Origin of the sequence: Pseudomonas citri (assembly GCF_025336485.1) — a bacterium.
GTDB classification, from domain to species: domain Bacteria; phylum Pseudomonadota; class Gammaproteobacteria; order Pseudomonadales; family Pseudomonadaceae; genus Aquipseudomonas; species Aquipseudomonas citri.
This window is the reverse complement of sequence record NZ_JAODAB010000007.1, coordinates 1-56,091: the sequence shown is the minus strand read 5'-3', so window position 1 is coordinate 56,091 and position 56,091 is coordinate 1. Positions and strand designations below refer to the sequence as shown.

53 protein-coding genes and 2 pseudogenes (1 of these 55 only partly in view) are annotated in these 56,091 nt (G+C 61.7%); 27 read left to right on the top strand and 28 right to left on the bottom strand.

Annotated features, from left to right (window positions below; all coding sequences use genetic code 11):
* The 3 genes from N4Q37_RS10790 to N4Q37_RS10780 all read right to left on the bottom strand — a co-directional run.
* On the bottom strand, positions 1–1,033 hold the 5' portion of the coding sequence (locus tag N4Q37_RS10790; protein ID WP_260957776.1) for a dipeptidase. It extends 704 nt beyond the left edge of the window; only the first 1,033 of its 1,737 coding nucleotides appear in the window; the start codon lies at positions 1,031–1,033; its stop codon lies beyond the left edge, outside the window.
* A 144-nt stretch (positions 1,034–1,177) separates the two neighbouring features.
* The gene (locus N4Q37_RS10785; protein ID WP_260957774.1) at positions 1,178–3,178 is read right to left on the bottom strand and encodes a peptidase U32 family protein; all 2,001 of its coding nucleotides are present in this window, start codon (positions 3,176–3,178) and stop codon (positions 1,178–1,180) included.
* A 96-nt stretch (positions 3,179–3,274) separates the two neighbouring features.
* Complete coding sequence (locus tag N4Q37_RS10780; RefSeq protein ID WP_260957772.1) at positions 3,275–4,840, bottom strand: sensor domain-containing diguanylate cyclase; 1,566 nt, start codon at positions 4,838–4,840, stop codon at positions 3,275–3,277.
* Positions 4,841–4,960: 120 nt separating this feature from the next.
* Between N4Q37_RS10780 and N4Q37_RS10775 the strand changes: the two genes are divergently transcribed.
* Complete coding sequence (locus N4Q37_RS10775; protein ID WP_260957770.1) at positions 4,961–5,419, top strand: metallophosphoesterase family protein; 459 nt, start codon at positions 4,961–4,963, stop codon at positions 5,417–5,419.
* Here N4Q37_RS10775 and N4Q37_RS10770 read toward each other — a convergent pair.
* The 4 genes from N4Q37_RS10770 to N4Q37_RS10755 all read right to left on the bottom strand — a co-directional run bounded on the left by N4Q37_RS10770 (position 5,408) and on the right by N4Q37_RS10755 (position 8,191).
* A complete protein-coding gene (locus tag N4Q37_RS10770) occupies positions 5,408–5,728 on the bottom strand; it encodes a hypothetical protein (protein WP_260957766.1) in 321 nt (106 codons plus the stop codon). The two genes, N4Q37_RS10775 and N4Q37_RS10770, sit on opposite strands and share 12 nt — an antisense overlap.
* Before the next feature lie 95 nt (positions 5,729–5,823).
* Complete coding sequence (locus N4Q37_RS10765; RefSeq protein WP_260957764.1) at positions 5,824–6,360, bottom strand: cupin domain-containing protein; 537 nt, start codon at positions 6,358–6,360, stop codon at positions 5,824–5,826.
* Between the two features lie 67 nt (positions 6,361–6,427).
* Positions 6,428–7,543, bottom strand: coding sequence for an alcohol dehydrogenase catalytic domain-containing protein (locus N4Q37_RS10760; protein WP_260957763.1), 1,116 nt, complete (start codon positions 7,541–7,543; stop codon positions 6,428–6,430).
* 66 nt (positions 7,544–7,609) lie between these two features.
* Positions 7,610–8,191 (bottom strand): amino acid synthesis family protein, encoded by a 582-nt coding sequence (locus tag N4Q37_RS10755; RefSeq protein ID WP_260957761.1) that lies wholly within the window; start codon positions 8,189–8,191, stop codon positions 7,610–7,612.
* A gap of 125 nt (positions 8,192–8,316) precedes the next feature.
* Here N4Q37_RS10755 and N4Q37_RS10750 point away from each other — a divergent pair, with 125 nt between their 5' ends.
* From N4Q37_RS10750 to N4Q37_RS10740, 3 genes are all read left to right on the top strand, one after another.
* A complete protein-coding gene (locus N4Q37_RS10750) occupies positions 8,317–9,168 on the top strand; it encodes a fumarylacetoacetate hydrolase family protein (RefSeq protein ID WP_260957760.1) in 852 nt (283 codons plus the stop codon).
* 40 nt (positions 9,169–9,208) lie between these two features.
* On the top strand, positions 9,209–9,769 hold the full coding sequence (locus N4Q37_RS10745; RefSeq protein WP_260957758.1) for a VOC family protein: 561 nt from the start codon (positions 9,209–9,211) through the stop codon (positions 9,767–9,769).
* Positions 9,770–9,882: 113 nt separating this feature from the next.
* The gene (locus N4Q37_RS10740; RefSeq protein WP_260957756.1) at positions 9,883–11,520 is read left to right on the top strand and encodes a bifunctional 3-(3-hydroxy-phenyl)propionate/3-hydroxycinnamic acid hydroxylase; all 1,638 of its coding nucleotides are present in this window, start codon (positions 9,883–9,885) and stop codon (positions 11,518–11,520) included.
* A 241-nt stretch (positions 11,521–11,761) separates the two neighbouring features.
* Here N4Q37_RS10740 and N4Q37_RS10735 read toward each other — a convergent pair whose 3' ends face one another.
* Positions 11,762–12,448 carry a GntR family transcriptional regulator gene (locus tag N4Q37_RS10735; RefSeq protein ID WP_260957754.1) on the bottom strand — a complete coding sequence of 229 codons (687 nt, stop codon included), beginning with the start codon at positions 12,446–12,448 and terminating at the stop codon, positions 11,762–11,764.
* 338 nt (positions 12,449–12,786) lie between these two features.
* Between N4Q37_RS10735 and N4Q37_RS10730 the strand changes: the two genes are divergently transcribed.
* The 5 genes from N4Q37_RS10730 to N4Q37_RS10710 all read left to right on the top strand — a co-directional run bounded on the left by N4Q37_RS10730 (position 12,787) and on the right by N4Q37_RS10710 (position 19,955).
* On the top strand, positions 12,787–14,439 hold the full coding sequence (locus tag N4Q37_RS10730) for a DUF1302 domain-containing protein (protein ID WP_260957752.1): 1,653 nt from the start codon (positions 12,787–12,789) through the stop codon (positions 14,437–14,439).
* Positions 14,440–14,463: 24 nt separating this feature from the next.
* Entirely contained in the window at positions 14,464–15,816 is a 1,353-nt protein-coding gene (locus N4Q37_RS10725; protein ID WP_260957751.1) for a DUF1329 domain-containing protein, read from the top strand.
* An 87-nt stretch (positions 15,817–15,903) separates the two neighbouring features.
* Positions 15,904–16,995 carry a WD40/YVTN/BNR-like repeat-containing protein gene (locus N4Q37_RS10720; RefSeq protein WP_260957749.1) on the top strand — a complete coding sequence of 364 codons (1,092 nt, stop codon included), beginning with the start codon at positions 15,904–15,906 and terminating at the stop codon, positions 16,993–16,995.
* Positions 16,992–19,394: an efflux RND transporter permease subunit gene (locus tag N4Q37_RS10715; protein WP_260957747.1), complete on the top strand. Its 2,403-nt coding sequence runs from the start codon at positions 16,992–16,994 to the stop codon at positions 19,392–19,394. Before N4Q37_RS10720 ends, N4Q37_RS10715 begins: the two co-directional genes overlap by 4 nt.
* On the top strand, positions 19,395–19,955 hold the full coding sequence (locus N4Q37_RS10710) for an NADPH-dependent FMN reductase (RefSeq protein WP_260957745.1): 561 nt from the start codon (positions 19,395–19,397) through the stop codon (positions 19,953–19,955).
* 168 nt (positions 19,956–20,123) lie between these two features.
* Here N4Q37_RS10710 and N4Q37_RS10705 read toward each other — a convergent pair whose 3' ends face one another.
* The 3 genes from N4Q37_RS10705 to N4Q37_RS10695 all read right to left on the bottom strand — a co-directional run bounded on the left by N4Q37_RS10705 (position 20,124) and on the right by N4Q37_RS10695 (position 22,676).
* Positions 20,124–21,326: an NAD(P)/FAD-dependent oxidoreductase gene (locus N4Q37_RS10705; RefSeq protein WP_260957742.1), complete on the bottom strand. Its 1,203-nt coding sequence runs from the start codon at positions 21,324–21,326 to the stop codon at positions 20,124–20,126.
* A 231-nt stretch (positions 21,327–21,557) separates the two neighbouring features.
* Positions 21,558–21,932 carry a response regulator transcription factor gene (locus N4Q37_RS10700; protein WP_260957741.1) on the bottom strand — a complete coding sequence of 125 codons (375 nt, stop codon included), beginning with the start codon at positions 21,930–21,932 and terminating at the stop codon, positions 21,558–21,560.
* A 99-nt stretch (positions 21,933–22,031) separates the two neighbouring features.
* Positions 22,032–22,676, bottom strand: coding sequence for a response regulator transcription factor (locus N4Q37_RS10695; protein ID WP_260957739.1), 645 nt, complete (start codon positions 22,674–22,676; stop codon positions 22,032–22,034).
* 134 nt (positions 22,677–22,810) lie between these two features.
* Here N4Q37_RS10695 and N4Q37_RS10690 point away from each other — a divergent pair, with 134 nt between their 5' ends.
* Both N4Q37_RS10690 and N4Q37_RS10685 read left to right on the top strand, forming a co-directional pair.
* On the top strand, positions 22,811–23,290 hold the full coding sequence (locus N4Q37_RS10690; protein ID WP_260957737.1) for a DUF4952 domain-containing protein: 480 nt from the start codon (positions 22,811–22,813) through the stop codon (positions 23,288–23,290).
* Between the two features lie 155 nt (positions 23,291–23,445).
* Positions 23,446–24,477 carry a LysR family transcriptional regulator gene (locus N4Q37_RS10685; protein ID WP_313958320.1) on the top strand — a complete coding sequence of 344 codons (1,032 nt, stop codon included), beginning with the start codon at positions 23,446–23,448 and terminating at the stop codon, positions 24,475–24,477.
* 5 nt (positions 24,478–24,482) lie between these two features.
* Here N4Q37_RS10685 and N4Q37_RS10680 read toward each other — a convergent pair whose 3' ends face one another.
* A complete protein-coding gene (locus N4Q37_RS10680; protein WP_260957736.1) occupies positions 24,483–26,189 on the bottom strand; it encodes an amidase in 1,707 nt (568 codons plus the stop codon).
* A 240-nt stretch (positions 26,190–26,429) separates the two neighbouring features.
* Between N4Q37_RS10680 and N4Q37_RS10675 the strand changes: the two genes are divergently transcribed.
* The 7 genes from N4Q37_RS10675 to N4Q37_RS10645 are packed head-to-tail and all read left to right on the top strand — an operon-like array spanning position 26,430 to position 32,723.
* Positions 26,430–27,107, top strand: coding sequence for a thermostable hemolysin (locus tag N4Q37_RS10675; RefSeq protein WP_260957735.1), 678 nt, complete (start codon positions 26,430–26,432; stop codon positions 27,105–27,107).
* Positions 27,097–28,578, top strand: coding sequence for an AMP-binding protein (locus N4Q37_RS10670; protein WP_260957733.1), 1,482 nt, complete (start codon positions 27,097–27,099; stop codon positions 28,576–28,578). The genes N4Q37_RS10675 and N4Q37_RS10670 overlap by 11 nt, the downstream gene beginning before the upstream one ends.
* The gene (locus tag N4Q37_RS10665) at positions 28,575–29,249 is read left to right on the top strand and encodes a TenA family transcriptional regulator (RefSeq protein WP_260957731.1); all 675 of its coding nucleotides are present in this window, start codon (positions 28,575–28,577) and stop codon (positions 29,247–29,249) included. Before N4Q37_RS10670 ends, N4Q37_RS10665 begins: the two co-directional genes overlap by 4 nt.
* On the top strand, positions 29,236–30,045 hold the full coding sequence (locus tag N4Q37_RS10660; RefSeq protein WP_260957943.1) for an SDR family oxidoreductase: 810 nt from the start codon (positions 29,236–29,238) through the stop codon (positions 30,043–30,045). The genes N4Q37_RS10665 and N4Q37_RS10660 overlap by 14 nt, the downstream gene beginning before the upstream one ends.
* Complete coding sequence (locus tag N4Q37_RS10655; protein ID WP_260957729.1) at positions 30,042–30,686, top strand: tetratricopeptide repeat protein; 645 nt, start codon at positions 30,042–30,044, stop codon at positions 30,684–30,686. The genes N4Q37_RS10660 and N4Q37_RS10655 overlap by 4 nt, the downstream gene beginning before the upstream one ends.
* Positions 30,687–30,696: 10 nt before the next feature.
* Positions 30,697–31,359 carry a response regulator gene (locus N4Q37_RS10650; RefSeq protein ID WP_260957727.1) on the top strand — a complete coding sequence of 221 codons (663 nt, stop codon included), beginning with the start codon at positions 30,697–30,699 and terminating at the stop codon, positions 31,357–31,359.
* Positions 31,356–32,723 (top strand): ATP-binding protein, encoded by a 1,368-nt coding sequence (locus N4Q37_RS10645; RefSeq protein ID WP_260957726.1) that lies wholly within the window; start codon positions 31,356–31,358, stop codon positions 32,721–32,723. The genes N4Q37_RS10650 and N4Q37_RS10645 overlap by 4 nt, the downstream gene beginning before the upstream one ends.
* A gap of 35 nt (positions 32,724–32,758) precedes the next feature.
* On the opposite strand, the gene N4Q37_RS10640 is transcribed toward N4Q37_RS10645, so the two are convergent.
* The 4 genes and pseudogenes from N4Q37_RS10640 to N4Q37_RS10625 form a co-directional block, all read right to left on the bottom strand.
* Entirely contained in the window at positions 32,759–33,178 is a 420-nt protein-coding gene (locus tag N4Q37_RS10640) for a YeeE/YedE family protein (RefSeq protein WP_260957724.1), read from the bottom strand.
* 1 nt (position 33,179) lies between these two features.
* Positions 33,180–33,614: a YeeE/YedE family protein gene (locus N4Q37_RS10635; RefSeq protein ID WP_260957722.1), complete on the bottom strand. Its 435-nt coding sequence runs from the start codon at positions 33,612–33,614 to the stop codon at positions 33,180–33,182.
* 63 nt (positions 33,615–33,677) lie between these two features.
* On the bottom strand, positions 33,678–34,454 hold the full coding sequence (locus tag N4Q37_RS10630; RefSeq protein ID WP_260957941.1) for a sulfite exporter TauE/SafE family protein: 777 nt from the start codon (positions 34,452–34,454) through the stop codon (positions 33,678–33,680).
* A 55-nt stretch (positions 34,455–34,509) separates the two neighbouring features.
* Positions 34,510–35,184 (bottom strand): annotated as a pseudogene (locus tag N4Q37_RS10625) (NAD(P)/FAD-dependent oxidoreductase); the annotation flags it as partial.
* On the opposite strand from N4Q37_RS10625, the pseudogene N4Q37_RS10620 reads away from it, so the two are divergent.
* A pseudogene (locus N4Q37_RS10620) lies at positions 35,177–36,034 on the top strand (sigma-54 interaction domain-containing protein); the annotation flags it as partial. The pseudogenes N4Q37_RS10625 and N4Q37_RS10620 sit on opposite strands and share 8 nt — an antisense overlap.
* Here N4Q37_RS10620 and N4Q37_RS10615 read toward each other — a convergent pair.
* Positions 36,031–36,954, bottom strand: a complete 924-nt coding sequence (locus N4Q37_RS10615; RefSeq protein WP_260957721.1) for a universal stress protein — start codon at positions 36,952–36,954, stop codon at positions 36,031–36,033. The pseudogene N4Q37_RS10620 and the gene N4Q37_RS10615 sit on opposite strands and share 4 nt — an antisense overlap.
* 239 nt (positions 36,955–37,193) lie before the next feature.
* Here N4Q37_RS10615 and N4Q37_RS10610 point away from each other — a divergent pair, with 239 nt between their 5' ends.
* The 3 genes from N4Q37_RS10610 (at position 37,194) to N4Q37_RS10600 (ending at position 39,679) form a co-directional block, all read left to right on the top strand.
* A complete protein-coding gene (locus tag N4Q37_RS10610) occupies positions 37,194–37,406 on the top strand; it encodes a hypothetical protein (protein WP_260957720.1) in 213 nt (70 codons plus the stop codon).
* Positions 37,403–38,647: an MgtC/SapB family protein gene (locus N4Q37_RS10605; protein WP_260957718.1), complete on the top strand. Its 1,245-nt coding sequence runs from the start codon at positions 37,403–37,405 to the stop codon at positions 38,645–38,647. Before N4Q37_RS10610 ends, N4Q37_RS10605 begins: the two co-directional genes overlap by 4 nt.
* A gap of 120 nt (positions 38,648–38,767) precedes the next feature.
* Positions 38,768–39,679, top strand: a complete 912-nt coding sequence (locus N4Q37_RS10600) for a universal stress protein (protein ID WP_260957716.1) — start codon at positions 38,768–38,770, stop codon at positions 39,677–39,679.
* A gap of 62 nt (positions 39,680–39,741) precedes the next feature.
* On the opposite strand, the gene N4Q37_RS10595 is transcribed toward N4Q37_RS10600, so the two are convergent.
* Both N4Q37_RS10595 and N4Q37_RS10590 read right to left on the bottom strand, forming a co-directional pair.
* Positions 39,742–40,305, bottom strand: a complete 564-nt coding sequence (locus N4Q37_RS10595) for a GNAT family N-acetyltransferase (RefSeq protein WP_260957713.1) — start codon at positions 40,303–40,305, stop codon at positions 39,742–39,744.
* A 206-nt stretch (positions 40,306–40,511) separates the two neighbouring features.
* Positions 40,512–41,495 (bottom strand): zinc-dependent alcohol dehydrogenase family protein, encoded by a 984-nt coding sequence (locus tag N4Q37_RS10590; protein WP_260957712.1) that lies wholly within the window; start codon positions 41,493–41,495, stop codon positions 40,512–40,514.
* 230 nt (positions 41,496–41,725) lie between these two features.
* Between N4Q37_RS10590 and N4Q37_RS10585 the strand changes: the two genes are divergently transcribed.
* Both N4Q37_RS10585 and N4Q37_RS10580 read left to right on the top strand, forming a co-directional pair.
* Entirely contained in the window at positions 41,726–42,616 is an 891-nt protein-coding gene (locus tag N4Q37_RS10585; RefSeq protein ID WP_260957710.1) for a universal stress protein, read from the top strand.
* Between the two features lie 51 nt (positions 42,617–42,667).
* On the top strand, positions 42,668–44,026 hold the full coding sequence (locus tag N4Q37_RS10580; protein WP_260957708.1) for an MBL fold metallo-hydrolase RNA specificity domain-containing protein: 1,359 nt from the start codon (positions 42,668–42,670) through the stop codon (positions 44,024–44,026).
* A gap of 58 nt (positions 44,027–44,084) precedes the next feature.
* Here N4Q37_RS10580 and N4Q37_RS10575 read toward each other — a convergent pair whose 3' ends face one another.
* Positions 44,085–44,621, bottom strand: coding sequence for an Hsp20/alpha crystallin family protein (locus N4Q37_RS10575; RefSeq protein WP_260957706.1), 537 nt, complete (start codon positions 44,619–44,621; stop codon positions 44,085–44,087).
* Between the two features lie 87 nt (positions 44,622–44,708).
* Entirely contained in the window at positions 44,709–46,202 is a 1,494-nt protein-coding gene (gene arcD / locus N4Q37_RS10570) for an arginine-ornithine antiporter (protein WP_260957704.1), read from the bottom strand.
* Between the two features lie 305 nt (positions 46,203–46,507).
* Here arcD and N4Q37_RS10565 point away from each other — a divergent pair, with 305 nt between their 5' ends.
* On the top strand, positions 46,508–47,215 hold the full coding sequence (locus tag N4Q37_RS10565; protein WP_260957703.1) for a phosphoribosyltransferase: 708 nt from the start codon (positions 46,508–46,510) through the stop codon (positions 47,213–47,215).
* Positions 47,208–47,948 (top strand): dienelactone hydrolase family protein, encoded by a 741-nt coding sequence (locus tag N4Q37_RS10560; protein WP_260957701.1) that lies wholly within the window; start codon positions 47,208–47,210, stop codon positions 47,946–47,948. The genes N4Q37_RS10565 and N4Q37_RS10560 overlap by 8 nt, the downstream gene beginning before the upstream one ends.
* On the opposite strand, the gene N4Q37_RS10555 is transcribed toward N4Q37_RS10560, so the two are convergent.
* The 4 genes from N4Q37_RS10555 to N4Q37_RS10540 form a co-directional block, all read right to left on the bottom strand.
* The gene (locus N4Q37_RS10555) at positions 47,881–48,315 is read right to left on the bottom strand and encodes a potassium channel family protein (protein WP_260957700.1); all 435 of its coding nucleotides are present in this window, start codon (positions 48,313–48,315) and stop codon (positions 47,881–47,883) included. The genes N4Q37_RS10560 and N4Q37_RS10555 overlap by 68 nt on opposite strands.
* Positions 48,316–48,364: 49 nt before the next feature.
* Positions 48,365–50,194 carry an ATP-dependent zinc metalloprotease FtsH gene (ftsH, locus tag N4Q37_RS10550; RefSeq protein WP_260957698.1) on the bottom strand — a complete coding sequence of 610 codons (1,830 nt, stop codon included), beginning with the start codon at positions 50,192–50,194 and terminating at the stop codon, positions 48,365–48,367.
* Between the two features lie 152 nt (positions 50,195–50,346).
* Complete coding sequence (gene fnr / locus N4Q37_RS10545; protein WP_260957696.1) at positions 50,347–51,099, bottom strand: fumarate/nitrate reduction transcriptional regulator Fnr; 753 nt, start codon at positions 51,097–51,099, stop codon at positions 50,347–50,349.
* Between the two features lie 199 nt (positions 51,100–51,298).
* Positions 51,299–52,168 (bottom strand): AraC family transcriptional regulator, encoded by an 870-nt coding sequence (locus tag N4Q37_RS10540; RefSeq protein ID WP_260957694.1) that lies wholly within the window; start codon positions 52,166–52,168, stop codon positions 51,299–51,301.
* 233 nt (positions 52,169–52,401) lie between these two features.
* On the opposite strand from N4Q37_RS10540, the gene N4Q37_RS10535 reads away from it, so the two are divergent.
* Positions 52,402–52,920, top strand: a complete 519-nt coding sequence (locus tag N4Q37_RS10535) for a hypothetical protein (protein WP_260957692.1) — start codon at positions 52,402–52,404, stop codon at positions 52,918–52,920.
* 18 nt (positions 52,921–52,938) lie between these two features.
* On the opposite strand, the gene N4Q37_RS10530 is transcribed toward N4Q37_RS10535, so the two are convergent.
* The 3 genes from N4Q37_RS10530 to N4Q37_RS10520 all read right to left on the bottom strand — a co-directional run.
* Positions 52,939–54,798, bottom strand: coding sequence for an ABC transporter ATP-binding protein (locus N4Q37_RS10530; protein WP_260957690.1), 1,860 nt, complete (start codon positions 54,796–54,798; stop codon positions 52,939–52,941).
* Between the two features lie 87 nt (positions 54,799–54,885).
* Positions 54,886–55,044, bottom strand: coding sequence for a DUF2986 domain-containing protein (locus tag N4Q37_RS10525; RefSeq protein ID WP_260957688.1), 159 nt, complete (start codon positions 55,042–55,044; stop codon positions 54,886–54,888).
* A 128-nt stretch (positions 55,045–55,172) separates the two neighbouring features.
* On the bottom strand, positions 55,173–56,091 hold a 919-nt coding region (locus N4Q37_RS10520; protein WP_313958319.1), incomplete at its 5' end, for a hypothetical protein.

The following is a 56,091-nucleotide window of genomic DNA, read 5'->3' as shown; positions in this document are numbered from 1 at the left end:
TGCCGCCGTTGCGCTTGGCATAGTCCTTACCGGCCTTGAGCAGGCTGGCGGCCAGTTCGGCGGGTTTTTCGCCGGAGAAGGTCGCCACGGACGTCGATGGGATCTGGTTGGTCGCCAGGCCACCCGTCAGCGCGGTAATTTCCGCGCCCTTACCCTGTGGGGCGCGTCGGGGGAAGTTCGCCATGACCGTGCCGTAGCCTTTTTCGGCAATCACCACGGGGTAGCCGCCATCCAGCGCCAGGTTGTAGTTGGGCGTCGGGTTGCGTTCGAAATAATAGGGGATGGCGTCGCCGCTGGTTTCCTCTGTGGTGTCGACCAGCAGCTTGAAGTTGCGTGCCAGGGGCAGCTTTTCTTCCTTGATGATCTTCATGGCGTAGAGCGCTACGACGATGCCATTTTTGTCGTCCTCGGTGCCCCGGCCATAGAGGCGGTCGCCGACCTGGGTGACCTTGAAGGGATCCAGGCGCGTGCCGTCCTTGAGCACCCAGTTTTCCGGCGTTACCGGCACGACATCGGCATGGGCATGAATGCCCACGACTTCGTCCCCACTGCCTGGGAGGGTGATCTCATAGACGCGGTTGTCGACGTTGCGGAAGGCCAGGTTGAAGGACTCGGCCAGGCTCTTGATCTTGTCGGCAATCTTGAGGAATTCGGGGTTTTCGTGCTGGGGGACGCCGTCCTTGCGAAAGGTCGGAATGGCCACCAGCTCCTTCAGCGTCTCGGTGGCGGCCTTGCCATATTTCACCCGCGCATAGAGGCCCAGCAGGCGATGGATTTCGTTCTGCTGTTCAGCCGAGAGTGGCTTGTTATCGAGGAACCCACTGATGGCGGGGCCAAGGTTGGCGGTCTTGCCCGGCTCGCTTTTGGCCACGCTTGCCAGGAATTGCCGGAAATCCTTGATGGAGGTGTCGGTGAAGGATTTGACCAGGGTCGCGTTCTGTTGCGCGGTGAGGTTGGCGAATGCGGGGGTGGCCGAGGCGAGGCTGGACAATACCAGCGTGGTCACGGCCAGGTGCTTGAGCGAGAAGTTCATGGTCGGGGGCATTCCTTTGCAGAGCAGTGGAGGAAGGTGTTTCAGTAATGAAACAAACCTTTGCAACCTAGCACATCCTTAGGGTTTGAACGAAAAGCGCAGCATGATCGTCGCGCAGGCACTTTTCGTACAAAGCCGAGTCACTCAGTGCGGTGCGCGGGGAATGGTCTTGAGCAGGTCTTCCGGGCTGATGTAGCCCACCACCGGCTCCGCCGCGCTGCCCGGCAATGGCAGGTCAAGGATGTGCCCCTTGATCTTGCCGATGACGTGCATCTCGCAGGGTTTGCAGTCGAACTTCAGTGTCAGCACCTCATCGCCCTGGATCAGTTGCATCGGCGCGACCTTGGTGCGCACGCCGGTGACGCCCTTGGCCTGCTTGGGGCACAGGTTGAACGAGAAGCGCAGGCAATGCTTGGTGATCATCACCGGCACTTCGCCTGTTTCCTCGTGGGCCTCGAACGCCGCGTCGATCAATTCAACGCCGTGGCGATGGTAGAAATCCCGGGCCTTCTGGTTGTAGACGTTGGCGAGGAACGACAGGTGCGATTCCGGGTACACCGGCGGCGGGTTGGTCTCGGCCTTGCGACCGCCCCGGGGATGGGCCGCGACGCGGGCTGCGGTCAGGGCTTCGATGACTTCGCGGCGCAAGGCCTTGAGCTGGGAGTTGGGAATGAAATACGCCTGGGGGGCGTCCAGCTCGATGGCCGTGGCGTGGTACTCGGTGGTGCCCAGTTGGCCCAGCAGGTCATGCAGTTGTTCCAGCGCTTGCTCAGGCTTGTTCGCCAGGCCGAACGGCCCGTCCAGGGCGACGCTGGCGCGGATGCCTTCCTCGCTGGTAGCGGTCAGTTCCAGGCGTTCTTCGCGCAGGCGGGCGACCCACGACAGGCCGATACGACGCTCCGAAGAAGTCTTGAGCAGCGCTTGTTGCCAGTTGTGGTCAAGGTTGCGACTCAAGGGGTGGTTGGGACGCAGTTTGTACAGGTCCGCCGGCATCTCGTTGGGCTCGACGCGGTAGCGATAACGCTTCTGGCCGTCCTCTTCGAATTCGCCCTTGGGCTCGGCGATGTTGGCCCGGAAGCCGAGTACTTCGCGCTTGACCAGCACATTGAGGCCGTCACCGTTGGACAGCGGATCGAAGGTCACCACTTGCAGGTCGCGCTTGCCGACTTTCTCTACCACGCCCACCGGCACGCCGGTAAAGGTGGGCGAGTCGAAGGCGCCGATGTCGATCTTGCGCTCGCTGACGAAGTAATCGGTGCTGCCACGGTGGAAGGTCTTTTCCGGATCCGGCACGAAGAAGTGCGCGGTACGACCGCTGGAGGCGCGGGCCAGGTCCGGACGATCCTCGAGGACATCGTCCAGGCGCTGGCGATAATAGGCGGTGATGTTCTTCACGTAGCCCACGTCCTTGTAGCGTCCTTCGATCTTGAACGAGCGCACGCCGGCCTCGACCAGGGCGCGGATGTTGGCGCTCTGGTTGTTGTCTTTCATCGACAGCAGGTGCTTCTCATAGGCGACCACGCGTCCCTGGTCGTCCTTGAGGGTGTAGGGCAGGCGACAGGCCTGGGAGCAGTCGCCACGGTTGGCGCTGCGACCGTTCTGGGCGTGGGAAATGTTGCATTGCCCGGAAAACGCTACGCACAGCGCACCGTGGATGAAGAATTCGATGGCCGCGTCGGTCTCGTCGGCGATGGCGCGGATTTCCTGCAGGTTCAGCTCGCGGGCCAGCACCAGTTGCGAAAAACCGGCCTGGTCGAGGAACTTGGCCCGTGCCAGGGTGCGGATGTCGGTCTGGGTGCTCGCATGCAGCTCGATCGGCGGGATGTCCAGCTCCATCACCCCGAGGTCCTGGACGATCAAGGCATCGACGCCGGCGTCGTACAACTGGTGGATCAACTGGCGGGCCGGCTCCAGCTCGTTGTCATGCAGGATCGTGTTGAGGGTGGTGAACACCCGGGCGTGGTAGCGATGGGCGAACTCCACCAGCCGGGCGATATCGCCCACCTCGTTGCAGGCGTTGTGACGCGCGCCGAAACTCGGGCCACCGATGTACACGGCGTCGGCGCCATGCAGGATGGCCTCGCGGGCGATGGTCACGTCGCGGGCGGGGCTGAGCAATTCCAGATGATGTTTGGGCAAGGACATGTATTTTTTATCAGGCAGGTCACGGTCGAAGCGAGCATTGTAGCCGTCGGACGCCCGGCAGGCACCTGTGAACCGACATGGATCGATGCGCGGAGGTCATCCCTGGGACGCGTCGGCGCTGCACCAACGGTTTCGCCCGGTGTTCTTGGCCAGGTACAAGAAGGCGTCGGCGGCCTTGATCAGCATGGCCGGGGTCACGTCTTCGGTGCTTGGCTGGCTGACGGTGACGCCCGCGCTGGCCGTGACGATGCCCAGTGGATGGTCGCCATGTTCGATGCGCAAGGCCCTGATCGCCTCCAGGATATCTTGTGCGACCTTGCTGGCGCCCGCCGCGTCGGTGTTGGGCAGCAACACGGTGAATTCTTCGCCACCGTAGCGGACCGCCAGGTCACCGGGGCGCCTGATGGTTTTCTGAATCGCGCCGGCTATCGCGCGGAGGCAGTCGTCCCCGGCAGCATGGCCGTATTTGTCGTTAAAGCGCTTGAAGTAGTCGACATCGAGCATGATCATCGCGAGGGATGAGCCCTGGCGCTTGGCCAGGCGAATCTCATCGGCCAGGGTGCTGTCCAGCCGTCGGCGGTTGCCCAGCCCGGTCAGGCTGTCGGTCAGCGCCATATCCTTCATGGTCTGGTGGGCGCTGCGAATCTGCTTCTCCATGCTCATCCGGTAGCGCAACTGGCTCAGCACGATAAGCCCGAAACCCACGAGTATCGCGATGAGGAACAGCAGCACCACGCCCGTCTTGAGCAAATCACGACGCCACGGCGCGATGATGGACTCGCGCGACAGGCCGGCCTCCACCACCAGCGGGTAGGTGGTCAGGGCCCGGTAACCGTAGACACGCTCGGTGCCGTCGACGACCGCCTTGGCCTCCACCACACCCTGGTTTGACGTGGGCAGGTACTCCCTGAAGATCACGCTGTCGACCAGGCTCTTGCCGATCACCGATTCAACGAAGGGCCGGCGGACCAGGATCGTTCCCTCGCGGGTGGCCAGGACCAGGGCGCCTTTGTCATCGATCTTGAAATCACCGTAATAGTCGACGAAATAGCTGACCTTGACCGTCCCCAACAGCACACCGGCGAACGAACCGTCGGGATTGTTCAGGCGACGCGAGATCGGGATGATCAGGTCGTTGGTGGAGCGGCTGCGGATCACGGTACCGATCCGCACGTTACGGTCCTCATGGGTGCGGTGGTACTGGAAGTAGTCACGGTCGGCGTTGTTCGCCGGTTCCGGGATGGTTTCCTTGTCCGTGACCAGCCACTGTCCGTTGGCTCCGTAGATAAACAGTCCGTGCAATTGCGGCATGATGGCCGACTGCTGCACCAGCAGTTTGTGAATGCGTGGGATGTCCATGTTCTGCAGCCCATCGCCCTCGACCCGCTCACCCAGGGCGGCGGTCACCACATCCACTTGCCGGATGGTGTCTTCGGCATGCTGGGCCGTTGCCCGTGCCAGGTTGGTCACCGAATCGCGGGCCGACGCAAACGCGGCTCGATAATCGCGCCAGGTCCGCCAGCCTTCGACGGCAAGGAAAGCCATGACCACCACCAACATGAAACTCACGGTGAGGCGCAAGGCTGCGCCAGCGCGCGCAGTCGGTGGTGGGAAGGCTTCAGAGCTGTCAACCATCGGCTCTGGCCGTTTGCGTCCGAGCATCAATATTTCCTTTTACGACAAGTCTGCGCACTATGGATGCGCAGCCTATCCTATTCAATTGCGGCACGTTAGCCCGTTGCGACGAGGCAAACGTCGGCGGAGACACAGCGGGAAACTCTCATGAGAGTCGGCGTCATTTCCGATACCCACGGATTGCTCCGCCCTGAAGCGCTTGCCGCGCTTGTGGGGTGCGAGCGGATCATTCATGGCGGTGATATCGGCAGCCCTGGGATCCTGGAACAACTGGCCTCCATTGCTCCGCTGCACGTGGTGCGCGGCAACAACGATCTCGATGCCGATTGGGCCGGGCAGCTTGCCGATAGCCTGCAATTCGATCTGTGTGGATGGCAGGTTCTATTGGTGCATGACATTGCCGATGTTCCGGCTCCGCTCGACCCGGATGTGAAGATGGTTGTCACGGGGCATTCCCACAAACCCGGCATCGAATGGCGTGGCGAGCGTTTGTACCTGAACCCCGGCAGCGCCGGCCGGCGGCGTTTCAAGTTGCCGGTGACGCTGGCGTTGCTTGAGGTGAGTGAGGGCTTGATCGAGCCGCGGATCATTCGTTTATTGGAATGATGGTGCGTCGGCGCAAAGGAACCTGGATTCGAAGCACTCAATCATCCGCTCTACCACGCTGACCCAGGCATCGTCAGTCAGCGGTTGGTCCTGCGGCCGACCCGTCAGGCCGTTGAGGAACCGGGTAATAGCATGTCCCGCTGCCGCGCAGGACGAGTGGGCAAGCAGGGCATCGCTGAAGACGACACGCAGAAACGCGTTCTCATACCGGGCGTACTGCTGGCTGACCTGCTGCTGTTGGACTGCGTCCAGGTAGGCGAAACCCTGCAAGGCCAGTTGGAAATAACAGGAGGTGGTCGGCAGTCGCACAGACCTGGGTAACGCCGCTGCCCATCGTCTCGGCACCGGTCACTGCGATGTAATGCATGGTCATATTGAACCCCTGAAAATCCGGGAACGAGCCGTTAATCGCGTTTTGCGCCGATCATCACAAACAGCGCACGGGCAATCCGGTCACTTTTGTTACGCCAGGCGTGCCGGGTTCCCTGCTGGATGACCACGTCGCCGGGCAGGATCCGTTTCTGTTCGCCGTTGTCCAGTTCCAGCCAGAGTTCCCCTTCGAGGAGGATGCCGTAGTCGATGGTCGGGGTCGTATGCATGCCCGGCTGGTCGGGCTCGAAGCATTCGAAAAGGCCGGGCAGGGCACCGCCCAGTTCTTCAATCATCTGCCCGATATCGATAGGATTCTGCATGACCGGGTCCGGGGGGAAGTCATAGATCGCCAGACTGGTTTCGCCCGGTCCAGGAACCAGTGGAGGATAGTCAAGCGTAGGATCCAGTTGCGTATTCGACGATCGGGTGACGGTGCCGGTGGACCATAAGTGTGCCATGGCGTGGCCGGGGATCGACTCGAAGGCACGCGCGCGTGGTGCTGTTTCATCGCTGATAAAAACCGATTGGCCCGCGGCGTCCAGACCGGTGACAACTCTTCGAATCTTCATGACATTCCTTTAATTCGATGGGCGGGCATCACGGTGCCCGCCGTTGCGTGGACGGTTCCGATCAGCCTCAAGGGCAGATGACGTAGTTGCTGAAGCCACCGTTGCGATTTTCGATACCGGTAATCGCGTCGTTGACGGCTTCCAGGCTGAACGCCGTGTTCTCGAAGAAGGAAAGATCCAGGACGCCGGATTCCACCATGTCAGTCATGTCCTGCCCTTGTCCGGTGGTGAACCACGCGGAGCCGCTGATCTGGATATCGTTGTCCATGATCCAGTGCAGATCGATGGGTACTTCGCCGGCGATCGCCCCGATATTGATCAGGTGCCCACCGCGATGGATGGACTTGAGCGCTTGGGTCAGCGTCTCATGTGGCGCCCCTGGACCGAGGGCATCGATCACCACATCGACGCCTTCGCCTTGGGTGACCTCATCGACCCATTGCTGGGTTGGTTTCGTGCCCAGGGTATGGATTTCAATCCGGCCCGGTGCCGCGAGATCCTTCACACGCTGGAAAAGCTCCTGGTTCCTGGCGGTGCCGAGGATCTTGCGCACACCCATGGCGAGGGCCAGGGCGACGGCACCCAGGCCGAGGGTGCCGCTGATGCCATTGATCAACAGGGTGGTGCCGGGGCCGACGTTGGCCTTGATCATCGCCTTGTAGGCGGTGCCCAGGTAGCCCAGTCGCGCGGCGGTCTCGAAGCTGAGATTGTCTGGCAGTTTGACCAGGCTGTATTGCGGAGCCGGGATGTATTCGCACAGGCCGCCGTAGGGGTAGTCTTCGAACATCCGTGGGCTTTTCGGGGTGAAACCGAAGTAGCCGTTGAAGGTGTAGGCGGTGCAGGCGATGGTGTTGCCCGAGCGACAGGCCCGGCAGGAGCCACAGTGGCGTCCCGGATTCACATAGACCCGGTCACCGACCTTGAAGTCATACACCTGGGGACCGACCGCCTCGATGATCCCGGTAGGGTCCAGGCCGAACGTGGCCGGCAATTTCGGCAGCGGATTATGGGGAAACCATTTGACCCAGTTGGTCAGGATGTTGTGCAGGTTCGGCACGATCCCGCAGGCCTTGATCCTGACCAGTACCTCGGTCGGACGAATCTGCGGGACGGGCAGGTGTTCGATGACCATGGGTTTGCCGCCTTCATACAGGCGTGCGGCGCGCATTGTTCTTGTCGTCATGATGTTCTCCAGCACTTGTCTTGTTTTTGTAGTGGAACGCGACCTTCGAGCCTTGCTTCAATCGGTCTAGCGCAAACCGTCCTCACCTTTTACGTCCGTCGCCGCCAAGCCACCCAGGCGTGCATGGATCCTGCCACCACTGGCCATGGCCAGGCCAAAGGCAATTTCGCCACGACGAGGGCCGTCCCACACGGTCATCTCGGCCACGCCGAAGTGGCTGCGCACATAAGCTGCCTGGATGTGCCCCAACGGGATCATCACCCGGCAGCCAGGGCCGCCGATGGTTTTACCCGCGGGAACGATGGCCTTCGGGTTGCCCAGCGCTTCGCGCATGGCCCAGCCGCCGGCCTCGTGCCAGACCGCGCCATGCTCCAGCTCGCCGTCGTCGCCGACAATCGCGCCCTTGCCATAGGCCTGCACGTGATCGACGCCCCCCAGGGCATCAATCAGCCGTTCGGCCAACTCGGCCCCCAGGCCTCTCAATTGCTGCATGAACGGCAGCAGGTCCTCTACATATCTGCCCGCATAAGGGTTGGCCACCACTGCGGTAGCGACTGCAATCCTCAAGGGTTGCGGAGAGCGAGGTCCACCCTCGTGGAAGACTTCTTCTATGTCCAGCTTGATCTTGCGAACCATCACCAGCGACATGCCTGACCTCCAGGAACCGTGAGCCTCAGCGGCTCGTTATTTTTTGAAGTGGTGTTTTGCATTATGCATTTAATGATGTATGGTGCAAGAAATTAGTTTTTGTGCATAAAAACAGGAGGGACAACATGAAGCTGATTTCGTACCGTAAAGAAGGAAAGGCTCACTTCGGTGTGCTGGTTGGTGAGGGTGTGGTCGAGCTGACCCGTCGTTTCGAGCAGGTGCCGGACCTCGCGTCTTTTCTCGCCGACCCGTCTTATCTGAGTCAGGCACGGCAATCGCTGGAAACCGTGCAGGCCGATTACCCGCTCTCCAGTGTCCAGTTGGAAGCGGTCATTCCCAACCCCGGCAAGGTCATCTGCGTCGGCATCAACTACGTCGCCCATGCCGAAGAAGCCGGCCGCAAGGTGGGCGAGTTCCCGGTGATTTTCCAGCGTTTCGCCGAGACCCTGCTTCCCCATGGCGAGCCGCTGGTCAGGCCCAAAGTGTCGGAGCAATTCGACTTCGAGGCCGAACTGGCCGTGGTGATCGGCAAAGGAGGGGCGCATATCGATCCGGCCGATGCCATGGATCACGTAGCGGGCTACACCTGCTTCAACGACGCCAGCGTGCGTGACTGGCAGTTTCACACCCATCAGTACGGCATGGGCAAGACCTTCAGGAAAACCGGTGCGCTGGGCCCATGGCTGATTCCAGCGGCGGAGATTTCCGATTACCGTACGCTGGTGGTGCGTGGTGTTCTCAACGGTGAACAATTACAGGAAGGCAGCCTTTCAGAGCTGGCATTCGACATTCCGCATCTGATCGCCTACGTGTCGAAAGCCTTGCCTTGGAACCCGGGGGACATTCTGGCAACGGGTACGCCAAGTGGCATCGGTTTCAAGCGAAAGCCACCGATTTTCCTCAAACCCGGCGACGTATTCGAAGTGGTCATCACTGAGATCGGGACGCTATCGAACGGCGTGATTGACGAAGCCTGAGTGTTGCCCTCTACACAATCATAAAAACCGGAGGTTCCAGATGCCCACATTACCGACTATCAACTTCACCCACACCGGCGTGTTCTGCGAAGACCTCGATCACATGGTCGATTTCTACTGTCGCACCCTGGGCTTCATCGTCAGCGACAAAGGCGTGGCGTCCACCGGGCACCGTCTGTTCTTCATGACGCAAAACCCTGAGGTGCATCATCAGGTGGTGCTGTTCGATGGCAAGCCCGTCGATCTGCCGTTCAACCCGATCAATCAGTTGTCGTTCCTGCTCAATTCACTGGAGGATCTGCAAACCTACTACCGGTTCGCCAGGAACAGCGGCATCCAGGGGATTGGACAGGTCGACCATGGCAATGCCTGGTCCATCTATTTCAAGGACCCTGAAGGCAACCCGATCGAGATGTATGTCGACACGCCCTTCTATACAGCCCAACCCTGCAAGGAGCCGCTCGATCTGGAGCTGCCCACCGAGGTCATCATGGCCCAGACCGAAGCCATGTGCCTTCGCCGCCCGGGCTTCCAGACCCGCGAACAATGGATGGCGTCCATCCGAGCGAAAATCGAAGAGCAGCGGGTTCGCATAGCCTGATCATGGCCGGGAACAGGTCCGGCACCTGTTTCGCTCGCTACAGATGAAGCCCGGTTGATGAATGCCTGCGTTGATCAACCGGCAATCGACAAGAACAAGAAGCGGAGTAGACGATGGACTACGATGTCATCATTGTTGGAATGGGACCGGTGGGCGCCCTGTGCGCCAACCTGGCCGGCATGTGGGGGCTCGACGCCCTGGTGGTGGACAAGTCCGAAACGGTGTACGCCAACCCGCGGGCCATGGGCTTTGATCATGAAGTGATGCGTGTCCTGGGCAACATAGGCCTGGCAGATGACATTGCCGAACACGTCATGCCTTACCGTCCTTCGGAATACCGCACCACCGGTTCGCAGTTGATCAAACGTATCGATGCTGCCCAGCCGCCTTTTCCACTGGGCTGGGCACCCAACTATGTTTTCTCGCAGCCGCCGGTGGAGCGGGCGCTTCGGGCCCGGATAGCCAGTTGCGAATCGGTCACCGTCGAGCTTGGCTCCGAAGTGCTGTCGGTGGACGCCGCCGAAGCCAATGCTGCGGTGCGTATCCGCGGCAAGGATGGCGTCGAGCGAACCGTGACGGCGACCCATGTACTGGCGTGTGACGGCGGCACCAGCCAGATCCGTAGCCGCCTGGGCTTGAAAATGGAAGACCTGGCGTTCGACGAACCGTGGCTGGTGGTCGATGTCATCCTCAATGAAGGGGCGGGCGAACACCTGCCTCAAACCAATGTGCAATTCTGCGAACTGGCCCGGCCGTGCACTTTTGTGGTCGGTCCCGGTCGACATCGCCGCTGGGAGTTCATGATCAACCCGGATGAGCAGCCGTCGGAGATCTCCCAGCCGGAAACGATCAGGAAGCTGATCGCTCGCTGGTTGCCTGAGAGCGATTACCAGCTCTGGCGAGCCTCGGCGTACCGGTTCCATGCCTTGATTCTTGAACAGTGGCGAGCCGACCGGGTGTTCTTTCTCGGCGATGCGGCTCATATGACCCCGCCGTTCCTGGCGCAAGGCATGTGCCAGGGGATTCGCGACGCCTTGAACCTGGTCTGGAAACTGGCGCTGGTCAAAGGCGGGCTGGCCGCCCCGGCGTTTCTGGATACCTACCAGACTGAACGTGTCCCTCATGTCCGCCAGACCACGATGGCGGCCAAGGAGTTTGGTGGGGTGATCTGTGAGCGTGACAAGGACAGGGCGGCACTCCGGGATGCGCGGTTGATCCAGCAGATGCAGGAAAATCCCGGCGGGATCGTCCGCCAGTCGCTGATTCCGGGATTGACCGAAGGTTTTATCGCCCACGTCGCACCGGCCGGCGAGTTGTTTCCGCAACCGATGGTCATCAATCATACGGGCAAGCGAGCCTTGCTCGATGAGTTTACCGGTCAGTCATTTCGCGTGGTTATTGCGCCGGGGTTCGATGCCAGCGCCTTGCTCCGCTGCCTGCGCAGCAGCCAGGCGCTCAAGGGGCTGCCGATTCATGTGGTACGGCTGGTCGATGTGGGGCAGGCCGGGACGCGTACGGCCGATGATTACCAGGAAGTCGATGGACTGTTGGCTCAGTGGTTGGAGCGCAGAGGTTGCAATGTGGTGATCGTGCGACCGGACCACTACGTGTATGGCGGTGCGGTGACCGTGGCCTGGGCCATGGAACTGCTCGAGGGGATGGAGCTTGCGCTTTGGGGCAGGCGGTCGGAACAGACTTCGAAGCAGCAGGGTGGCGATGAGACCATCAGGTTTGCCCAGGCCTTGAGCTAGTGGCCTGTGTGGCTAATTCGTTTACTCAACTTCGGCGCCAGGACTTGCCGGACTGCGTTGCCATTCCTCGCCGTAGCGAGGCTACGACTCGTCATGGCGCCTTGCCTGACAAGTCCTGGCACTCGAATTTGAGTACTCGAATTAACCGTACAGGCCACTAGTAAGAAAAAAGGCCCTGCGCTACGCACTGTCCACGAAAGCAGTGCGCGGCGAAGGGCCTTTCCAGCAGGGGCGGATCGGCTTACTGAAGCGTGGCTTGCCGGCGCTCGATGGCCTCGACGATTCGCCCCAGGGTTTCCTGGATGTGATCGCGCAACAGGGTCACCGCTTTTTCACGATCACGCCCCAAGGCAGCCTCCATCAACACCTGGTGCTCATTGCCCTTGTGTCGCTGGGTGGTGCGTTGCTGGGCGGAAAAGCGCCGGTAGCGCTCGGCACGGTCAAACAGCGAGTCGATCATCTTCAGCAGCAGCGGTGACGGGCAGGCCGCGAACAGCGCGAAGTGGAAAGCCTTGTGGCGGGCCGACCATTCATCATCGAGCACCAGCGCACCGCTGCCGAGTTTTTTTTCGATCAGGTTCAGTCGATGAAAAGCACCCAGGACGTCCGCTTCCCATTCATCGTCACCGTACTGGATGGCATCACTCAGCGCCTCGCATTCCAGCAGGCAGCGCATGCGGGTGATGTCACGAAAGTCAGTGGCTGAAATGGGCGCGACCCTGAAGCCTTTGTTATCGCTGGCTTCCACCACGCCATCCTGGGTCAGCCGATTGAGTGCTTCGCGAATCGGCGAGCTGCTGAGCCCGTAGGTCTTGGAAAGCTCAGCGACCTTGAGCTTCTCGCCTGGGGCCAGCTCACAGCAAACGATCGCTTTCTTCATCTTGGTCAACGCGACATCAATCAGCGGCGTGCCTGGGGGGAGAATCATGGTCGGAGTCATCCTGAATTTGCATTAAACGGATTTTATGCGCAAAAAACAGTTTAGTGCAAAGGTCTCGTGTCGACGGATTTTTTTCCTCAATCATTCAGGCAGCAGAGAACCCTTAGGTCCTTTCTCTCTTGAACCCTCCCGAAGCCGATGCAAATACCTCGGCTGAATCCCCTTGACTTTGAATTTGTGCAGGATTAGTTTTTGTGCACAAAGTGTTTTTAAGTGTAGAAAAATATGTTTTGCGCATAATAATTGGAGGAGCGGTACCTGCAATCTTCACGGTAAGCGCCGTGAATGGATGACCTTCTACAAAAACAAAAAAACAGGAACATCTCATGAAAACAGCCAATCAGCGGTTTTGCCCGTTGCCGGTGTCCGGCCTTGCCTGCGCCGTCAGCGCAACGGTAATGCTGAGCCTCTCGACGCAGGTACATGCCTTTCAGATCGACACAGGCAACCCGGATCTTTCGGCGACCTGGGACAACACGATCAAATACAGCAACGCGTGGCGCGTGAACAAACTAGACCACAAGGTGGCCGCGGGGCCCGGAACCTCCAACAGCAACCCCAACCTGGACGATGGCGACCGCAATTTCGACCGCGGCCTCATTTCCAATCGCCTGGATATCCTGTCCGAGCTCGATATCAAGTACAAAGACGTCGGTGCGCGCCTCAGCGCGGCGTCCTGGTACGACAGCGTCTACAACCAGCACAACGACAACGATTCGCCGGGCACCGCCAACGCCGTGAGCGTCGATCACGACGAGTTCACCAGCGACACTCGCCGGCTCCACGGTCAGAAAACCGAGATCCTCGATGCCTTTGTCTATGGCTCAAGGGACATTGGCACCACCACGTTGTCCGGGCGGCTCGGCCAGTTCACGCAGATCTATGGCGAAAGCCTGTTCTTCGGTGCCAACGGAATTGCCAATGCCCAGTCCACCGTCGACCTGGTCAAGCTGCAATCGGTACCGGGCTCGCAGTTCAAGGAAATCCTGATGCCCACCAAGCAAGTGTCGGGCAACTGGCAGTTGAACGACACGGTGAGCGTGGGTGCCTACTACCAGTTCGAATGGAACAAGACCCGTTTGCCCGCGGCGGGCAGCTACTTCAGTGGTGCGGACTTTGTCGGTGAAGGTGGGGAGCAGGTGTTCTTTCCTACCGGCGTACTGCATCACGGCAAGGACAAGGATGCACGGGATTCCGGGCAATTCGGCGCTCAGTTGAAGTTCGCTCTCGAAGACTGGGAATTCGGTTTCTATGCCGCGAAGTATCACGAGAAGACCCCGGTGTTCTACTTCCGTCCGTCCGCGCTGGTACCGGGTGCCGACGATTCGTTCATTAATGTCTACCCCGAGGACATCAAGGTTTTCGGCGCCAGCTTCAGCACCCAGGTGGGCGAGAGCAACATCGCTGGCGAAACCTCGATCCGGCTCGATACGCCGCTGGCGGGAGTGGGTGGAACGATCATTACCGGAATGGATGCGGACAACGATTCCAACCCGGCATATCCCATTGGCCGGTCCTGGCATGCCCAGGTGTCGATGATCAATGTCTATGGCGGCTCGGCCCTGTGGGACGGTGCGTCGCTGGTGGGTGAGCTGGCGTTCAATCGGCGCCTGAGTGTCACCAAGAACGCCGACCAACTGGATCCGAATACGACGCGCGATGCGTTCGCCCTGCGCTTCACCTTTGAACCGCAGTACTTCCAGGTCTTCCCTGGCGTCGATGTGCAGACGCCGATCACTGTCGGCTACAACCCGTCCGGACGCTCCTCCGTGACACCCCAGGCGTTCGGCCCGGAACATGGCGGTGACCTGACCCTGGGCCTCAAGGCCGATTACAAGAAGCAATGGTATGCGTCGCTGAGCTACACCAATTTCTTCGGTGAGGCCGGACCGGTCATCAACTCCGCCAACTCCTTCACCTATCAGCAAAACATGAAAGACCGGGACTTCGTTGCGTTCTCGATCCAGCGAACCTTTTAAGCAAAAAACAGGCGGGCCCTGATAATGACAAAAATCAAATTGCTGTTGCTGTCCACGCTGTCGATCTCCCTGTCCATCGGTATCGCCTCGGCGGCGGTCAACCCCGACGAGGCGGCGAAACTCAAAACCACCCTGACGCCCATGGGCGCTGAAAAAGCCGGTAATGCCGACGGCTCCATCCCGGCCTGGACCGGTGGGTTGACCAAGGACATCGCTGGTGCCAAGTTCGGTGATGTGCCGGCCGATCCGTTCCCTGGGGAGAAACCGGTGTTGCAGATCACTGCAAAGAACGCAGCCCAATACGCGGACAAGCTGAGTGAGGGCACCAAGGCCCTGCTGGCCAAATACCCCGATACCTTCCATCTCGATGTCTACCCGACCCACCGCAGCGCGGCGGCGCCGGACAGCGTCTATCAAAACACCTTTGCCAATGCCACTCGTTGCAAGACCACCAGCAACGGCCTGTCGGTCGAAGGGTGCTACGGTGGCATCCCGTTCCCGATCCCAAAAACCGGCAATGAGGTCATCTGGAATTTCCTGCTGCGGGTCGAAGCCGAATCCATACAGATGGGCTACGCCAACATCATCGGCAACAGCGACGGAACCCGGACGCTGGCCAGCCGTGGCGTGGAGAACTGGCAGTATCCGTACTACTACAAGGACGGCGCCGTGGATAAATGGTCGGGCGAGTATGCACTGTTGCGTTTCCTGACGAGCGAACCACCGTTCAAGGCCGGTGAGTCGCTGGTAACCCACGATGGCATCAATGCCGAGGAGCCTCGGCAGGCCTGGCAGTACCTGGTGGGACAACGTCGGGTGCGGCGTGCGCCGACCGTCGGCTATGACACGCCGGACTTCGTGGCATCAGGCGCCAACTACTTCGATGAAGTGCACGGTTTCATCGGTCACCCGGATCGCTACGACTGGAAACTGGTCGGCAAGAAGGAGTTGTACATCCCTTACAACGACAACAAGTTCCATGCCGAGAAACGCGACGACGTGTTTGTCGCCAATCACCTCAATCCGGACAAGTTGCGTTGGGAACTGCACCGTGTCTGGGAGCTGGAAGCCACGGTGGCGCCGGGCAAGCGGCATGCGGTGCCCAAGCGCCGATTCTTCATCGATGAAGACAGCTGGACGATTGCCCTGGTGGATGGCTACGACGCCGAAGGCAAGCTGTGGCGCGTCTCCCAGGTGTTGCCGTTCGTAGTGCCGGCGATCCCCGCAGTGGTGGTCAAACCGGTGGTCATCTACAACCTGCAGGCCAAGACCTACAGCGTGGTGCAGGGGCTGAACGGGGAAACCTACAGCGTCATCCCGCGCAAGGCCGAGAACTTCTTCACCGGTACGGCAGTGGCCTCCGGATCGGTTCGCTGAGCCTCGCAGCAGCTTGCCAATACATTTGTTTTCCTGGGGGCGGTGCCTGGTCGCCGCTTTCGTGAATGGCATCAACGAGGTCCTGACATGCGTACTTCCTGTATACGTCCCTTGCGGGCATTGATTGTCAGCCTGGGGATGGCGACGCTCTACGGTCCTCCAGTCGTGGCGCAAACCAGCGAGTTGCCGGATCAACCCGCGATCATCAGCACAATGGCGACGCAATCGGTCATGCTCAGCGTTGCGCGTGCGGGGCAACGTTTGGTGGCCGTTGGCGAAAGAGGCTTCATCATCGTCTCCCAGGACAACGGCGTTACCTGGAAGCAAGTCAGCTCCCCGGTCAGCATGACACTGGTCAAGGTCCGCTTCATCGATGCCAACCTCGGTTGGGCGGTGGGGCATGCCGGGATAGTCCTGCACAGTCGCGATGGCGGCCTGACCTGGGAGAAGCAGCTCGATGGTGTCCAGGCGGCCCGGATAGAGCTGGACCAGGCCAGCGGAGCAACCGGTGAGCAGGCCGCGCAAGGTCTGGAACAGGCGCGGCAGTTGGTGGAAGAAGGGCCGGACAAACCCTTTCTCGACGTGCTTTTCCTCGACGCACGTAATGGTTGGGTGGTGGGTGCCTATGGTCTGGCTTTCGTCACCCATGACGGCGGGGCCAGTTGGCAGTCGATCCGGTCCGCTATCGACAACCCCTCCGGGCTGCACCTCTACAGCATCCAGCGGGTTGGGGCGGATACCTTTATCGCTGGCGAGCAAGGGGTCTTGCTGCGCTCAAGCGATGACGGGCGGACCTTCGAGCCGCTGACCTCGCCCTATGAGGGCACCATTTTCGGGCTGCAGGCCAGCGCGAAACATGCGCTGCTGATGTTCGGGCTGCGGGGCAACGCATTTGAATCGCGAGATCGCGGCGATACCTGGCAGCGTCTCGATACCCTGGAACCAGTGACACTGACCAGCGGTTTGCGCTTGGAGAATGACTCGGTTCTGTTGGCGGACGAATCGGGCAGGGTGCTGCGCTTTGCCGACGGCCATGACAAAGCGGTCACGCTGCCAATACCTCAACCAGGTTACTTCACGGGCATGGCGCAAGCGGCGAATGGTGAGCTCATCATCAGCAGTTCGCGGGGCATGCTGTCGTCACCTATTCAAGTGGAACCGTCGGAGCCGCAACAATGAACAGTTTTACTCGCTCTGCCGAACACCAGCCCGCACTTGCATCGGCACCGTTTGACCCTGCCTCCGGTACCCTGGTCGAACGGTTGTTGTTCAATCATCGCAGTATCGTCCTGGCCGTCTGTGTGCTGCTCAGCCTGGTGCTTGGCTATCAGGCGCTGGGCCTGAAGCTCAATGCCGCATTCGAAAAAATGATCCCCACGGATCATCCCTATGTACAGAACTACCTGAAGAATCGTGGTCAGTTGGGGGAGGGCGGCAATACCTTGCGGATTGCAGTCGAGGCTCGGCAAGGCAGCATTTTCGACGCGGGCTACCTGGAGACGGTCAAGAAGATCAACGACGAAGTGTTCCTGCTGCCGGGGGTCGATCGTTCCTACATGAAATCCCTCTGGACCCCGGCGACGCGTTGGATTGGGGTGACCGAGCAAGGCTTCGACGGCGGCCCGGTGATTCCCGATGATTACGACGGTTCGGTTCGCAGCCTCGAACAGGTGCGACAGAACGTCGAAAGATCGGGTGAAGTCGGTCGACTGGTGGCTGCCAATTTCAAGTCCAGCATTGTGCTGCTACCGCTTCAGGAAAGTACCTCGGAGGACGGCAAACCCCTGGATTACAACGCACTGTCCAACCAGCTTGAACAGATCCGGACCAAATACGAAACCTATAACATTCGGGTCCACATCACCGGTTTCGCCAAGGTTGTGGGCGACCTGATCGATGGCATGCGTCAGATGCAGCTGTTCTTCGCCGCTACCCTGGTGATCTGCGGGCTGGTGCTGTTCTGGTACACCCGCTGCGTGCGCAGCACGGTGCTGGTGCTGTTGTGTTCGATCATTGCCGTGGTCTGGTTGCTGGGCCTGCTGCCTACCCTGGGGTTTGACCTGGATCCCTATTCGATCCTGGTCCCGTTCCTGGTGTTCGCCATCGGTCTGAGCCACGGTGCGCAGAAGATGAACGGCATCATGCAGGACATCGGACGTGGTGCGAACAAGCTGGTTGCGGCACGTTTTACCTTCCGCCGACTGTTTCTGACCGGGTTGATGGCGCTGGTGGCCGACGCGGTGGGATTTGCGGTGCTGATGATCATCAAGATCCCGGTGATCCAGGATCTGGCCATCACTGCCACCCTCGGTGTGCTGGCGCTGATTTTCACCAATCTGATTTTGTTGCCGATCCTGCTGTCCTACACCGGCGTCAGCAAGGTGGCGGCCCAGCGGGAGGCGACCAATGAGCGGTTTTCGAGGCTGGACGCCGGTCACGCCCGGCATCCGTTCTGGGCCTTCCTGGACCGCTTCACCGAGCGCAAATGGGCCAGTGGCGCAATCATCGTCGCGGTGCTGCTGGGGGCGGCGGGGTTTGCAGTCAGCCTTCAGGTCAAGATCGGCGATCTGAACCCCGGCGCGCCGGAGCTACGTCCCGAGTCGCGCTACAACACCGACAACCGCTTCATGGTCAGCAGCTTTTCCGCCAGCAGTGACAAGTATGTGGTGATGGTAAAGACGCCCCAGTACTATTGCGCCAACTACCAGACACTGGTTTCGGTCGATGCACTGGAAGCACAGCTCCAGCAATTGCCGGGAGTGGTGTCCACCACCTCCCTGGCAGCCCTCAGCAAGCAGGCCGCCGCCGGCATGAACGAAGGCAGCATGACCTGGTATGAGATACCGCGTAACCAGGGGCTGTTGAACGCGATCATCACCCGTGCACCACGGGAGCTGTTCAACCAGAACTGTGACCTGCTGACCGTATATGTCTATCTCTCCGATCACAAGGCCGACACCCTGACCCGTGTGGTACAGGCCGTTGAACAGTTCGCGGCGACCCATGACAACGATCAGATCCAGTTCTTGAACGCGGCGGGTAACGCCGGAATCGAGGCAGCCACCAATATCGTCGTGAAGCGCTCGAACGTGCAGATGCTGTTCATGGTGTACGCGGCGGTCATTGCCCTGTGCTTCATCACGTTCAGGTCCTGGCGTGCGGTGGTGTGCACAGTGTTGCCATTGATGCTGACCTCCGTACTGTGTGAGGCCCTGATGGTCGGGCTCAACATTGGCGTCAAGGTCGCGACCCTACCGGTGATCGCCTTGGGCGTGGGTATCGGCGTGGACTATGCGCTGTATATCCTCAGCGTGACACTCGCCCATCTGCGCAGTGGCGCCAGCCTGTCGAATGCCTATTACCTGGCCCTGCTGTCGACCGGAAAGGTCGTGGTGATGACCGGGATCACCCTGGGTGTGGCCGTGACCACCTGGGTGCTGTCGCCGATCAAGTTCCAGGCCGACATGGGCATCCTGCTGGGATTCATGTTCATCTGGAACATGGTAGGGGCGCTGATCCTGGTGCCCGCGCTGGCCCATTTCCTTCTCAAACCCAAACCGCAGACGGTGAGCCTCTAGATGACCTCGACGATCAATCTCCTCGGCCTGTCGGGCAGCCTGCGTCAGCAGTCGGCCCATACGGCGATCCTGAATACGGTGGCTGAACGGCTGGCCGGACCGGTTCGACTGACGCTTCATGGGCTGGAACACATCCCGCCCTACAACGAGGACCACGACGGTGTGCACGCCCCACTGGCGGTGGTCGGCCTGCGCGCGGCCGTAGCGCAGGCCGACGGAATCCTGATCGGTTCACCGGAGTACAACCACGGAATGTCGGGCGTGCTGAAAAATGCCTTGGACTGGTTGTCACGTCCCCACGGGAAGTCGGTCGTGAGTGGGCGACCGGTGCTGTGTTTCACCGCCTCGCCTGCATTTACCGGCGGGGTACGGGCGCATCAGCAGCTCAATGAAACACTCTGGGCGATCCAGGCGACGATGGTGGTCTACCCGCAGATTGTCATTGGCGGGGTGGCCGGAAAGATAGAGCACGGACGTCTGGTAGATACTGCCGCCTGCACGTTCCTGATGGATGGGGTCGGTGCGTTGATTGAGCAGGCGTCGTCGGGTCGGGCTGTTTGACATAAGCTGACCCATTGCTATCGTGAGCAAGCCCGCTTCCACAAGGGGGCCAGGTTGATCGCAGGCTGGGTTGGGCGAGAAGAAAAACACCCGCCTAACCATCAATGGCGGGTGTCTGGGAAAGACCGACTCAGAAAGGAGGGATCTGGCCGGGGTTGGGAAATGAAATCACGCCACCGGAATCGACGGGTCGGCCGCTGCCAGGGCTGCCGCGCGGTCGGCGGCGGGTGGGTAGATCCAGATCGAGTTGATCTGGTTCTTGAGGCTCTTGGCTTCCTGGCCCACCAGTTTGAGCTGGCGATCCCAACCTTCGGTGTACACCGCGCCCCAGGCGCCCAGGTCCAGGCAGGTCACGTATTTGGGCTGGCTGTAGGTCATCGGCGCCACGCCCAGCAGGTCGGCGGCGACGTTGTTGCCGGCGTAGCGTCCCAGGGCAATGGCGTGCTGGCAGGACATCGCCGCATAGTTGCCCAAGGTGTCGGTGGCGGCGTAGGCCACATCGCCGGCAGCGAAGATGTGGTTTTGCCCTTGTACCTTCAGTGTGCCATCGACGTGCAGGCGTCCGAGGCGATCACGGGTACCCGGCACGTGCTGGGTCAATGGACTGGCGGAAAAACCCACGGTCCAGATCACGGTGTTGGATTCGATGCGCTGGCCGTCCGACAGGGTGACGCCGCCGGCGTCCACTGAGTCGACCGAGGCATTGAGGATCCACTCGATACCCAGGTGATCGGAGGCTTCGATAAGGGCCGGACGGATACCGACCCCCAGCGATGCGCCGATCTGCGGTCCGCGATCCACAACGATGACCCGGATTTTCGCATCATTGCCCAGGACGGCGCGCAGGCGGGCGGGCATCTCGGTCGCGGTCTCGATCCCGGTAAAGCCACCGCCGGCCACCACCACGGTGTTGCGAGCCGGGCTGTCCGGCAGGTCCTTGAGGGATTTGAGGTGGGCTTCGAGGCGCGTTGCCTGTTCGATTTCATCGACGTCGAAGGTGTGCTCGCTCAGGCCGACCAGGTCCGGGCGCGTCAGTTTGCTGCCCGCCGCCAGTACCAGCCGGTCGTAGCTCAGTGAGCCTCGGGCCCCTGAGGCGTCGCTGTAGCGCACTTGCTTGAGGTCGGCATCGATGCTCTCGGCAAACCCCTGCACGAAATTCACGCCGACGGCGTTGAACAACTCGTCCAGCGGCGCCTGCATGGTGTGCACGTCCGGCTCGTAGAAGCGTGGGCGGATGCGCAATTGCGCCTGGGGGGCCAGGACGCTGATCTGCACGTCATTGCGATTATGTTGGTCCAGCAGGCGGGCGGCGCTCAGCGCACTCCAGATCCCACCGAACCCAGCGCCGACAATCAGAATATGTTGTTTCATGATGTGCTCCCGAAGACAAAATCGATACGTTGAATGTTCAGCTGTTTCAGCGTGAGCGTGTCGCGAAGTGGCCAAAGTGCGTGACTTCAATGGCGTTAGCTTCGGTTCGCTGTAGGAAATGGTATGCGTGGGGGCTTCATCCAACACTTCTACATAAGGTCAGCGCGGGCATGTCTGGGTATGAAGCTTCTATACCAAGGTATGAAAAGCGGGCCGATGGGGAGGGCGGCGTCAGGCCGGGCGATCGATCACTGATTCGATGCAGGCGATCAGTTGCGCGCAGTCAAACGGTTTGGAAAAAAAAGCCACCGGCTCGGTGGCGGCCGCGTCGACACGGGGTGGTACGCCGGGGTATCCCGTGATGAAAATCACCGGGATATGAACGCCTCGGGCAGCCAGTTCGTTGTACATCTGGATGCCGCTCATGCCGGGCATCGTGATGTCCGAGATCAGGCAGCAGGCCTGTTCGGCGCGAGTGCAAGACAGGAAGTCCAGGGCACTGGCATACGTCCGGACGGTGTAGCCGTTGGCGCGCAGCAGCCCGTCGAGGGCCATTCGAACGAACTCATCGTCATCGACAACGGAAATAATTGCGGTGTGGGACATTTTCATACCTGGGTGATGTCAGGTAGCCATGGCGGGCGTCTGTGCTCCCGCAAGATACGCTGTCCCCTGGTCACGCCTAGTATACGTGGGTATGAACGCTCACTTGGCGAGGCTGATGTCCAACGCCTGCGCCATCCGCACCAGGTCGGCAAACGAACGTGCGCACATCTTGCGCATGGCCTGGCCGCGATGAATCTTGACCGTGATTTCGCTCAGGCCGATTTCCCCGGCGATCTGTTTGTTCATCAAGCCTGATACGGCCAGCGCCATGACCTGTTGTTCGCGGTTGCTCAGGGTCGCGTAGCGGCCATGGAGTTGCTGGCGACTGTGCTCGGATTCGCGGCGCACACGGTCTTGCGCAAGGGCGGCGGACACGGCGTCGATCAGGTCCTGCTCGCGGAACGGCTTGGTCAGGAAGTCCACCGCCCCGGCCTTCATCGCCCGCACCGTCATGGCGATGTCACCGTGACCGGTGATGAACACGATGGGCAACTGGATATTGGCCGTTGCCAGTGTCTGCTGGAGTTCCAGGCCGCTGGCGCCCTGTAGTCGTACATCCAGCACCAGGCAACTGGGCCCGCCTGCGCGTGGGTGTTGCATGAACTGGGCAACCGAGCCGAACAACTCGGCTCGCAGGCCAATGGAGCGCAAGAGGCTGCCGAGGGCTTCGCGCAACGGCGCGTCATCATCCACGACGTAGACGACAGGTTCGTGATTGATGTCCGTAGAGTGATCGGGCGTCATTGGTGGTTCCGGGCAAATAGGCGCAAGCAAAAGGTGGCAACGCGGACTCGAACGAAGTACCAGGGGGCACTTCGCCGGTGAGGCGGATTCTGCCATCATGATAATCATCGGACCTGGATGGATCGAGACAGATTTTGACCCTGGCACAGCTCATTGTCGCAACGTTCATCGCGCTGTCATTCTCAAGCGCCGGCCTCGCTGCGCCGCGCGATAACGCCTCAGCGGCTGTCCATGCAGGGTCCGAGGGTGGCCCCGCGTGCGGCGACCTGCTGCTCGATCTCCAGCACAAACCACCGCATCTGGAGTTCGTCGGTTGCCGGGCGGACGTGCTCTATGGGCTCAAGGCCCTTGTCGCCGACTATCAGGTCGAAGGCCGGTACGCGGCGGCGGTGGAGGGTTATTTCATTAAGGTCGCCCACCTGCCTGCTCTTGGTTTCTATTGCTGCGGTTGGGATTCGATCGGCAAGGTCGGGCGGGACGGAGAGCTGCACGAGGGCGCGCTGTCTTTCGAAGTCTCGATGGGCTCGGGTGAAACCCTGGTCAACCGTCGTGAGGATTGGTCGCGGATTCCGCTGTTCCATGTCGGCGTGACCCGTTATCTGGAAGAGCCGTAGGCGCGGGTGATCTATACCGAAGTATCAATGAACCTGCCTAAAGCGTGAGCTGGGTGTCCCCACGTACGACAGACGTCGGCCAGTGGCGGGAATAATCTTCATTCACCACGTCTATCCCTTCCTGACTCAATGGCCTGGCGCCTGGGGCGGCTATTATGATGAACAGAAATGACCTGCGTCGTGCTGACATCAATCTGCTGGTGGTCTTCGAAACCTTGATGCATGAGCGCAATGTCACGCGCGTCAGCGAGAAGCTCTTTCTCGGCCAGCCGACCATCAGCAGCGCCCTGGCGCGCCTGCGGTTGATGTTCGATGACCCGTTGTTCATTCGCGCGGGTCGGCTGATGGAGCCGACGTCCCGGGCCCAGGAAATTTTCTCCAACCTGTCTCCGGCACTGGATGGCATCGCTGCGGCCTTGAGCCGTTGCCAGGCGTTCGACCCCGGCACCAGCGAGGCGACCTTTCATATCGGGCTTTCCGACGATGTCGAATATGCCTTGTTACCGGACCTGTTGCGACGCCTGCGGGTCGAGGCACCGGGCACGACGCTGGTGGTGCGCCGGGCCGATCAGTGGCAGATGTCGCAGCTCTTGGCCTGCGGTGAAATCTCCCTGGGAATCAGTGACACCCAGGAACTGCCGGCCAACGCCCGGCGCAAGGTCTTGCGCGCCATTCGGCCGATGCTGTTGCGCGCCGACGCGCAACCTGGCGTGTTGAACCTGGACCAATTCTGCGACCGGCCCCACGCAGTGGTGTCGTCCATGGGCAATGTGATGGATGACTCGGACCGCGCGCTAGGGCTGATGGGGCGCCAGCGTCGGGTCGTGTTGACCGTGCCGCAATTCAGCGCCTTGCCGGTGTTGCTGGCCCACAGCGACATGATCGCCATCGTTCCGGACTACGTCGCCCGGGCGATGGCGGTCACCACGGGCTTGCGCGCAGAGCCGGCGCCGATCCGCTTGCCCGAACACGAGCTGTCCATGGTGTGGCGGGGGGCTTCGCACGATGATTCGGGGGAACGCTGGTTACGCTCCCGTTGCAGCGCATTTGTGGCCGAGCAGGCGCAGGCCATCTGTGAGCACCCGCTGTGGGAGCAAAGCTTGCTCGCGATGACGGCGGTACAGTCGATATCATCATCAACTCAGTCACCGCTATCGCGAGCAAGCTTTGCTCCCACAGGGAACTGAGGATGTCAGGCCGACAGGGGCGGCGTCCGTGGCGGAACCCGGCGCTTGGAACCTGTCGATTCGAATGCAGAGGCCAGCCGCAGCAGGTTCGAGTCATCGTAGGCTCGCCCGGCAAACGTCAGCCCGACCGGCATGCCGATGTCCGCCATGACGCCCATCGGGACGGTGACGGTCGGGACGCCGAGGTGGCGGATGGCGAGGTTGCCGTTGGCGACCCAGACGCCATTGCTCCAGGCGATGTCGGCGGACACCGGATTGATATCCGCATCCGCTGGCCCGACGTCGGCCACGGTCGGGAAGATCACCGCATCGAGGTCGAGCCGATCCATCCATTGCTCCAGGTCGATACGCCGGGTTTCTTCGAGGCCGCGCAGTCCGTCCGGCAGGGTGGCGATCTGGTCCCACGGCGTGATGCCACGCTGGGCCATTTTCACGTATTCGTCCATGCCGGCCGCCAGATCGTCCTCGCGGTTGGGCAGGGTGCCGGGGTCGTGGGGGAAGATCAGCGGCCCATCGACATCCGCCAGGCGATTCAACTTCGGATCACCATTGGCCCGCAGGAAATCATCGAACGCCCAGGCCGACAGGTCCCACAGCTCATGGTGCAGGAACTCCTTGGAAACCAGGCCGCGGGTGAACACCGTCGGCGCACCGGGGCGATCGCCCTCGCAGTTGGACACCAGTGGGAAATCCACCTCGACCACTTCGGCGCCACAGGCTTCAAGGGCCTTGCGGGCGTTTTTCCAGAGGTCGATCACCGAGTCGCGGGTGACGATGCGCTGGCCGGTCGGGCCGCCGATGCCCGGTGCTTCGGACGTGCCCGCCTCGGCGTCGGCGTTGATGTACATGCGCGGGACGCCGAACCGCACGCCCGCCAGAGCGCTGGCGTTGGCGGCAAGGCTTGGGTAGGAGGCCGGGCGGACCGAGTCGACGCTCGGGATCGGCACCCAGGGTTGCAGGCGCCAGAGGTCGCCCCGGGTGTCGGGATCCGGCGCGACCACCACATCCAGCACTTCAAGCAAGTCCGCCATGGTCCTGGCGTAGGGCACGACCACGTCCATCGTCGGCGTCAGCGGCCAGTTGCCGCGCACCGAGATCACTCCGCGCGACGGCGTGTAGGCGCACAGGCCATTGTTCGAGGCCGGGCCGCGTCCGCTCGACCAGGTTTCCTCGGCTAGGCCGAAGGCGGCGAAACTGGCGGCGGTGGCGGTTCCGGCACCGTTCGAGGAGCCCGAAGCGAAAGGGGCGGTGAGGTAATCGGCGTTGTACGGGCTCTCGGCCCGGCCATACACCCCGCGCTGCATGCCGCCGTTCGCCATGGGCGGCATGTTGGTCTTGCCCAGGCAGATCGCCCCGGCGCCGCGAAGCCGTTCGATGGTGAACGCATCGCAATAGGCAACCAGGTCCTTGAACGCCGGGCTGCCGGACGCGGCGGTGAGTCCCTTGACCAGGTAACTGTCCTTGGCCGTGTAGGGAATGCCATCGAGTGGTCCCAGGGTCTGGCCGCTGGCCCGACGGGCGTCGGAAGCCTGGGCCTCCTTCAGTGCATCGGGATTGCGCACCACCACCGCATTGAGGGCGGTAGCGGTATCGGGGCCGTCGTAGGCATCGATCCGGGCAAGATAGGCCTGGACCAGCTCGACGGCGGTAGCCTGGCCGGATTCGAGTGCCGCCCGCAGGTGGGCGATGGAAACTTCGGTGATGTCGATCATGCAGTTACCGCCGCGGCAGAAGGGTGATGGGGAGTGCGGGGCCATGTTGGAGCCTGGCACTTGAGGTTATCTCAAAATGGATATTTATCGGGTTTTGCCTACTGTACTACGGAAGAGCGAGCAAGGGCAGCCAGGTTAGATCGGACTATTTGTCGGGCGTGACAAAACTTTCCACCTTCAGGTTTCGTTAAGAAACGCTCCCGATACTTCTCCCAACCGCTTGAGGGAGAAGGTTTATCCATGGCCGATTTTGACTGGAACATCCACCTGCCGCTGGCCTTCGGCGAGGCCGGCCAAGCCGTCCGCCATCTGCACCAGGCCCTGCCGGAACAGGCGCGACGGGCCGAATTCGAAGCCTTTATTCGACAGCGTTTCCGCCATGTCCACGGCGCTGACATCCGGCACTTCATGCCCGAGCTGTTCGGGCTCGACGATGCCCAGGGGCGGCTCTGTGCCGTGGCTGGGGTGCGCCTCGCCACGCAGGGGCCGCTGTTCCTGGAGCGCTATCTGGATGAGCCCATCGAGTCGTTGGTAAACGCCGCCGCCGATCGCCCGGTGGACCGCGAGGGCATTGTGGAGGTCGGCAACCTGGCCGCCAGCGACACCGGCAGTGCCCGATTGAGCATCATTGCGATCACTTACCTGTTGGCCATGGGCGGCCTGGAGTGGGTGGCCTTCACCGGCAACGTCGGGCTGGTCAACAGCTTCCATCGCCTGGGGCTAAAGCCGGTAACCCTGTGTCCGGCCGACCCGCAGCGCCTGGGGGAAGACCGCCACCTCTGGGGCCGTTATTACGAGAGCCAGCCGTGGGTCCACGTTGGCAACATTCGCGCCGGCTTCATCCATTTGCGCAACACCGGCCTGTTCTCCCGCCTGGGATTGCCAGCCACGCTGGGGGAGACCAGTCATGTCGCCTGAAATGCAGCGATTCAAACGTACCCTGCACGAACATGCCCGGCGCCAGGGACACGCTGTCGCGCTGTGGGGCGACGATTCGCAGATGGACTACGCCACGCTCTGCACCGAAGTGGAACTGCGTCAGCAACGTCTACGCGACGAACACATCGGCGTCCTGGCCCTGGCCCTGGACAATGGCATCGAAGCGATGCTCTGGGACCTCGCCGCGCTGTTCGAAGGCGTGTGCTGCGTCATCCTCCCGGCGTTTTTCAGCCCGGCCCAGCGCCGTCACTGCCTGGAGCAGAGCCAGGCCGAGCGCGTGCTTGCCGAGCCGGTGTTCGACACCGAGTTGCAAGCCGCCGGCTATCAGCGCAACGGGGCGTTCTGGCGGCGAGACTTCGACGAGCCGGGCCGCCTGCTGCCCGGCACCGCCAAGCTGACCTTCACCTCCGGCACCACCGGCACGCCGAAGGGCGTGTGCCTGAGCGCCGACAGCCTGCTGCGGGTGGCCTACGAACTGGAGCAGGCCAGCCGCCCGGTCGCGCCCGGACATCACTTGGCCTTGTTGCCCCTGGCGATCCTGCTGGAGAACCTCGGTTGCTACGCGGCACTGTATGCCGGCGCGATGCTCAGCCTGCCGAGCCAGAAGACCCTCGGTATCCAGGGCGCCAGCGGAATCGACCCGGCGCGCCTGTTCGGCTGCCTGGCCGCGCGTCGGCCGCAGAGTCTGATTCTGGTACCGCAGTTGCTGTTGATGCTGGTCATGGCGACCGAACAGCAGGCGTTCGACCCACGTACCCTGCGGTTTGCCGCGGTGGGCGGTGCGCGGACCTCCCAGGAATTGCTGCAACGGGCCCAGCGCCTGGGCCTGCCGGTGTTTGAAGGTTATGGGCTGTCGGAGTGCGCCTCGGTGGTGTGCCTCAATCGACCGCAGGCCCAGCGTGCCGGCAGTGTTGGCCGGCCGTTGCCCCATGTGGAGGTGCGCCTGGCCGACGACGGTGAAGTGCTGATCAAGGGCTCGACCTTGCTCGGTTACCTCGGCGAGCCACCGCACCAGGGCCCGTGGTGGCCCAGCGGCGACCTGGGCGAGTTCGATGCCGAGGGTTTTCTTTACTTGCGCGGTCGCAAGAAGCACCAGTTCGTGACCAGTTTCGGACGCAACGTCAGTCCCGAATGGGTGGAAGCCGAGCTCACCCAGGGCGGCGAGATCGCCCAGGCCTTTGTCTACGGCGAAGCCCTGCCACTGAACCATGCATTGCTCTGGCCGATCCGGCCCGAATGCTCCGACCAGACGCTGGAACTGGCCGTGGCCAAGGCCAACGCCGCGCTCCCCGATTACGCCCGGATCCATCGCTGGACGCGCCTGGAGCAACCCTTCAGCGCCGCCAACGGCATGCTCACTGCCAACGGCCGACCACGCCGCGAGGCCATCCTCGAGCATTACCGGGCGCTGCTTACCGAACCTGTTCTGTCTGAGGAATCCCCATCATGAGTTTTTTCGACACCTTGCAAGAAGCCACCCAGCAAGAACGCCAGGCGTTGTTCAACCTGCCGATCATCCGCGATGCCCTCGCAGGCCAGGTCAGCCTGACCAGCTATCGGGGTTTCCTGACCCAAGCCTATTACCACGTGCGCCACACCGTACCGTTGATGATGGCCTGTGGCGCGCGCCTACCCGCGCACCTGGAATGGTTGCGCAAGGCCGTGTGCGAGTACATCGAGGAAGAATACGGTCACGAGCAATGGGTGCTCGATGACATCGCCGCCTGCGGTGGTGACAAGGAAGCAGTGCGCAACGGCCAACCCGCGCTGCCTATCGAACTGATGGTCAGCTACCTCTACGACCTGATTGCCCGGGGTAACCCGGTGGGGTTGTTCGGCATGGTCAATGTGCTCGAAGGCACCAGCATCGCCCTCGCGACCCATGCGGCCGAGAGCATTCGCCAGCGCCTGGAACTGCCCGCCACTGCGTTCAGCTACCTGAGTTCCCACGGGTCCCTGGACATCGAGCACATGCAGACCTACCGCAGCTTGATGAACCGGCTCGATGATCCGGCGGACCAGGCTGCGGTGATCTACGCCTCCAAAGTGGTGTACGGACTGTACACCGACATGTTCCGGGGCCTGCCCCGTGATGGGGGGCATGAACATGCGCCTGTGTGATGCTCGCGTGGTGCTGACGGGCGCCAGCGGCGGGATCGGCCAGGCCATCGCCGACGCCCTGTGCGCCAGTGGTGCGCGGGTGCTGGCCGTGGCCAGGCATCGTGAGGCGTTGCTGCCATTGATGGAGCGTTACCCGCAGCAGTTGTGCTGGGTGGGCGCCGACCTGACCGTCGCGACGGAACGGCGCAAGGTCCTGGCCGCCGCCGAAGCGTTCGGAGGCATCAACCTGCTGATCAATGCCGCGGGTGTGAACCACTTCGCCATGCTCGAACAGCTGGATGACAGCGAAATCAACGCCATGCTGGCGGTGAATGTCAGTGCGCCGATTTGCCTGACTAAACTGTTGCTGCCGCTGCTCGAACAGGCTGACAGCGCCATGGTGGTCAATGTCGGCTCGACCTACGGTTCGATCGGCTATCCCGGCTACGCCAGTTACTGCGCCAGTAAGTTTGCCTTGCGTGGGTTTTCCGAGGCACTGCGCCGCGAGCTGGCGGACACCCGCGTCGGTGTGCTCTACGTGGCGCCCCGGGCCACGCGCACATCGATGAACAGCCCGGCAGCCGACGCCCTCAACCAGGCGCTCAAGGCCAATGTCGACGATCCGCAGACCGTCGCGTCGGCGGTGATCCACGCCATCATTGGCGACCGCCGGGAACTGTACCTGGGCTGGCCCGAACGTTTTTTCGTCGGCCTCAACAGCCTGCTGCCCAATCTGGTGGACCGCGGCCTGCGCAAGCAATTGCCGCTGGTCCGCCGCCTGAGTCATAAACCCGAAAACGAGCATCTCAAGCCATGAAAAAAATCCTCGCCTGTGTCCTGTTCGGCGCCTTGAGTCAAGGTGCCTGGGCATTGGATAACGCAGACCAGCAGCGCCTCGCGGCCATCCAGCAAAGCTGGGCACACATCCAGTACGAACTGCCCGAAGGGCAACGCGCCGAGGCTTTCGAGAAGCTGGCAGCCCAGGCATCGACGTTCAAACAGGAACGACAGTCAGTGGCCGAGGCGTGGATCTGGTCCGGCATCGTCAACAGCAGTTGGGCCGGCGCCAAGGGCGGGATCGGCGCGTTGAGCAAGGTCAAGGAGGCCAAAGGTGACCTGGAAACCGCCTTGACGCTGGACCCCAAAGCCCTGCAAGGTTCGGCCTACACCAGCCTTGGCGCGCTCTATGACCGGGTACCGGGCTGGCCGCTGGGTTTCGGCGATTCGGACAAGGCCGAGCAGTTGCTCACCCAAGCGTTGCAACTGAACCCGAATGGCATCGACAGCTTGTACTTCTGGGGCGACCACCTCTACCGCCAGAAGCGCTACGCTGAAGCCAGGACGGCCCTGCAAAAAGCCTTGCAGGCCGCGCCCCGGCCCGGTCGGGAAAGCGCCGACGCCGGGCGCCGCAAGGAGATCGAAGCGTTGCTGGTGGACGTGAACAAGAAACTCGACTGACGGAGTGTGCGTGCGTCTATTGCTGATCGAGGATGACGTGGCCCTGGGGGACGGCATCCGCCAGGCCCTGGGCCGCGAAGGGTACACCGTGGATTGGTTGCAGGACGGCAGCAGCGCCTTGCATTCGTTGCAAAGCGAAGCCTTTGACCTGGCAGTGCTGGACTTGGGCCTGCCACGGATGGATGGCCTGCAAGTGCTGCGTCGCTTGCGTGATGGCGGTTCGAACCTGCCCGTGCTGGTCCTTACCGCCCGGGATGCCACCGAAGACCGCATTGCCGGGCTGGATGCCGGTGCCGACGACTACCTGATCAAGCCCTTCGACCTGGCGGAGCTCAAGGCGCGACTACGGGCCTTGTTGCGCCGCAGCGCAGGCAGGGCACAGGCGCTGATCGAACACGCCGGTATCAGCTTGAACCCCGGTGCCCAACAAGTCAGTTATCAGGGCAAGCCAGTGGCATTGACGCCCAAGGAGTATCAACTGCTCCATGAACTGCTCTCGCCGCCTGGCCGGGTCATGACCCGCGATCATCTGATGCAGTTGCTCTACGGCTGGAGCGAGGAGGCCGAGAGCAACACCCTGGAAGTGCACATTCACCACTTGCGCAAGAAATTCTCCACCGACCTGATCCGCACCATCCGGGGTGTCGGTTACCTGGTGGAGGAGCGTCGATGAGTTCGATCCGCCGGCGCACCCTCACGCTGATCCTTGGCCTGCTGTTCCTGGGTCTGTTGGTCATCAGCGTTTTCAACGTTCACGACAGCAACCACGAAATCGCCGAAGTCTATGACGCCCAGTTGGCCCAGAACGCCCGCTTGCTGCAAGGTGTCATGCGCATGCCGATGGCGAGTAAAGAGCACGCCGAGTTGTACCAGGCGTTCAATCAGGCGCTGGGGCAGGCGACCCCCGGGGGGGGCGGCCATCCCTACGAAAGCAAAATCGCCTTCCAGGTCTGGAGTGCGCAGGGCGCGATATTGGTCCATACCACCAGTGCACCGACTTTTACGGCGGCTCCAGCGAGCGCAGGCTTCAGCGATGTGGTGGATCAGAAACAGCGCAAGTGGCGGGCGTTTGTCCTGGACGACCCGCAATATGGCTTGAAGATCTGGGTTGGCGAGCGTGATGACGTGCGCGCCGACCTGGTCGATCGAATCGTGCGCCATACCGTCGTGCCCAACCTGATCGGCAGCCTGATGCTCGCCGCGGTGATCTGGCTGGCGATCGGATGGGGCCTCAAGCCACTGGTGGACATGGCTGCCCGCTTGCGCGCCCGACATCCGGGCTCGCTCGAACCCTTGCGGTTGATGCCGCTGCCTACCGAGCTTGAGCCTATGCAGGCGGCACTTAACCGGGTCCTGGCGCAAATCCAGGAACTGATGGGCCGCGAGCGCCGCTTCATCGCCGACGCGGCCCATGAGTTGCGCACGCCCCTGGCGGTCCTCAGGGTGCATGCCCAAAACCTGATGGAGGCGGGGAGCGAGCAAAGCCGTTGCGAATCCCTGGCCCATCTGATCGCGGGCGTCGATCGGGCCACGCGCCTGGTCAATCAATTGCTCACCATGGCCCGCCTCGAGCCGCAAGCGGACGTGCGAACCCCGACGGCCATCGACCTTGCCGCCACGGTTCGCGAAAGCCTGGTGCAACTGACGCCATGGTTATTGAGCAAGGGACTCGAGCCGGTGCTGGACGTCAGCGGTGACGTAGGGCCGGTCAGGATCGACCCGGCGGTCATCGATATTGCGCTGAACAACCTGGTGACCAACGCTGCCAATTTCTCGCCCTCCCACGGGGTGATCACGGTTCGACTGACAAAGAAAGAAGATCGCTACGAGTTGTCCGTCGAAGATCAGGGCCCGGGAATCGACGAAGCCGCGCATGATCGGCTCTTCGAGCGTTTCTACAGCCGCGGAAATGATCAGGGCGCAGGCTTGGGGTTGACCATCGTGCGTGCCATCGCCGATCGCCTGGGAGGCCAGGTCCGGTTGGAGAACCGGGCCGAGGGCGGGCTAAATGCCACGTTGGAGATCGCTCGTTTTTAGCCCCGCGGCGCGCTCGCCCGGCAAATGAAGTCGGCTCAGCGGTTGCGTCGGCGCTCCAGCGCGTTGAACAGCACCATGCCGGCCAGCATGGCCAGGGTGAACACCCAGGCTTGCCAATGGCCCGTCAGCAGGGTGGTCACGGCAGGCCCGGGGCAGATCCCCGCGATGCCCCAACCGATACCGAATACCAGGCTGCCGCCGATCAGGCGTCGGTCCAGTTCCCGCTTGACCGGGAGCTGCATGGGGCTACCGAGCAGCGAACGCGATTGCCGGCGTGCCCAGGTCAATGGGCCAAAGGCGACCCCAATGGCTCCGATCATCACCAAGGCCAGGGAGGGGTCCCAGGTTCCGGTCAGGTCCAGGAATGCCAGCACTTTGGTCGGGTTGGTCATGCCCGCCAACAGCAGGCCGGTGCCAAACAGCAGCCCGGCCAGGAATGCAGTCAGTTTGAGCATGTCACACCCCCAATACGTGGCGCAGGACAAACGCTGTGGCGAAACCGCTGAGCATGAAGCACGCCGTGGCGATCATTGAGCGCGGCGACATACGCGAGACGCCGCACACACCGTGGCCACTCGTGCAGCCGGAACCGTAGCGGGTGCCGACCCCCACCAGCAGGCCGGCGACGATGAGACCGAGCCAGCCGCTCTGAAACACTATCGAGGGAGCAACGGCAAATACTCCCCAGGCCAGCGGGGCGACGAGCAGGCCCAGGAGAAACAGCGCCTTTTCACTCGCGCCGTCGTCGCCACGTTGCAGGAGGTTGCCGATCAGGCCGCTGACGCCGGCGATGCGCCCGTTGGCCACGACGAACAGGCTCGCCGCCAGGCCAATCAGTGCGCCGCCCGCCAGGGATGACCAGGGGGTGAAGTTGAGCCAGTCGACATTCATATGTTTTCTCCAACAGCCACAGCGTTGATATTAGGCTCTGTACGAAAAATCTAGACGACGCGATCAGCCAATGGCCTTTACCAGCAGGGCCACTGCCACCAGCGTAGACAACAGGGCAAAGCCTTTTTGCAGATGAGGCTCCGCTAGCCTGGCTGCGATCAGGCGCCCGAGCGCCATCCCCAAGAGTGCGCCCAGGGAGAACGGCGCGGCAATCGCCCATTGCAAGTGACCGGTGGCCGAGCTTGCGAGTACCCCGGAAATGGAAACCAGGGCGATGACGGTCAGTGAGGTGGCGAGCACCGACTGCGTGCTCAAGTTGGTGTAGCGCTGCAGCGCCGGCACCATCACGAAACCACCGCCCACCCCCAGCAGGCCGGAAAGCAACCCGGCCAGCATGCCGGAGAGCGTGAGCGCCCACGCACAAGGACCGGTCCAGTTGAGCTTGCCGCGATGTTCATCCAAGAGGCATGGTGGTGGTTTTTGCCTGAGCGCGGCCTTTTGCCTGGCGTAACCGGGCAAGGATTTTTGAAAGGCGCGCAACGCCACGTACATCAGCAAAAGGGCAAACGGTATCGTCAGTGGACGGTTGGGTGTGCGTTGGGCCAGCCAGAGCCCAACGGGCGAGCAGATGATCCCTACGCTAGCGGTCAGCAGGGCGGCCTTATAGCGTACGGTGCGGTTTCGCAACCCCATCACGGCCCCCAGGCTGGCGGCCATGCCCACCGCGAGTAAACCGATCGGCCCGGCTTCAGCCATGCCCATGCCCACCCCGAACACCAGGAATGGCACGGCCAATATGCCTCCGCCTGCGCCCGTCAACGCCAGGACGATGCCCACCATGAAACCGAGCAATGGCACGGTCACGTTCTCGTACTCCCGGCTTTCAGGTTCGACTTCATAAGTCCGCCAGCTCCGGTTTTGCCATCCACTCGCGACCCTTGAGCATCCCTTTCCAGTACAGCGGTGGAAGAATTCGCTCTTTGAGCAGCCAGGCCAGCCTCGAAGGGCGGGTACCGTCGATCAGCCAGGAGGGAAAACTGGGCGCGACCCGGCCGCCATAGGTGAACTCCGCCAGGACGATCTTGCCGCGTTCCACCGTCAGCGGGCAGGAACCGTAACCATCGTAATGGGCACTGCCCTTGGCCTTGTCCATGGCTGCCAGCACGTTATGCGCCACGACCGGCGCCTGCTTGCGGGCGGCTGCCGCTGTCTTGGCGTTGCTGGTGTTGGTGACGTCACCTAATGCATGAATATTAGTCCACGCCTTGTGGCGCAGCGTGTCGGGAGCCACGTCAACCCAGCCGGCCGCATCGGCGAGCGGGCTGACGCGAATGAAGTCCGGTGCGACCTGCGGCGGCACCACGTGCAGCAGGTCGAACTCGCGAGTTACCCGCCGGGAACTGCCGTCGGCTTCGACGCAGTTGAATGTCGCGGTCCGTGCCGGACCATCCACGCCTGTCAACGTGTTGCCCAGGTTCAGGTCAACCCCATAGGCGTTGATGTACTGCATCAGCGCCGGCACATAGTCGGGGACACCGAACAGCACGTTGGCCGCGCTGCAAAACTCAATACAGCGTGTCGCGCCTTCACGGTTGCCGGTGCTGCTGTTGGGTGAATCCGGTACCGGCAAAGAGCTGTTCGCGCGGGCCGTGCATGAAAACAGTGATCGGGCTAACGGGCCCTTTGTGGTGGTCGATTGTTCCGGCTTGACCGAAACGTTGTTCGAGAGCGAGTTGTTCGGTCATGAGAAGGGCGCCTTCACGGGCGCGACGATGCGCAAGCCAGGCCTGGTGGAAACGGCCCAGGGCGGTACCTTGTTTCTCGATGAAATCGGCGACGTGCCGTTGGCCATGCAGGTCAAGCTGCTGCGCCTGATTGAATCGGCCACCTATCGGCGTGTGGGCAGCGTCGAGACTCGCCATGCGGATTTCCGGCTGGTGGCCGCGGCCCATAAACCCTTGGAACGGATGATGGCCCAGGGCGGGTTCCGGCAAGACTTGTACTACCGCATCAGCGCATTCCCCATCCAGTTGCCTGCGTTACGCGATCGCATCGACGACATCGACCTGCTGGTAGAGTCGTTGTTGCAACGCTGCGGCAATGGCACGCGGCGGCTCGCTATCGACGCCGATGCCTTGGAGCAACTGCGGCGGTTTTCCTGGCCGGGCAATATCCGCGAGCTGCGCAACGTCCTGGAAAGAGCCAGCCTGTTCGCCGATGACGGCGTCATACGCAAGATCCACCTACCCCAGACGAACAGCGCGCAGCCCCAGCCTGCCGCACTCGCGCAGGGCTGCACGCTGGCCGAGGCCCTGGCGACCTTCCGGGGTAGCCGCAGCGAACTGGCCCGGCACCTGGGGCTGAGCGAGCGTACGTTGTACCGGCGACTCAAGGCCCAAGGCTTGGACTGCGGCGGTTAGCCGACCGGCTGCGGGGCAATCACCCACAAGCTGCACGGCATCTTGTACAGCAGGCTTTCGATGGTGCTGCCGATCAGCTTGTTTTGGTTGGCGTAGCGTACACGGCCCATGACGATGACGTCGATGTCGTGGGACGCTGCATAGCTGGCCAGCACCTTGGCCGGGTCGCCCATGATCATGCGCCGTTGGTCCGCTGCGATGCCGTTGCGTTCGGCCAGGGCATCGAAGGCGGCGCCCTGGGACTCGTAGAGTCGTTGGGCCAGGGTCGAGGAGAAGAACATCGAGCCATCGCCAAAGCCGTATTGGGCGGCGGTAATGGACGATAAGTCGTAGGCGTAGACGACTTCCAGCGTCGCGTCGCAGGAGGCCGCCAGCTTGCTGGCCTCGCTCAGGATCCGGTCGTTGAGCCCCTCATAGCCGGCATCGTGATGAAACGGATCGATGGCCGCCAGGATCTTGCGTGGACGGGCATGGACGACTTTGTTGACAAAGTGCAGGGGCACCTCGCATTCGCGTAGCAGGTGCACGTCCAGGGGCGTGAACATCATGCGCGAGAGCCAGGACTCGTGTTCGACAGCCTTGACCAGCGCGGTCATCGGTTCTTCCTTGAGGTGAATCAGGATCTCCTGCAAGGGGCGCTCGACCCAGGTCACTTCGGTCGTGACTTCGATACCCAGCTTGCGCAGTGGCCTGGCCTGTTCTTCCAGCCACTGGCGGTGGCGCTCGATGTAGCCAAGACGCATCTGCTCCAGAGCCTGCTCGTTGACCAGGTTGGCCGTGGCCAGGCCTTCGAGGTAGTCGAAGGCGACGATGTGCAGCGCGGCTCCCTCGGCCTTGGCCAGCGCGGCTGCCCGATCGAAAGCCGGACTGTGCTCCATCAGCGGTGAGACGACCAGCATCAAGCGTGATTGTGTGGACATGGCAAACCTCCCGGGCAAGAACCTGTGGGCACCGGGCGACGCTTCGCCCGTCTAGAGTCAATCATGGGCGTCAACGGTGGCGCTGACTTGACCTGTATCAAACTCACCTCAGGCGTTGTACGAGAAGTGCCTGCGCGACCCCGGGCCGAACAAAAGCTTTGTTTGATCAGAATCAATCCGCAGGGTGCGAGAGCGGCGCACGCTCGGCAGGTCATAGGGCCGTTGGCGGGAGGCAGGTCATGATTATCCGCATATACGAGCAGCAGGCGGGGCAACGCTGGGTGGTCACCCTGGACGCCTGGCAAGTGGGCTTCCGACGCCTGGATGAAGCCCAGGCTTTTGCCAGGACATTGCAGGGGCGAATTGACGCGCCGCATCCCTGGCCGTCGCGGCGACCGGGTGCGCTCAACGCTCTTGCGGCCAGACCGTCACCTGGGCCAGCCGCACCATGATCGCGACCCTGGGGTTCGCCAATGCCGCCGCCGCGCTGGGGATCGGCCTGCTGATCGGCCTTGAGCGCGAGCGGCGCAAAGGCGAGGACGAACGAAGCCACTTCGCCGGCCTTCGCACCTATGCCATTACATCGTTGCTCGGCTATGTCGTTGCCCAGGTCGGCGGGGCCTTGCTGCTGGGGTTCGTGGCGCTTGGGTTGGGCGCGTTGGTGACGGCCGCGTATTGGCGAGCCTCGGGCAAGGACGCCGGCATTACCAGCGAAGTGGCGTTATTCGGCGTGCTGGCCCTGGGCGCGCTCTGCGTGAGCGACCCGGCCCTGGCGACTGCCATTGGCGTGGTGATTGCCGGGTTGCTGGACAGCCGGCAGGCGTTGCACCACTTTGCCCGTGACCAATTGACCGCCGCCGAATTGCGCGATGGCCTGGTGCTGTTGATCGCGGCGCTGGTGGTACTGCCGCTGGCGCCGGATCGTTACCTTGGGCCTTACAACGCGATCAACCTGCGCACCATTTGCACGCTGACCGTCCTGTTGATGGCCGTGGGGGCGCTGGGGCACATCGCGGTGCGGACCCTCGGCACGCGCTACGGCTATGCCTTGGGGGCGATCGCCTCGGGGTTCGCCTCGGCCACGGTGACCATCGCCGCCATGGGGAGCATGGCGACCAAGGAACCGATGAACCTCAAGGTATTGAGCGCCGCGGCCGTGCTGTCCAACTTGGCCACCGTTGCCCAGATGAGCCTTATTTTCAGCGCTGTGGAGCCTGGACTGCTGCGTTGGATGTGGGCCCCGTTGCTGTTTGGTTTTTTGGTCACCCTGTTCTACGCCGCCGTGCTGATGTTTCCCCGACCCAGGGTGCGCGCTGCGGAGTCGATCAAGGTGGGTGGGGCGTTCAGCCTCAGACTGGCTTTAATGGTCACCCTGGCGATGACCGGCATCACGGTGCTGTCGTCGATGATGCTCGATGAATTCGGGCAAGCCGGCGTGATCGTTACCGCAATCTTCAGTGGCCTGGCTGACGTCCATGCCTCGACCGCCTCCGTCGCGTCCCTGGCAAAGGCCGGGCTGCTGTCTTTCGACGGTGTCGCGGTGCCGGCCCTGATGGCGTTCAGCAGCAACTCCCTGAGCAAATGCGCGGTGGCCTGGTTCAGTGGTGGGCGCGGGTTCGCCAGGTATGTCATTCCCGGGCAGGTGCTGATCACGTTGGCAATGTGGGGCGCCGTCCTGATCCCGCACGTTTGACCCCTGGGGGGCCCTTGACTTGCTCGCCATTTGATAAAGATCAAATGCCTGCCCGGGCAATCCCTCATCCTGAAAGTCTCCATTGACCCAAGTGGCTGTCGCCACGTGCCGAGGTGTCCCATGTCCCAGACTCGACGTTTGTTGTTAGTGGCGCCTGACGCCATGATCCGTACACCTGCATTCGACCGGGCCACCGAGCTGGCGTTGGTGATGGACCTGCCCTTGCATATTGTCGCCATCGATTACCTGGAGTTGCTATCGGTCGCCGGCCTGTTCGCGCCCGACCAGGTCAAGCAGGCCCGCGATGGCTATGTGGAAACCCATCGTCACTGGTTGTGGCAGCAGGCCGAACTGGCGCGCCGGCACGGCGTGGAGGTGACGAGCGAGGTGGTATGGTCCAAGGACGCGTATCAAGCCCTGCAGCACTACGTCACGGAGATACCGCTGGCGCTGATCATCAAGGATGCCGAGCCGGAGCCGGCCATGAAGCGGATCTTTTTCACGCCCCTGGACTGGCGCCTGCTGCGCGATTGTCCGGTGCCCGTGCATCTGGTCACGAACGCCCGTCATCCGCGTCCTCGACGGGTCCTGGCGGTCGTCGATGTGTTGCGCAGCGAGCAGCAGGACCTGGTGTTCAACGACCAGATCGTCGATGCGGCGGTAAAACTGGCCGAGCAGTGCAACGCACAGGTCGAGTTGCTGCACGCCTTCGACTGGGTCGCCGTGTACGCCTCGGACATGGGGGTGGGCGCGCTTCCCTTGGCCACGGGACTCTACGAGGCGCTGGGCCAGGAACAGCGCGCGGTGTTCGAATCCCTGGCCGAGCGTCATGGTGTGCCACCGCAGCAGCGCCATTTCATTGAAGGCGCGCCGTTGAGCAGCATCTGCACGTTCGCCACCGACCAGCAATGCGACGTCATCGTCATGGGCACGACACAGCATCGTGGCCTCGATCGGCGTTTGGGCAGCACCGCCGAACAGATCCTGCAACGTGCGCCCTGCAGCCTGCTGGCGATCAAGCCGCAGGAGTGAAGGGCGTACCCGTGCGCGAGACCTCGAAACGAGGCCTCGCGTAGGGACTTTTCGTACAAAGCCTAGAGATAAAGGCTGTGGATGACCTGGCGAGTGTCATCGGGGTCGGACCGGGTCTCGAACCCCAGGCTACGGGCCAGATCACGCATGGAGGCATTGTCGGCGGCGTCGACGGAGTACAGCCGGTGAAAGCCGTTCTTGCGTGCCGTCTCTATCAGGTGCTCCATCAACAACGTGCCCAGGCCCAAGTGCTGCCATAGGTCGGCAACGGTCACGGCGCACTCGCACTCCTCTTCGTCGGTTGCGCAGTAACGACTGACACCGATCTCGATCAACTGGCCATTTTCGTGAACCAGGGCGACGTAGGCCATGCGGGTTTTGCAATCGATGTCCATCAGTTGATCGAGCATGGCCGTGCCCGGCTCGTTGATCTGCGCCAGAAAGCGCATGTGCCGCGATTCTGGCGACAGGCGCTTGATGAAATCATATTCGCGCTGGCGATCTTCCTCCTTCAACGGTCGGATCAGCACGTGCCGACCGTCCTTGAGGGCCTGGATCCAGTGCTTGCCACGGGTACTGGCGTACATGGCTGCGGCGCGTTCATTGTGGTCTTTGACGGTGAGCATGACGCAATCCTCCGATGGATGTGAGCAGCGGCATGGCAGAGGCCACGCATTGAGTTCTTTTCTACGCCCGCGCAGGGCCCGGGTTCTGATCTGGATCAGTGCTTGCGTGTTCGTCCATCGATTGGCGGGCTCTTGATAAATATATCGCTGGATCGGCAGCACGACCGGGCGGGTCTTGTACTCTGTGCCCGGTAGCCTGCTGACGGTCAGGGGATGAGCACGATGGCGCCGTTGACCTGCCCGGACCGCAGTTGCTCCAGGGCCTGATTGGCCTGGGTCAGGGGGTAGCAGGTCACCTTGCTGTGCACGGGAGTGCGCTGGATCTGCTCGAAGAACGCCACGCCGTCTGCGCGGGTCAGGTTGGCCACGGAGCGCACGCTGCGTTCCTGCCACAACAGGCAATAGGGGAAGCTCGGGATGTCGCTCATGTGGATGCCGGCGCACACCACGCAACCGCCCTTGGCCGTGGCTTGCAACGCCGCTGGCACCAGCGCGCCGACAGGGGCGAAAATCACGCTGGCGTCCAGCAAGTGGGGAGGGACCTGGTCCGACGCTCCAGCCCAGGTTGCACCCAGCGAGCGGGCGTAGGCCTGGCCCTTGTCATCGCCGGGGCGGGTGAAGGCATAGACTTTCTGGCCGCGCCCCACGGCGACCTGGATCGCCAGATGGGCGGCGGCGCCGAATCCGTACAGGCCAAGGTGCAGGGCCTCTGGCGCCATTTGCAAGGCACGGAAACCGATCAGCCCGGCGCACAGTAACGGCGCGGCTTCGGCAGCGGCCAATGTGTCGGGGAGCGGAAAGCAGAAACGTGCGTCGGCCAGGGTGTAGTCGGCATAGCCGCCGTCCAGCTGACAACCGGTGAACAGCGCCTGGTCGCAAAGATTCTCCCGGCCCGAACGGCAGAAGTCACACGCCCCGCATGTCCAGCCCAGCCAGGGGACGCCGACCCGTTGGCCGATCCGGTGTGTGGTGACGTCGGCACCGACGGCTGTGACCTCGCCGACAATTTCATGGCCGGGCACCCGCGGCAGGCGCGCCTGGGGCAGTTCGCCGTCAAACAGGTGCAGGTCGGTGCGGCATACACCGCAGGCCAGCACCTTTATCTGCAATTGTCCGGCAGATGGCGTCGGCAGAGGACGCTCTTCCAGTTGTAAGGGTTGGCCGGGGGTGTGCAGGACCATGGCGCGCATGAGCGGTCTCCTCTGAAGGATAGGGGGAGCGCCATGGGGCGCATGGCGGCAAGCCCATCAGCAGGCACGATGGATGAGCCTGGCATTCGTGATTCTGATGTAAATCAAGTCGGGTTGATTGCCGCGGGTCAGAATCAGGCATGGGCCGGCACCCGGGACGAACCGGGCGCTCCGGAAAATGACTGCCTGGGCGCGTCAAGGCGCTCAGGCCCGACGTTCGGAGTTCCATCATGAGCCAGTACCAACGCTTATTGTTGATCATCAACCCGGCACAGCGGCATTCTCCGGCCCTTCACCATGGCGCGGCCCTGGCGGCAGCCAGCGGGGCGCACCTGCATGTCGCCGCCTTGGTGCCTTCGCTGGACATCTTGTCGCTGCTGGAAGAGGAACCCCGTGAAGAGGCGCGAGAGCGCTACCTTCAAGACCATCGCACCTGGTTGGAAGAAGAGGCCGACAAACTGCGTCGCAGGGGATTACGGATCACCACCGAGGTGGGATGGGCCGACGCGATGCGTGAGCAGATCCTGGAGCATGTCACGCAACTGCAGCCGGACCTGCTGATCAAGCAGGTGCAGCACGAATCGGTGCTCAAGCGGGCCTTTTTCACGCCGCTGGACTGGCGTCTGCTACGCGAGTGCCCGGTGCCGTTGTACCTCGTAGGTGCCAGCGGACATGCGTTGCCGCGCAAAGTGGTTGCCGCCGTGGATCCTTCCAGTGCGTTTGCCCGGAACAGCGGCCTCAACGAGCGCATCATCCGCCAGGCCCTGGGCCTGGCCGTGCAGTGCGATGCCGAGCTGCATCTGGTTCACGCCTCGCAGGAGTCGTCGGCCTACCTGGGGGACGCCGGCGGTGGCGGCCTGTTGCTGTCCAAGCTTGGCAAAGAGCTGCGCAGGAGCCTGGAGAAGGCTTTTCAGGAATTGGCCAATCTGTTCGGCGTGCCGGCCGAGCGCAGGCATTTTCTGCTGGGGCATCCGGTAGCGGCCCTGAGCGAGTTCGCCCTTGAACAGGATGTGGACGTGATCGTCATGGGGCGGTCCCAGCAAGACGCTCTGCAAGGACTGCTGGGCAGCACGACGGAGCATATTCTCTACCAGGCGTCTTGCAGCGTCCTGGCGGTGTGATGCCGAGTTCATGAAGGGCACAACAGTCAACGATTGTTCAGGAGCACGCTCATGCGCATGACATTTCTGGGGGCTGCCGGCACGGTGACCGGCAGCAAATACCTGCTGGAACATGACGACCAGCGCATCCTGATCGATTGTGGGTTGTTCCAGGGCTACAAGCAGTTGCGCTTGCATAACTGGGACCCTTTCGACTTGCCGATGCGCGAACTGGACGCGATTGTCCTGACCCATGCGCACCTGGACCACAGCGGGTATCTGCCGGTGCTCGCGCGCAACGGCTATCGCGGCCCGATCTACGCCACCCCGGCCACCTGCGAGTTGGCCAGGATCCTGCTGCTCGACAGCGCCCGGTTGCAGGAAGAAGAAGCCGAATACGCCAATCGCAAGGGGTTTTCCAAACACAGCCCGGCGTTGCCGTTGTACACCCGCGAGCACGCCGAGCGGGCGTTGAAGCTGCTGCACCCGGTGGCGTTCGATCACCCCGTGGAGATCGCCCGGGGAATGAGCCTCTTGCTGCGCCGCGCCGGGCATATCCTCGGCGCAGCGACGGTGCAGATTCAGGTTGCAGGCCGGACGCTGGTGTGCTCCGGTGACCTGGGCCGTCCCGAGGATCCGGTGATGTTCGCCCCGCAGACCATCGAGCAGGCCGATTATCTGTTGGTGGAATCCACCTACGGCGACCGTCGGCACCCTCGCGAACCGCCGGAAGATCAACTGGCCGAGGTCATCACCCGGACCGCCTTGCGCCACGGTATTACCCTGGTGCCCTCGTTCACCGTGGGGCGGGCGCAATTGCTGATGTACCACCTGTATCGCCTCAAGCAACGCCGGGCGATCCCGGATATTCCGATCTACCTCAACAGTCCCATGGCCATCGACGTCACCCGTTTGTACCAGCGGTTTTGCGATGAACACCGCTTGTCCCGAGAGGAGTGCGAAGGCATGTGCCACATCGCCCATCCGGTGCGTTCGGCCAAGGACTCCATGGTCCTGGACGATCAGCGCGAACCGGCGGTGATCATCGCTGCCAGCGGCATGGCCACCGGTGGGCGGGTGCTGTACCACCTCAAGAGCCTGGCTCCCCACGCGGTCAACACGCTGCTGATGCCGGGTTTCCAGGCCGGCGGTACGCGCGGCGCGCGGATCGTAGCGGGCGAGCCGTCGGTGCGCATCCATGGCAGGGACGTGCCGATCAACGCTGAAGTGGTGCCGATGCAAACGCTGTCGGCCCATGCTGATGCCGACGAAATCATGCAATGGCTGCGCGGCTTCAAGACACCGCCCCGGCATACCTATGTCGTTCATGGCGAACCTAACGCGTCGGACACGTTGCGCCACCGTATTCGCTGCGAACTGGGATGGTCGGTGTCGGTGCCGGAGTACCGTGACACGGTGGAGTTCGATTAAGTAAGCGGACAAAAAAATGCCCCTCGTCGTTGGCCGGCGAGGGGCAGGACAGTCACGTTCAATCGGCCTTGATTGGCACCACTTTTTCCGCTTTCAACGCCTCGGGTTTCTTTGGCAGGGTCAACTTCAGCACACCTTTGCTGAACTGGGCTTCGATCTTGTCGGTATCGACCCCCTTGGGCAGGTTGAACACCCGTTCGAAAGAACCGTAATGACGTTCGGTCAAGTGATAGCCCTTATTCTTTTCTTCGCGGTCTTCTTTTTTCTCACCCCGGATGATCACGTTGCCATTGGCCAGGCGGATCTCGATGTCCTTTTGATCCATGCCAGGCAGTTCTGCGGTGATTTCGAAGCTTTTTTCCTTTTCGCTGATATCCACCGCCGGCAGGCGAGTGGCGAACTCGCGACGCCAGGCGGGCTGGACATCGAACAAGCCGCGACTGAAGGGCGAAAGCCCCGTGCCCCGGGTGAAGTCATCGAACAGGTGATCGACCTGCTGGCGCAGTCTTTCCAGCGGATGCCAGAAATCGGCCTTGGCAGGTTGTTGGTTTTTTTCGTCGGTTTTTACCGGCATTTTTTTCACTGAGTTGGACATGTTGCTTTCCTCTTGGAGGATGTCCGGATCGACCTGCGCAGGAGTGCGGGGCGGATTCCGGAACGGGTTAGCGCACGCCTGCAAGTCTTACAGTGAGAGCTGGCCGGACCAGAGCATCCAGCCGGCGATGATCGCGGCCGCCCAGATCACCAACAACAGGGCCCAGCCGAAACCATTGAGCGCACGCTCCGTCCTGGCTCGTTGCGCACTCAGGTAAATCAGCGAGCCGGGGGCGTAGAGCAGAGCACTGAGCAGCATGTACCGGGGCCCTGCGGCGTACAGCAGCCAAACGCAATACCCGGTGGCGACGAGGGCGATGGCCGTGTCGCGCAGTTGCAGGCCACGATGTCCGGCATACGTCTGGCCTTGCCAGGTCATCTTCAGGGCATACAGGCCGCTGAATAGGTAGGGCAGCAGGATCATCGAGGTGGCGAGCGAAATCAGGGCCAGGTAGCTGGCGCTCGAATACAGGGTAAGCAACAGGAACAATTGGATGCAGCCGTTGGTCATCCACAGCGCGTTGGCAGGCACGCCGTGCTGGTTTTCCGAGGCCAGCGCACGGGGCATGACCTTTTCCTTGGCTGGCGTGAACACCGATTCGGCGGCCAGCAGCGTCCAGGCCAGCAGCGCACCGCCCACCGATATGATCAGGCCGACGCTGATCAGCATCGCTCCCCAGGGCCCGGTCACGGCTTCCAGGACACCGGCCATCGAAGGGTTCTTCAGTACGGCCAGGTCCGGCTGCTTGAGGATGCCCAGCGACAGCAGCGAAACGGCGATCAGCAGGAGTAACGTCAGGATAAAACCGATCACCGTGGCCCGGCCCACGTCCGCCCGGTTCGCGGCGCGGGCGGAAAATACGTTGGCGCCTTCGATGCCGATGAACACCCATACCGTCACCAGCATGGTGCTCTTGACCTGATCCAGGGGGCTGCCCAGTGCTGGCGAGCCCCAGAAGTCCACCATGAAGGTGTCTTTGGAAAAACCGGCGATCACCAGAGCGATAAACAACAGCAGCGGTACGACCTTGGCCACCGTGGTCAGGGCGTTGGCCTTGGCGGCGGTGCGCATGCCGCGCAGGATCATCCAGTGCAGCGACCACAGCACCACGGACGCACCGGCAATCGCGGCTTTGTTATTGCCCTCGCCAAACAGCGGGAAAAAGTAGCTGAGGGCGGCGAACAGAATAACCAGGTAACTGACGTTGCCGATCCAGGCACTGATCCAATACCCCCAGGCCGAATTGAACCCCAGGAACTCACCGCCCAGCGCACGGGCATAGGCGAACACACCATTGTCCAGTTCCGGCTGACGGTTGGAGAGCGTTTGATAGACCAGTGCCAGCGACAGCATGCCCACGCCGGTGATCAGCCAGCCGATCAGGATCGCCCCGGCGCCTGCGCTGGAGGCCATGTTCTGGGGCAGGCTGAAAATGCCGCTGCCGATCATCGAACCGACCACCAGGGCAACCAGCAGGCTCAGGGACAGGCGTCTGGGCTCGACCTTTCGCAAACTGCCGGCTAAAGGATGAGGTGAGTTGGCCGGGGCGACCGGATTCGTGCCTTGCAGATGCGTAGCCATGATGAAGCCTCCACTCGACGAAAAGTCCGAGGACCGTCGCAGGTGCGAAGGTCCTGATGCTATGGCTTACTGTCGGTGCGAAGGCCAGGAACGGCATTGATTTAAATCAGAGGTTACGCAGGCTCTCCATGCCGTGAATGCTGCACATCTCATGCTCAATCGTGCAAGTGTGCGCACCGGCATTGCGAGCCTATGTGTCGCAGTCGCAAGCCTTGACATAAATCAACGCCATGCAAGTGACGTGGTCTCTAAATGAAGGGGTTGGTAACGAAACGACAGGCGCAATCGCCTGGGGAGGTTTTCCAATGACGAACAGTCCCTCAATACAGACGCTTCTGGAGGACCGGTGCGCAGCGGGCCAGGAGCTGGTGGAGCCGTTGTCCAGGTATGCCGGCCGCCCCGATGCGATCGTCCTGGCCTTGCCCCGTGGCGGGGTTCCGGTGGCTTACGAAGTGGCGACGGCGTTGCGGCTGCGTCTGGACCTGATCATCGTCCGCAAGCTGGGTTTCCCGTCCCGTCCGGAATTCGCCTTGGGGGCCATTGCCAGCGGCGGTATCCAGATACTCAACGACGATGCGCTGGCTGCTCACCCGGTCGACCGGGCCAGCTTCGATGCGCTGGTGGCTAGCGAGAAACAGGAGCTGTTGCGTCGTGAGCAGGCGTACCGGGGTAAACGCCCGCCCGCAGACCTCAAGGACCAGGTGGTGATCCTGGTGGACGATGGCCTGGCAACCGGGGCTTCGATGATGGCGGCTATCCACGCGGTGCGTACGCAAGCCCCCTCACGCATCGTGGTCGCTGTACCGGTGGCACCGCTTGAAACGGTCGAGGCGCTGCGCGGCGAGGTGAATGAAGTGGTGTGCCCGCACGTGCTGGAGTGGATGGTTTCCATCGGCTATTGGTACAACGACTTTACCCAGACCTCGGATGACATCGTGATGGATCTGCTGCAGCGCGCCTGGCACCGCGAGTCGGTGGGCGATGGCCCGGCTCAGGAGGGCTCTGATGTCTGAGATGCAGGCCCGTCTGCTGGACCTGACGGACGTTGAGTTGCCGGCCGATTTTTGCCTGCCCCCCAACGCTCGCGGCCTGGTGATCTTTGCCCATGGCAGCGGTAGCAATCGTGCCAGTCCGCGTAATCGATACATTGCAGAGGCGCTGGCAGGGCGAGGGCTGGGGTCGCTGTTGTTTGACCTGCTGACGAAGTCGGAACAACGGCTGGACAATCTGACCGGGGAGCTGCGATTCGATACAGCGCTGCTGGCCCGGCGGTTGGTGGAGGTCATCGATTGGGCGGGCCGGAACAGAGCGTTGCGATCACTGCGCATCGGGCTGTTCGGTGCCAGCACGGGCGCTGCCGCCGCGCTGATAGCGGCGGCCGAGCGCGCTAACGCGGTGCGTGCGGTGGTCAGTCGAGGAGGGCGCACTGACCTGGCGGGCGCAGCCCTGGTGCGGGTTCAGGCGCCCACCCTGCAGATCGTCGGTGCCCTGGATCCGGTGGTACTTGGGTTGAACCGTCGCAGCGCCCAGGCCCTTAACTGCGAGCAACAACTTTCAATCGTGGCAGGCGCCACGCATCTTTTCGAGGAGCCGGGCAGCCTTGAGGAAGTCGCCAGGCTGGCTGGCGACTGGTTCGACAAATACCTGTGCGCAAGTGCACCTGGCGCCAGCGGATCTGCTAGCCGCCTGATTTGCGATTCCAGTACTTCTGCATCTCCAGGAACAGAAACGAAGCCGTCCAGGTGATGAGCACCAGGCCCGTCAGGGCTTCTACTCCGGTGAGGTACTTGAGATTGCCCACGGGGGAGATGTCACCGAAGCCGATGGTCGTGTAGGTGGTGAAGGAGAAGTACACGCAGTCCAGCAGCGAACCGTTGAAATGGCCCGCCAGGGTGCCCCATTCGCCGGAGCGGGCCATCAGGTAATAGACCAGCGCGAAGCACCAGACCTCGATGGCGTGAGCCACCAATGCGCCGAAGACTCCGACGACGATCCTGAACCGGCTCCACAGCTTGAGCCGGGGCAGCCAGTCGTTCAGGCGCAACAGGCATTCGTAGTGGACCACCACCACGCAGATCACGACCAGGGTATTAATCAGCGTGACGATCAGCATGGTTAACCTGCGACTGGAATGGACAATAGGGGGAGGACGCCGTGGGTCGTCAACACCATTGCAACGCCTGTGCTGCGGGCCCGGTCGGTAGGAGCGGGGCGAATTCTTCCGGCGTCAGGGTTTCCTTTTCCAACAATAGACGGGCACCGGCGTCCAGGTCAGCCCGGCGACTGTGCAGCAGTGTTTGCGCGCGTTGGTACGCTTCGTCGAGCAAGGAACGGATGCCCAGGTCGACTTCCCGGGCCGTCTGTTCCGAATAATCCTTCTCACCGATTTCCGAGAGGCGTTCGCCCAAGTAGCTGGCACTCTTGCGCTCCAGCACCGCCAGGCCAAGCTCGCTGCTCATGCCGAAGCGGGTGATCAACTGGCGGGCGATGTCCGTGGCATGGCCCAGGTCATCGGCCGCCCCGGTGGACACCTGGCCATAGGCAAGCAGTTCGGCGGCGCGCCCGGCCATCAGGACGACCATGCGATCCTTGAGCATCTGGCAACTGATGAGGAAGTGGTCTTCGGTTGGTCGCTGCAGCGTATAGCCGAGTGAGCCGATGGCGCGAGGTACAATCGACACCTTGTGTACCGGGTCCATGGCCGGCAGGCCGCTGGCCGCCAGGGCATGGCCCATCTCGTGATAAGCCACCACCTGGCGCTCATCCAGGCGCAGCAGGCTGCTCTTGCGCGCGATACCGGCGACGATGCGTTCAACTGCCGCCGTGAAGTCGTCGAGATTGACCGTTTCAGCGTCGCGTCGGGTGGCGACGATGGCCGCTTCGTTGACCAGGTTGGCCAGGTCGGCGCCGGTGAAACCGGTGGTCAGGTCGGCGATACGGTCGCTGTCGAGGTCCGGGGCCACGACGATTTTCTTCAGGTGGACCTGGAGAATGGCCTGTCGACCTTTGCGGTCGGGGCGATCGATCAGAATCTGCCGGTCGATCCGGCCCGCTCGAAGCAGCGCCGGGTCCAGTACCTCCGGCCGGTTGGTCGCCGCCAGCAGCACAACGCCTTCGCGGGGATCGAACCCATCCAGTTCCGCCAGTAATTGGTTAAGGGTCTGTTCTTTTTCATCATTGCCACCGAAGGCGCCGACGCCGCGCATCTTCCCCAGCGCGTCGAGCTCATCGATAAAAATGATGCAAGGCGCAGCCTGGCGGGCTTGCTCGAACAAGTCATGGACGCGGGCCGCTCCCACGCCGACGAACATTTCGACGAACTCGGAGCCTGAAATCGAAAAGAAGGGTACGCCGGCTTCACCGGCAATGGCCTTGGCAACCAGTGTCTTGCCGGTGCCTGGCGGGCCGACCAGCAGCGTACCTTTGGGAATGTGCGCCCCCAGGCGCGCGTATTTGGCCTTGTCCTTGAGAAACGAAACGATTTCCACCAACTCGGCCTTCGCTTCATCGATCCCGGCGACGTCAGCGAAGCTCACCCCTGTATCGCGTTCGACGAACACCTTGGCCCGGGATTTGCCGATGTTCATCAGCCCGCCCAGGCCCTGCTTCTGCGCAAGGCCACGAAACAGAAATTGCCAGGCCACCATGATCAGCATGAAAGGCAACAGCCATCCCAGCAGGCCGTTCAGCCAGTTGTTGTCAGTGACACCGGTAAAGCCGACACCTGAGCGGGCGAGGTCCGTTGCCAGCGCCGGGTCGATTCGCACGGTCGAGAACTGGCTATGCCCCTCGACAGGTTCGCGCAGCTTGCCGCTGATCTGGTCTTTCTCCACGCGCAAGTCGCTGACCTTCTGTTCATTCAGCAACTGTAGGAATTGGCTGTATGGAATGATCTGCACCGTCGAGCGTTCAACGAACAGAAACTGCGCCAGGCTGAGCACGGCCATTGCGACCAGGAAGAAGGAAATATTCCACTGATGCGTTTTTTTCATGGCCTGGGCTCGCTGGCGTTATCAAGGGAACGTCCCCGCAGGGTGGCCGCCCGAAAGCGCCCATTGGTTCGTTCTACGCTTGGGTGAGGTAAAGACATTGAGCTACATCAACAAGCTTGAAAGTCAGCGGCAGGGGAAACCGCGCTGCCTGCCTATAATTCGGTATGCCGATGGCAGCCGGTGACTTTCTGCCTGAGGCCGGGCAGGTCGAGGATCTTCACGTTGCGCCCTTGCAGGTCCACCAGGTTCTCCTCGCGCAGATGGGCAATGCAGCGGCAGATGGTTTCCAGGCGCAGGCCCAGGTAGGAACCAATGGCTTCGCGACTCATGCGCAGCACGAAATCCCGGGATGAATAGCCGCGTCTGTTAAGCCGCTGAGACAGGTTCAACAAAAAACCCGCCAGGCGCTCGTCGGCGTTCATGTTGCCGAGCATCAACAACATGTCATGGTCGCGGACGATTTCCTGGCTCAGCAGTTTGTTCAGGTTGTGCTGCAGCGACGGGAGGTCGCGGGCCAGTTTTTCCAGGTTCGAGAAAGGAATCGGGCAGACCTCGCTGTCTTCCAGCGCTATCGCGTTGCAGGCGTAGTGATCGGTGCTGATGGCGTCCAGGCCGAGCATTTCTCCTTGCATCTGGAACCCGGTGACCTGTTCCCGACCGTCCACCGACAGCACGCTGGTCTTGAAAAAACCCAGTCGCACGGCGTACAGCGAGCGCAATGGATCGCCGGTGCGATACAGCGCCGCGCCCTTTTTGACCTTGACCCGTTGGGCAATCAAGGTGTCGAGCCGCTCGACTTCAACGCCGGTCAGGCCGATCGGCAGGCACAGCTCGAGCACACTGCAACTGGCGCAACTGGCCTTGAGCGTATGCAGGTGCAGAAGCTGGGGTTCGGAGTCGGACATGGGCGTGATTCCGTCGTTTGAACCAAGCATAGAGGGAGCAGGGCCATCGTGCCTGTTTTGTGTGACATCCAGTCGTGCCGGTTGTCGACTCCGGGCTTGCTGGTGATTGCAGCGGAGCAACTTGCCGCGAGGTCGAGCCTACCGCCGTCATCGCGAGCCAGCTTAGCTCCCGCGGCGCATTTTGAAACTGCTCGCGCCGTTATTGCAGCGGAACATACACGTCCGTTTGCCATTGATCCTGCGGGGTTTGCGGATAGGCGCTCAGGTAGTGAAAGAACAGCGGATGGTCACGAAGCTCTTCGTTACTGGCGGGAAGCCAGTCTCGGTAAATCGGATAGATGGTTTCGCCGATGTGATCCGGTGATCCCATGTGTCTGACTACGGCACAGCGACCGCCGGGAATGATGAGTTCGTGCACACCGAATTCGTTAGGCGCCACCGCCTCGTGTATTTCTCCGCAGATTGCGAAGCGGAAGGCATGTGGCGGGGTGGTATCGGGATTGTTATAGGGAATGCCAAAGGTGCGACTCGATGCCACCGGCGATTGTCCACTCTGCATGCGCCACTCGATGAACTTGCGCACGCTCTCATTGACCTGACCGCTGGGGCCGCGGTGCTCAAGCACTGCGACCTTGGTTTCAGGGAACTCCACGATTTGTACTTGCATGAGGACAGTCCTGGAAAAGTGAGGGATGGTGAATACCGTATTCCAGACCTGCCAGTTCGGCTCTTTCCGAAACGCACTGGGCGTTATGCCGAACGCTCGCCTGAAGGCCCGGCTAAAGGCCTCGGGACTTTCAAAGCCGGCACCGAGTGCGGCGTCCAATACCGAATGATCAGCCAGGGCGGCCAGGCTATGTGCCGCCCGCCGCAGCCGCATCAGTTGCACGTAACGTGAAACAGGCACGCCTACGAAGCCGGTGAATTGTCGATGGAAGTGGAACGCTGAAAAGTTCGCCACCTGGCTCAACGTCTTCACCGACAAGTCACCTTCGAAATTGGCATCAATGTAGGCGAGCACGGCATTGAAGCGTTTGCTGTAGGCGCAATGTGTCGGCGTGTCAGGCATCGGGAAAGACTCTTGGAAGTACGGTCGGCATAGCGTCGACTATAGCGCCGTGAGCGTGCCTAGCCGTGTTTGCTCAAGGCTGTTTTTTAGGAGAGGGCCCGAAAGCCGGTCAAGTCAGCTTGCATTGATCCAGGGTGTGCCGAACTCCACAGAAACCAGCAAAAATTCGGTGGAAATCCAATCCAGGCGCTAACATCCGCACCGACCTCCCGACACCCCCGGACTTCACCTTCATGAAATTGCGCCTGTTTGCCGCTACTTTGCTTCTCGCCTCAACCCTGACCCACGCCGCCGAACCCAAGCCTATCCCGAAAGCCCTGGAAGAACAGATCGGGCACCTGGTGGCGCTCGTCAAGGACAGCTATGCCACCGGCTATCCCGAGGCGACGCTGGTGCAGACGCTGGACACCGGCGAGGAAAGCCAGGTCACCTTCGCGGTCTTCACGGTCGAGGGGTTTGGCATGGGCAATAACTACAGCCAGTACCTGGCGGCGTTTACACCCGAAGAGAACGAAGAAGGCGTGCCCCATTACAGCCTGCTGGACGTGATACGCATCGGCGGGGACAGCTGGCGTGCGATCGACAAGCTCGACGCCAAGCTGGTCAGCGACCCGGCGGGTGAGCAGACCCTGATCGACATTCCGGTGATGGAAAATACTGACAGCGATGCGCCGAACTTTCCAAGCAAAGCTGCCGTGATTCACCTGTCGCTGGAGGGTGAGCAGTCGCTGCGGCTGGTCGAGAGAAAATAAACCGCTTCGCCCAAACGCTCATACCTGATCCATCGCCTCGGTCACCCACCGGTCCTCACCCAGGAAACCGCCGCTCTGATGGTGCCACAGCCGCGCATAAATGCCGTTCTTGGCGAGCAACTCAGTGTGGGTGCCCTGTTCGATGATGCGTCCGTCATCCATGACAATCAGGCGATCCATCGCCGCAATCGTAGACAGCCGATGGGCGATGGCGATGACGGTTTTGCCCTCCATCATTTCATCGAGGCTTTCCTGGATGGCCACTTCGACTTCCGAGTCGAGTGCGCTGGTGGCCTCGTCAAGCAGCAGGATTGGGGCGTTCTTGAGCATCACTCGAGCAATCGCGATGCGCTGGCGCTGGCCGCCCGAAAGCTTGATGCCGCGTTCGCCCACCAAGGTGTCGTAGCCGGTGTGGCCTTGCCGGTCGCTCAGTTGGCTGATGAACTCATCGGCCTGGGCGTTGGCCGCGGCACGGCGGATTTGTGCCTCGCTTGCATCGGGTCGGCCATAGGCGATGTTGTCGCGAATGGAACGATGCAACAGGGACGTATCCTGGGTGACCATACCGATGGCGCCGCGCAGGCTGTCTTGTGTCACGCGCGCAATGTCTTGCCCATCAATGCGAATCTGCCCGCTGTCGACATCATAGAAGCGCAGCAGCAAGTTGATGAGCGTGGACTTGCCTGCGCCGGAGCGGCCCACCAGGCCGATTTTCTCGCCCGGGCGAATGTCCAGGCTCAGGCCATCGAGCACCTGGCGTTCACCGTTGTAATTGAAGCTCACCTTGTCGAAGGTGACTGCCCCGCCGGAAGTCACCAGTACCCCTGCGTCCGGCGCATCCTGCACCTTCGGGCCGCGGGTAAGGGTTGCCATGCCATCCTGCACGGTGCCGATGCTTTCGAACAGCGAGGTCATTTGCCACATGATCCAATGCGACATGCCGTTGATACGCAACGCCATGGCGGTGACCGCCGCCACGGCCCCTGCGCCGACTTCGCCCAAGTGCCACAACCACAGCGCATAACCACCCGCTGCCATGATCAACCCCACCACCAATGCCTGGTTGACGATTTCGAACTGGCTAACCAGGCGCATCTGGCGAAAGCCGGTCTGCTTGAAGTCCTCCATGGCCGCGCGCGCGAAGTGCGCTTCACGATTGGAATGGGAGAACAGTTTCACTGTCGTGATGTTGGTGTAGGCGTCTGAGATACGTCCGGTCATCGAGGAGCGCGCATGGGCCTGCTCCTGTCCGACTTCCCCCAAGCGGGGCACGAAGTAGAACATGGCCAGCCCGAACAGCACGACCCACGCCACGAAGGGCAGCATCAGTTTCAGTGCGAAGCCGCCGGCCAGTGCGATGATCGCGATGAAATACACCCCGATTCCGGGTGCGATCTCGATCAGGGTAAACAACACGTCGCGCACGGCCAGTGCAGTCTGCATCACTTTGGTGGTGACCCGGCCGGAAAATTCATCGGAAAAAAACGAGAGGCTCTGCCGCAGCATCAGGCGGTGGAAGTCCCAACGCAGCCGCAACGGCAGATTGATCGCCAATATCTGGTGCTGCACCATGGTTCGCAACGCCACCAGTGCGATGCTGGCCAGCATGACGATGCCCATGCCCCACAATACGCGACGTTCCTGCGCAATCGCATCGCCACCGGCTTGCCAGGTCGAAAGCAGATCCACGACCTGACCGAGGAAAGAAAACAACCAGGCTTCGTAGATCGACACAGCGGCGCTGAGCAGCGCAAACGCAAGCACGTAACCGCGGGCGCCCCGTGTGCAGGCCCAAAGAAACCGGGCCAAGCCGTTGGGTGGCGGGGGGACCTCATCGGGCGGGAAGGGGTCGAGTCGTTGCTCAAATAAGCGAAGCATGGTGGTCTCCGAAACGATCAATGACGGAGATTCTGCCATCTAAAGGTTGCTTTGATGAAAAAGCGGCGAAGTGAATGGCCGCCTGGATCAGCTCTCAGGGGGGCTGACCGAGTCCTCATTGGCCTCCGCCGCCTGTTTCAGGCGATCGGCCTTGCTGATGTATTTAGGCTTGGCCGGTGCCAGTTTGGCGCTGGCCTTCTTGGCGTGGGCTTGCAGTAGCTGCTTTATCTTTTTACGGCGGTTCATTTGTGGTTCTGCTTGTAGGTCATGGGCTGAAGATAGGCTGGGGCCTGCTTTGCAGGCCAGCGGGAGGGCTGGATTGCCATCGCGAGCAAGCTTTGCTCCCACAGAGATAGCGGCCCGCGCTCAATCGCTCAATTCTCCGTCGTTTCCGCACGCTTATCCACCTTCGCCAACAGCTTCCCCCGGCGCTCGATAATGATCGAGTCGTTGGGAACCTCCAGCCGGATCGCCGTTTGCGGGGTGCGCACCTCAATGAGTGTCGAGTCGCCGATACCGCGAAAAACCACCGTGGCCTGCTCGAAGGTCTTGTAATCCGGCAACGGTGAGTCCTTGGGCTCCGGCAACAGGTCGGCAAAGGGCTGCTTGACCAGGATCGTCGCTTTTTCTATCCGTATTTGCGCCACGCTCATGGCCGCTTGCAGCAGGTCCGAGGTCACGCCGCCCATGAGAATGGGCGTCAGGATGAGAAGAGCGGCCATCATCGCCCTGATTTTTTTCAGGGATTTCAGCTCACCGAGTTCAAGATCAGCTTGCCGCGCCGCTTTAACCTTGCTGTTCTGCTCGGAGAAGGCGGTATAGACGATGTACTGGAACAAGGGCAGTACGATAAGCGGGAGGTGTTCGATGGGGTTTGAGTGGGCGATGAAATAAATGATCGCCACGCCACAAAGGCCAAAGAATACCGAAAGTAAGCCAATTCTTTGCCACTTGAAGTCCAGCGTGGATTTGTCTTTGCCGAATTTTCTTTTGATCCAGCTAAAAAGCTTAAGCAAGGGGATGAACAACGGCGAGAGCAAAAGGCCGGCCGCCGTGACGGAAACCGAAAAATAAAGACAGACGACTCCAAAGCAGAACGCGGCGACTGAAAACAGCAAACTGTCGCCAAGGGACACGCCTTGTGGGAAATGACCGTTGATCAGCAGATAGCTGACGATGCACAGGCTGCCAATGAGCAAACCGACTTTGGCGGCCACCCCCGGTGTCAGGATAGTTGTCGCCTCTCCAGATTCACCTGAAAACAATCCCTGGGGGCGGAAAGAGAGTCGATGT

Coding starts and splice junctions, on each gene's coding strand:
- N4Q37_RS10710 (WP_260957745.1), top strand. CDS start 19,395: ATGACCTCGACGATCAATCTCCTCGGCCTGTCGGGCAGCCTGCGTCAG.
- N4Q37_RS10560 (WP_260957701.1), top strand. CDS start 47,208: ATGTCTGAGATGCAGGCCCGTCTGCTGGACCTGACGGACGTTGAGTTG.
- N4Q37_RS10700 (WP_260957741.1), bottom strand. CDS start 21,932: ATGTCCCACACCGCAATTATTTCCGTTGTCGATGACGATGAGTTCGTT.
- N4Q37_RS10780 (WP_260957772.1), bottom strand. CDS start 4,840: ATGCTCGGACGCAAACGGCCAGAGCCGATGGTTGACAGCTCTGAAGCC.
- N4Q37_RS10695 (WP_260957739.1), bottom strand. CDS start 22,676: ATGACGCCCGATCACTCTACGGACATCAATCACGAACCTGTCGTCTAC.
- N4Q37_RS10680 (WP_260957736.1), bottom strand. CDS start 26,189: ATGATCGACATCACCGAAGTTTCCATCGCCCACCTGCGGGCGGCACTC.
- N4Q37_RS10660 (WP_260957943.1), top strand. CDS start 29,236: ATGCGCCTGTGTGATGCTCGCGTGGTGCTGACGGGCGCCAGCGGCGGG.
- N4Q37_RS10635 (WP_260957722.1), bottom strand. CDS start 33,614: ATGAATGTCGACTGGCTCAACTTCACCCCCTGGTCATCCCTGGCGGGC.
- N4Q37_RS10755 (WP_260957761.1), bottom strand. CDS start 8,191: ATGTCGCTGGTGATGGTTCGCAAGATCAAGCTGGACATAGAAGAAGTC.
- N4Q37_RS10745 (WP_260957758.1), top strand. CDS start 9,209: ATGCCCACATTACCGACTATCAACTTCACCCACACCGGCGTGTTCTGC.
- N4Q37_RS10665 (WP_260957731.1), top strand. CDS start 28,575: ATGAGTTTTTTCGACACCTTGCAAGAAGCCACCCAGCAAGAACGCCAG.
- N4Q37_RS10565 (WP_260957703.1), top strand. CDS start 46,508: ATGACGAACAGTCCCTCAATACAGACGCTTCTGGAGGACCGGTGCGCA.
- N4Q37_RS10775 (WP_260957770.1), top strand. CDS start 4,961: ATGAGAGTCGGCGTCATTTCCGATACCCACGGATTGCTCCGCCCTGAA.
- N4Q37_RS10525 (WP_260957688.1), bottom strand. CDS start 55,044: ATGAACCGCCGTAAAAAGATAAAGCAGCTACTGCAAGCCCACGCCAAG.
- N4Q37_RS10675 (WP_260957735.1), top strand. CDS start 26,430: ATGGCCGATTTTGACTGGAACATCCACCTGCCGCTGGCCTTCGGCGAG.
- N4Q37_RS10725 (WP_260957751.1), top strand. CDS start 14,464: ATGACAAAAATCAAATTGCTGTTGCTGTCCACGCTGTCGATCTCCCTG.
- N4Q37_RS10750 (WP_260957760.1), top strand. CDS start 8,317: ATGAAGCTGATTTCGTACCGTAAAGAAGGAAAGGCTCACTTCGGTGTG.
- N4Q37_RS10590 (WP_260957712.1), bottom strand. CDS start 41,495: ATGCGCGCCATGGTCCTGCACACCCCCGGCCAACCCTTACAACTGGAA.
- N4Q37_RS10655 (WP_260957729.1), top strand. CDS start 30,042: ATGAAAAAAATCCTCGCCTGTGTCCTGTTCGGCGCCTTGAGTCAAGGT.
- N4Q37_RS10645 (WP_260957726.1), top strand. CDS start 31,356: ATGAGTTCGATCCGCCGGCGCACCCTCACGCTGATCCTTGGCCTGCTG.
- N4Q37_RS10760 (WP_260957763.1), bottom strand. CDS start 7,543: ATGACGACAAGAACAATGCGCGCCGCACGCCTGTATGAAGGCGGCAAA.
- N4Q37_RS10705 (WP_260957742.1), bottom strand. CDS start 21,326: ATGAAACAACATATTCTGATTGTCGGCGCTGGGTTCGGTGGGATCTGG.
- fnr (WP_260957696.1), bottom strand. CDS start 51,099: ATGTCCGACTCCGAACCCCAGCTTCTGCACCTGCATACGCTCAAGGCC.
- N4Q37_RS10785 (WP_260957774.1), bottom strand. CDS start 3,178: ATGTCCTTGCCCAAACATCATCTGGAATTGCTCAGCCCCGCCCGCGAC.
- N4Q37_RS10530 (WP_260957690.1), bottom strand. CDS start 54,798: ATGCTTCGCTTATTTGAGCAACGACTCGACCCCTTCCCGCCCGATGAG.
- N4Q37_RS10685 (WP_313958320.1), top strand. CDS start 23,446: ATGATGAACAGAAATGACCTGCGTCGTGCTGACATCAATCTGCTGGTG.
- N4Q37_RS10535 (WP_260957692.1), top strand. CDS start 52,402: ATGAAATTGCGCCTGTTTGCCGCTACTTTGCTTCTCGCCTCAACCCTG.
- N4Q37_RS10735 (WP_260957754.1), bottom strand. CDS start 12,448: ATGATTCTCCCCCCAGGCACGCCGCTGATTGATGTCGCGTTGACCAAG.
- N4Q37_RS10600 (WP_260957716.1), top strand. CDS start 38,768: ATGTCCCAGACTCGACGTTTGTTGTTAGTGGCGCCTGACGCCATGATC.
- N4Q37_RS10640 (WP_260957724.1), bottom strand. CDS start 33,178: ATGCTCAAACTGACTGCATTCCTGGCCGGGCTGCTGTTTGGCACCGGC.
- N4Q37_RS10720 (WP_260957749.1), top strand. CDS start 15,904: ATGCGTACTTCCTGTATACGTCCCTTGCGGGCATTGATTGTCAGCCTG.
- N4Q37_RS10595 (WP_260957713.1), bottom strand. CDS start 40,305: ATGCTCACCGTCAAAGACCACAATGAACGCGCCGCAGCCATGTACGCC.
- N4Q37_RS10740 (WP_260957756.1), top strand. CDS start 9,883: ATGGACTACGATGTCATCATTGTTGGAATGGGACCGGTGGGCGCCCTG.
- N4Q37_RS10730 (WP_260957752.1), top strand. CDS start 12,787: ATGAAAACAGCCAATCAGCGGTTTTGCCCGTTGCCGGTGTCCGGCCTT.
- N4Q37_RS10715 (WP_260957747.1), top strand. CDS start 16,992: ATGAACAGTTTTACTCGCTCTGCCGAACACCAGCCCGCACTTGCATCG.
- N4Q37_RS10670 (WP_260957733.1), top strand. CDS start 27,097: ATGTCGCCTGAAATGCAGCGATTCAAACGTACCCTGCACGAACATGCC.
- N4Q37_RS10555 (WP_260957700.1), bottom strand. CDS start 48,315: ATGCTGATCGTCACGCTGATTAATACCCTGGTCGTGATCTGCGTGGTG.
- N4Q37_RS10585 (WP_260957710.1), top strand. CDS start 41,726: ATGAGCCAGTACCAACGCTTATTGTTGATCATCAACCCGGCACAGCGG.
- arcD (WP_260957704.1), bottom strand. CDS start 46,202: ATGGCTACGCATCTGCAAGGCACGAATCCGGTCGCCCCGGCCAACTCA.
- N4Q37_RS10540 (WP_260957694.1), bottom strand. CDS start 52,168: ATGCCTGACACGCCGACACATTGCGCCTACAGCAAACGCTTCAATGCC.
- N4Q37_RS10610 (WP_260957720.1), top strand. CDS start 37,194: ATGATTATCCGCATATACGAGCAGCAGGCGGGGCAACGCTGGGTGGTC.
- N4Q37_RS10580 (WP_260957708.1), top strand. CDS start 42,668: ATGCGCATGACATTTCTGGGGGCTGCCGGCACGGTGACCGGCAGCAAA.
- N4Q37_RS10605 (WP_260957718.1), top strand. CDS start 37,403: ATGATCGCGACCCTGGGGTTCGCCAATGCCGCCGCCGCGCTGGGGATC.
- N4Q37_RS10630 (WP_260957941.1), bottom strand. CDS start 34,454: ATGGTGGGCATCGTCCTGGCGTTGACGGGCGCAGGCGGAGGCATATTG.
- ftsH (WP_260957698.1), bottom strand. CDS start 50,194: ATGAAAAAAACGCATCAGTGGAATATTTCCTTCTTCCTGGTCGCAATG.
- N4Q37_RS10575 (WP_260957706.1), bottom strand. CDS start 44,621: ATGTCCAACTCAGTGAAAAAAATGCCGGTAAAAACCGACGAAAAAAAC.
- N4Q37_RS10615 (WP_260957721.1), bottom strand. CDS start 36,954: ATGTCCACACAATCACGCTTGATGCTGGTCGTCTCACCGCTGATGGAG.
- N4Q37_RS10765 (WP_260957764.1), bottom strand. CDS start 6,360: ATGAAGATTCGAAGAGTTGTCACCGGTCTGGACGCCGCGGGCCAATCG.